We start from the raw sequence: 57,671 nt of genomic DNA on the forward strand, positions 1-57,671 counted from the left end.
ATGCACAACCACATCTGGCAACACATTGACTCTAAATCCATACTGCTGTCCCATCTTCTGCAAAAGCGCAACATTACCACGCTTCTGATGGCCAAATTGAAAATCTTGCCCCACATTCAGAACACGTACACCCAATGCCTTCACCAAATAGTCTTCCACAAAATTTTCTGCACTCAAAGTGGCCAATTTTTCATTAAAAGCTAACAATCCAAAATAGTGAATAGGCCATTTTTTTAAGAGGTGATATTTCGTTCGCAGCGGCATGATTTGATGCAAAGTTGTTGGCTTAAAATACACATAAGGCAATGGTTCAAAGCTCAGCACAACAGAAGAGATTTCTAAACTATGTGCTTGCAGGAAAGTCTTTGTAATTAAGTTTTGATGCCCTAAATGTAATCCATCGAAATTACCAATGGTTACAACAGAAGCATTTAGCGCTATCGATTGAATGTCACGAAACAACTGCATATCTATCCTTTAAGCCTTATGATTGAGAAAGCGCTCTCATATTAAAATGTGTAAATCGCAAGCCTACAACCCATAGCACAGCACCATACACAACAACCGAACCCACTACTAAAATGCCTAGCTGATACCCGCGCCATAATCCAGAATTTTCCAGCCATGCATCAGCCTCTGGGCTTAAGGCAATCAAAAAAGCAACCATACATATATTGGCAAGCACTAAGCGAAATGCATATTTCAGCCACCCTTTCAAGGGCATGTAATGTTTCAACTTGATAAGCACATATAGCAAAATGCTAAGCTGAACAACTTGAGACAAAGTCGATGCCAAAGCCAAACCAGCATGTTGAAAGGGACCAATCAAAATGAAATTAAATATAACGTTACAGCTAATCGCAACCAAAGCGACCTTTAGGGGCAGCTTAGTATTTTGGCGCGCATAAAAAGCCGATACCATGATTTTAACAACTAAAAATCCAACCAAGCCGAGAGAAAGTGCCATTAAACTATAGCTTGTCAAAATTACATCTTGCGCCGTAAAACGCCCATACTGAAATAAGGTTGATAAAATAGGCTTGGCAAGCAGAATCAAGCCGATAGTGCACGGAATGCCAATTAATAAAATAACCCTGAATGCCCAATCAATGCTCTCCGAGAAGGCATAATCATTTTTGTTTGCATATTGTTTAGAAAGATGTGGCAACACTACTGTGGCCAGCGCCACACCAAACATACCCACCGGAAATTCAAGCAACCTATCAGAATAATATAGCCAGGTTAAGCTACCTACCGGCAAAAAAGAGGCAAAAATCGTATCAACTAATAAGTTAATTTGCATCACAGAAGCACCAATGAGTGCGGGCAACATTAACTTTAATACTTTTTTCACATTCGGATCAAAAAAAGCAACTTTAGGCTTCGGCAAAAGACCTAACCTATAAATAGCGGGCAATTGAAAAAACAATTGCAAAAAGCCACCTAATAAAACGCCCCATGCAAGTGCAATGACTGGATCAGTGGTAAAACCCGTCAAATAAAGCGCTGCAAAAATCATGCTTATGTTTAACAGAACAGGTGTAAACGCTGGTAATGCAAATCGATTGTGTGCATTTTGGATCCCTGAGAAGAACGCAGTCATCGATATCAGTAGTAAATAAGGGAAGGTCCAACGAAGCATCTCAGAAGCTAAGGCAAATTGCTGAGGATTTTCATTAAATCCAGGCGCAAACAATGTAATTAAAAAGGGCGCTCCCACACAGCCCAGGATGGTAATCACCGTCAAGACCAATAATAAACAACCACAGACTCTATCAATCAAGAATTGCACTTCAGGCTGAGGCTTAACCGCAACTGTTTCACTAAGGACGGGCACAAAGGCTTGTGAAAATGCACCTTCAGCAAAGAGTCTACGCATGAAATTCGGTATCTTAAACGCCACCAAGAAAGCATCTAAACCCGCACTTGCTCCAAACATATGCGCAACCACCATATCTCGAATAAAACCCAAGATTCTGGAAAAAAATGTCATTGCACTAACTGTGCTGGTGGACTTTAATAACTGTTTGCTCATAGTGAGTGGTCGGATCCTAGTAAAGGCCTATTAAAACATTGACATCTCAAACTAAAATAGCGATGATTGCAAGCTTTCGAAACAGCTTCGGGGATAAATACTTTGGCTAATACAAAACAGGCTAAAAAAAGAGCACGTCAAAATGAAAAACGCCGCCAAGAAAATAAGTGGCAGGTTTCAAGAATGTACACGCATGTTAAAAAGGTACTGCTTACTATCGCTACAGGCGATCATGGCAAAGCGCAAACAGAATATCAAATAGCGACCTCTTATATTGATCGTTTAGTGATTAAAGGTTTAATTCACAAGAATAAAGCTGCACGTCATAAAAGCAGATTAAATAAGAAAGTTTTGGCGCTGGCTGCATAAAACTTCGCCCGGGTACCCGATTTACCCCCTTTGCTTTAATATTCCTAAGGCAGAGGGGTTGTAGTTTAGTCATGCCTACAAGTTAATTTATTGACTTATTTCCTCTATCTCTTCTTCAAAATAGTCTTATCAAAAGGCCATGGTATGCTTCAGTTAGTTATATCTCCCCTCTTGGCCGGCCTTAAAATATATGTGTATAATCAAATGACTCTCTTGCTCTGTCTACGAGAGAGATGCACACATTTTCTTTAAACAGTAGAATATTGTGTCATACCAGCGAAGGCTGGCATCCAGAATTTATCTTGATAGCAATCTTCAAGACTTGTTCTGCGTTTTCCTTTAGTAGTTTAATAAAGTATAGAAAAATTGATTCTTGATATGTACTAGATGCCAGCCTTTGCTGGCATGACAATACAAATCACTTAAAGCAGGGCGAATCTAGACCGCCATAATAAGCAAAAAACATAAGGACATGGGTTTTAAAATATGCTGATCCTCATTGGGTATTTAGCTGTATTGGCTTCTGTTTTCGGGGGCTATGCATTGGCAGGAGGCCATCTAGCAGCCTTATTTCAACCTGTAGAATTATTAATGATTGGTGGTGCGGCCACTGGCGCCTTTATCTGCAGCAATAGCGGCAAAGTGCTCAAGGCCACCCTTAAAGAGCTAGGTCGAGCTTTCCTGCCGTCTAAATACAATAAAGTCGCTTATGCTCAGCTCTTAAGCGTACTTTACTCCTTACTGGTAAAAATCCACCATCAAGGTTCTATTTCCTTAGAGGCCGACTTAGAAAATCCTCAAGAAAGCCCAATTTTCGCTGCATACCCTAAAATATTAGCCAACCACCATGTTGTAGAATTTATTTGCGACTATTTCCGTATGATCATTAACGAAGATCTCAGTGTGCATCATGTTGAAAATCTAATGGACAATGAAATTGAAACGCATCACCACGAAGCGCTCATGCCTTCACATGCTGTTGCTAAACTCGCTGATGGTATGCCTGCTTTTGGTATCGTCGCCGCTGTGATGGGGGTTGTACATACCATGGAATCCATCAGCTTGCCCCCCGCAGAACTGGGTATGTTAATTGCAGCCGCACTGGTTGGAACTTTCTTGGGTATTTTACTTGGTTATGGCTTTATCGGCCCATTGGCAGTCATCATGGAACAACGTGCCAATGAAAGTACCCAAATGTTTCAATGTATTAAATTAGTCATACTTGCTCAAATGCATAAGTGTTCAAATCAAACGGCGATTGAATTTGGCCGTAAAATTTTATTTTCTACAGAACGCCCCTCTGCAAAACAGCTAGATGAGATGCTAGAAGAAGTTAAAAAAGCGACTCGTGGTAATGCAAGTGCGAGTACATAAAACATGGCAAAAATAATAGCTGGAACAGATACTTCTGAAGAAAAGCCCCCTTTGATTGTGATAAAGAAAATTAAGAAAGTCAGTGGTGGTCATCATGGCGGTGCTTGGAAAATTGCTTATGCTGATTTTGTAACAGCCATGATGGCATTCTTTCTGTTAATGTGGCTAGTAAGCTCCGTTAATAAATCAAAATTAGAAGGCATTGCTGAATACTTTAAACAACCACTCAAAATTCTCAACAAAGGTGGCGACAACTTAGCAGAGATCTCACCTAAAACTGTGTTACAACCTAAAATTGACACAACTGAACGAGAAAAAGAGAAGGAAAAACATGCACTTCCTTCTAAGTTAGATATGAAAACAGTAGAAGACCTTAGAAAACAAAAAGAACTTGAACATTTACAGCAAATGAAAGGCGCTATTGAAAATATGATTAACAGCACGCCTGATGTCTCTAAATATAAAGATCAAATTAAAGTAGATATCACCTATGAAGGCTTGCGTATTCAAGTCATTGATAACGAAGAGCGCCCCATGTTTGCCATGAGCAGTGATGAACTAGAACCCGAAATCAAGCCTGTACTCCGATCACTTGCGCCTATTTTCATGGAAATTCCGAATAAAATAAGCATTATTGGTCACACAGACGGCTTTGAATATAATTCTGAAGATACCAAAAAGAGCAACTGGGATCTCTCTTCCAACCGAGCAAACTCAGCGCGTCGAGAATTAGAAGCCGCTGGGATGCCAAAGGATAAAGTATTAAGAGTAATGGGATATGGCGCTTCTATTTTGCTGGATGCCAGAAATCCACACAATCCAAAGAATCGTCGGATCAGTATTGTTGTGATGAAAGACGAAGTAACCACAGAGGCCATTGTTCAAAATAAGTAGCTTTACTTTAGTTCAAATAAGCAAAGCGACTACTTTGAGTCTGTTACCAATCTTGAATTTCTGTGTTTTGAAATTCTGTGCTCTCATTCTCTGCTCTGTTAGCAAAGGCTTGTCTATAAACAAGCAATGCTTGCGCAATCTCTTTGCACATTTCTTGTGTGCCCCTACGCTCAGCAGCAGAAATAACAAAAATAGGCGTATCCTCACCTTTATACGCACGAATGCGTTGCTTGAGCTCATCAATGCTGGCTGAATCAACGCAGTCTGCTTTATTGAGCACCAACCAGCGTGGCTTCTCCAATAGCTCAGGGCTGAACATTCTTAATTCTTCTTCAATCAACAAAATATTGTTGAAGCAATCTTCTTCCAACATATCAACAATGTGCAAGAGAAGGTGTGTGCGTGTGAGATGCTTTAAAAATTGTAAACCTAAACCTGCTCCCAAATGGGCACCTTCTATAAGACCCGGGATATCTGCAATCACAAAACGCGTTGAACCATCAACACTTACCGTGCCTAACTGAGGATAAGTCGTTGTAAAAGGATAATCTGCGACTTTGGTCGTGGCATTGGATACCGCTTGAATGAGGGTTGATTTACCCGCATTTGGAAAGCCCACAACCCCCACATCAGCAAGCAATTGTAGCTCTAAACGCAATTTACGCTCTTCACCAGGTTTACCCTTGGTCGTCTTGCGCGGTGCGCGGTTTGTCGAGGTTTTAAAATGTACATTTCCTAAACCACGTGCGCCGCCTTGTGCAATCAACATCGTTTGGCCATCGGTGATTAACTCAGCTAAGATTTCCTGAGTATCTTCATCTCTAATGATGGTTCCTGCAGGTACCTTTACCCAGCATGACTCACCATCATGACCACGGCATTGTTTACCATGACCACAATCACCACTTTTGGCTTGAAAAACGGTTTGATAGCGAAAATCAATTAAGGTATTGATGGAGGCATCTGCGACAAGATACACATTACCGCCTTTGCCACCATCTCCGCCATCAGGACCACCAAAGGGCACAAATTTCTCACGTCTAAAACTAGAGGAGCCATTGCCACCTTTACCGGCTTGAACACGGATGATTGCTTCGTCGACGAATTTCATATCTTGTTACTACTTTATTGAAGACCCTCTACTAAATACACTTTAGCAAAAGGTCTTGGGAATCATTCTATTAAGCTTGTGCGGGAATTTGTTGTGCGGAGTCAGCGGGGATAATGCTAACAGTGCGGCGATTTAATCGACCAGTCACTTTAAAGTTAATATATCCTGATACTTTTGCAAATAAAGTATAATCACTGCCTTGGCCTACAAATACACCTGGATGAAATTTGGTACCCTTTTGTCTGACAATAATGCTGCCAGCTGTTACCCATTCACCACCATAACGCTTAACACCTAAATACTTCGGGTTAGAATCTCGACCATTGCGAGTACTACCGCCTGCTTTCTTATGTGCCATTTCTGCCCCTTGTTATTTTTCTTTAACGCAGCGAGCAACCTTCGAAAAGGATTATGCTGCTTGTATATTAGTAATTTCGATTTCAGTAAACGATTGGCGATGCCCTTGTTTACGACGGTAGGTTTTACGTCTTCTCATTTTGATAATGGTTACTTTATCACCACGACCATGTTGAACAATCTTAGCTTCAACAGTAGCTTTATCAAGGAAAGGAGCACCTACTTGGATTTTTTCACCTTCACTAACAAGCAACACAGCTTCTTTGCTGAATACAATTTTATTTCCTGGTTCGCCAACCAACTTTTCAACTTGGAGCTTTTGACCAACCTTAACACGGTATTGCTTGCCCCCAGTGGCGATGACGGCAGTGGGATTTAATTCACTCACAGGACTCTCCAAATTTATTTAACTTTTACTTTCTATCAGGCTTTCGCCACGATTCGCTTGAGCCTTGGACATCAAGCATAAGGCCAAAAATTTTACTTTAATTCTTAGTAAAAAAGCAATAATTTAGTGTATCCTAACTAAACTATTAAATAATTAAGCAAGTTAACACATGACTATTCAGCCCCTGCGACAATGTGTAAGCAGCGAATTACAAGCTGTTGATACGCTTATTGTCAGTAGTTTGGAATCCAAGGTTGAGACAGTTAACCAGATAGGGCATTACATTGTCAACAGTGGCGGCAAACGAATTCGCCCTTTAGTTGTTTTGCTTTCTGGTAAAGCCTGCCAGGCTCAGTCCGAAGAAGCAATCGCAATGGCCACCATCATAGAGTTTATCCATACAGCAACACTATTGCACGATGATGTTGTCGATCGCTCACTCTTGCGTAGAGGCATACCCACTGCAAATGCTGTCTGGGATAATGCCTCAGCTGTTTTGGTTGGAGACTTCATCTACTCACGCGCTTTTCAAATGATTGCTAGGCTTAAGAATGCAGAAGCCACTGAGATATTAGCAGAAACCACCAATGTGATTGCTGAAGGGGAAGTTTTGCAACTAACCCACAGACAACAACCCGACATCAGTGAAGCGCAATATCTACGCGTCATTGAATATAAAACAGCAAAGCTCTTTGAAGCCGCTTGCCAACTCGGTGCTGTGCTAGGCAATCAATCTCGCACTATTAAACAAATGCTTGCCTCCTATGGTAAGCATATTGGTATTGCCTTTCAGTTAGTCGATGATTTACTAGACTATCAAAGCAATAACCCAGATTGGGGCAAAAATATTGGCGACGATCTGGCGGAAGGCAAGGCTACCCTGCCATTGATTTATGGGATGCAACACGGGGATGCAGCGCTTGCCGAGCTAATTAAAAGCGCCATTCTCAACAAAGGCTCTGATAAATTAGCTGAGATACAAAGTGGCATTGTGTCATCTGGTGCGATTGATTACACTATGCGCTTGGCCTCTGAAGCCATCAGAAATGCCAAAAAAGCTTTAACGCTGCTTCCCGATACAGACTATAAAGCAGCCTTGAATGATTTAGCAGATTTTGTTGTCGCAAGAAATTATTAGTGGTGAAGCAACCGGAATGTATGAAAATACATGGGACTACAAAACTACGAAAACAAGACGGTATAAAGCGAAAGCACAAAATTCATTGCTCGAAGTGCTTTTGTTTTAGGCAAGGCGTCGAGTAATGAGCAACCGGAGTGTACGCAAGTACATGAGGATTGCGAAACTACGAAGACAACACAGCATAAAGCGAAAGCACAAAATTCATTGCTCGAAGTGCTTTTGTTTTAGGCAAGGCGTCGAGTAATGAGCAACCGGAGTGTACGCAAGTACATGAGGATTGCGAAACTACGAAGACAACACAGCATAAAGCGAAAGCACAAAGAGCAAAAGCGGGGTGTAGCTCAGCCTGGTAGAGCACTGCGTTCGGGACGCAGGGGTCGTAGGTTCAAATCCTGTCATCCCGACCAAACACACAAGGTCCGTTCTTGAGCTGATAACTTAGCTAAAATTTTAATTTTCAAACTTGTTTATAAAGATCATAATCAATACATTCAGCATCTTCTAAATACTTTATTACCAAGCATTTGTACTGTCTCGGACTCCACGATTTGATTGACTACTTTCTTTGTAGGCTCATATAGGCCATATGCCGTCGCTGCACTAACAATCAGGCAATCCGATAGATCTTCTTGGCCATTTAATGCTCGATAAGTAGCAAACCCAAATAATAGCGTTTGAGCAAGATTTTTCGTCAAGTCGCTCTCATTTTGCGCAATATCAGCGGTAATATCGATCGCGGGATCAGCAATGATTTGGTTCGTATCATTCAAATAAGCCAAGCGCTCCAACTCTATTTTTCTTTTTGAGTGCAAACATACATTGACCAAGCTTTTCATTGAAGCAACACTTGTAGACACAACACGCCATAGAAAAGGAACATTGAAGTTAAGCATTTTATTCCTATATGCCATTTTTGATTACAATTTCAACATCTTAATACAAGCCAATTATTTTATGAACTTTTTCTCCCTGTTGTCAGACTAAACTCAAAACAATAAACAACAGAGCGTGTATATGCTAAATTCCCCTGATCTAAATGACAGCCATCATGCAAACACAAATGCAATAGGATTATTTGAAGATCTTGCAGGTCAAACTCGTTTAAAAGAAGCTTATGAACATCTATTAAAGGCTGACACTGGTATTGTGGGTAAATTTTTTAATATCCTCAACGCCTTTACAGATAGAGAAGATATAAAAAGCTGCGAAATTGCAGAAAATGCCTTGGTTGATTTTTTTGCTCAACTCAATATTGATTTCAGAGCCGGGCTCTCTGATATTACACAACTCACTGCTCACCATTTAGAAAATGATTTACAGCGCCAACAAGCATTATATTTATTGTGTTATACACACCTTAACCTGAATGTGAGTTCTGGCGGAAAAATTACAACAAAATATGTTTTTGATGATCAATCACAAAAAGAAATTGAAGCCGTGCTGATGGCGCTAGAGGACGTGCAATTTGGACCTGCGTATTATATGCATACAAAACTTTCTCATGTTGATCCCGATCATACTCCTACCTTAATGCTGCAAGGCGCACGATTAGGAAATATAGAGTCTCGTTATGCCTATGTTGCTCGATATCTAAGCCATCTGGCAGGAACAGCGATTATGGCAACGCCACCCGCATTTGAATTTCCAGAAGGAATAGATCAACAAATAATGATAGCATGGATAAAAGAAACCAAAAATACAGGATATACAGCAGGCGTATCCAACATACAAAATTTTATTAGCAATGTATTTGGGGCACTGGGTGCCATACATCAACCACCAGAAAAACAAGTGACCGATGCACAAAAAGCACGACTCATTGAAATGGCAGAACTCGTTAAAGCTATTTCTGACGATAAAAAAGTGAATAAAGCGATTGATACTATTTTAAATATGGATGTAAAAAATAAATCATACGAGGAAATAAAAGAAAAATATCTCCAGATTGTAAAAGAGGCTGATCAATATCTTTCAGAACAATACAGCACCCCTCTTAAGCGAACGCCTTTGAAAATAGAACAATGTTTGTTCGATGGAGAATTAAATGCTATGCAAATGCAAATGGAGCAAGAAAGAAGCCGTTTACAAGCACTGAATTCTGCAACCGCAAATATTTTTAATAAACCTATAGAAAAAATGGAAAAACACAGGGCAATGTTATTAAATGCACAGGATCAAAAAGAGACTAAAAAAGTTTTAGGAAAAGTGAAAGCGAACATAGGACTCTTACATGAAGAGGTCAAAGAAGCAGAAGAAGTTTCGCACTCCTTTAGAGCATTCATGAAAAGAACCGCCAATAAAATAAAAAATTGGTTATATAATAAATTCAATATTGAAACCGAAAAATCCTCTTTAAAGACACCTGTTATTGTTAAAACTTATGACATGAAAACAGAAGCCAATAAATTACTTAAAAAGGCCGCTATGCCTCCTAAACAATCTGATAAAACACCCGAACATATTGCGAAGAAACCCAAGCACACCTAAAGATTATTTCTTTTTAATCTGCTTGACTTCACAAGAATTTTCATTATTTAATCGAAGGGCATTCAAGCTAGAATTTAACTAGAAGCTGTCTCAAAAAGAGATCAAAGGAGATTGACTCATGCCCAACATTGCCACTCTTATTTTAGGCGTACCGCAATATCATGCGGACACCCAAAGCTCTAGCGCAAAACTTGCCGTAACTTTCGAAGAAAATGTCCAGGTAGACGACTTATATTTAGAAGTAAAAATAGCGGATCGCCTTTATAAAATACCTGGTATCGTAAAAGATGCAAAAGAAGCCTATCCTGAGCAACACGCAGATTCAAGCCAACCTAATTCTGCCATACAAACCTCAAGCAAGCATATACATTTTTCAATTGAAGATCTGATCCCTAATCAATCTTTTACTTATAAAGTAAAATCAAAAACCAAACAAGCTATCTACGAATCCCCGTATTGCCTCATAGCAAAACCTAACCCAAGGGGTCGTTCGTTGCCTCATAACTAAAGTAACCGAGAACATTTAATTCAAAGACTTTTATTTTGTTAAAAGCAGATAAAAAACAAACAGTAAGCTCGAGGCCGTTGCTGAATAGATATGCAATATTCATCTTTCTTCTCCTTAGAGTCGTTGCCTCACATTTGAACTAACTTTTATGTGCTTAAATATTTCAACCAATTTTGTTTCTATTATTTTCTTAAGTGTAAACGGATTAAGGGTTGCATGAATAGCCTGTAGTTTTTCTTTTGTGGTATCTGCAACAGAATCTGACTCTAATACCCGCTCATAAGGCGTTTTTGCAGGTTCATATTGTTTCTTGTATTTAGCGCCAATACGCTCTTTGCTTTTTAGCTTCATCGATGGCATGAAGTGATTTTGAAGCAGGCTCCATTCGTTTCGGTATAAATCATTCATCAAAACAACCGTTTTCTTTTTGTCTAGCCTGTCATACCCAAATAGGTTTCGCACATGCGTCCAATTTTTCTGTTCTACATGAGCATTATCATTCTTTTTATAGGGGCGTGAACGTGTAAACTGAACAGGCTTTTCTCTTTTAGTAAAATAATCATGTAATGCATGATTAATAAACTCACCGCCGTTATCACAATCAAACCCTAAAACCTCAAAGGGTAAAACCTTTTCTATATCACTGATACGTTCATAAACAAGGCCACCTTCTTTATTCCACATGGCTCGATTTTCTGTCCAACCTGTAAAAATATCTGTAACGGTTAGACTCCAAGCAAAACGACCAGCAACACTATCGCCACAGTGCGCAACAGTGTCTGCTTCCACATAACCTGGCCGTGTTATATCCCAATGACTAAATTGTATTTGTATATGAGATGCCAGGTTTGGTTGCACAGCGTCCTTTAAGTTTGTTTGTCGCTCGTATAGGCTTTAGTAAGCGATCGATAGTAGCAGGGCTAATTGATAATAGCCGGTGCCTTATTTCAGGTGCTAGAGAGCCATAGGTTGACTCATAGCTTGGCAGCCAGAGTTTAATGATGGGTTTTAGCCTTTTGCCACAGGGTTGGTCGGCGGTAAACCAAATCTGCTTTAATGGCTCTAAGAGGGCGGGTTTATCATACACTGGTTTTAATCCCGCTCTCTTTTTTTCCTTAACTGGTTTCTTCTTTAGTAGCTGAATCGCATATTTTCTATTGTATCCACATACAGCACAAAACTCATTGAGTATTGCACTCTTTTTTGACCTATCAGCATTCACGTATCGCAACAAAATCGCTTGAAGATAGCTCTTTTTTTCTTGATACCCCATATGTGTAACCTCCTGTTCCCTGGTTACTTTTAATATGAGGCAACGAAGCCTACTTTGCGTTCATAGAGTTAGATTTAATTTGAGGCAATTCGATCCCCTAATGTTTTACACGATAAAAAAACCAGACATCAGGCAGTAACTGTCAAAGCCCCACCTGCAGATAATTTTGAAGGCAAAATTAGAATAGGCTTTGGCGCAGATCAAGAAATCATGGATGTCATTCAAGCAATTAAAGCAGATGATAAAATAGCAAAATTATTTGGTTTAAGCTTAGATCAAAGTGAAACCACAACTAAGATTTATGAGTTATTAGCGCAGAAAAATCTTGACCTCTTCATTCATGGTGGCGATCTGATGTATGGAGAGAATTCGCTTCCCAAAGAGATGGTTACTACCCTGGAAGAATTTCGCCATCATCTCTATTTAGATTTTCATCAAATTGTTCGCATGGCTCTAAAACAAATATATGCTTTAAGAGGCTTAGATGATCATGATCTTGGTCGTAATAATGCATCTAAAGAAGCGGTTGATGCAGATCCCCATGCCTTTGAAAATGCACTGAATGCCTTTAATGAATTTTTCCCTGTTCCAACGGAAGAAGCAGATCAACATCGCGGATCTTTTTTTAAAACAAAATTTGGACCAATTGAAATCTGGTGCTTAAATACTCGTCTCTACAATACAGAAGGCAAGTCTTTGCTTGGCGATGCGCAGTTTAAATGGCTCGAAGAAACCTTAAGTGCTTCTACCGCAAAAGTTAAACTTGTACTCACCCCTCTACCGTTGGTGATGGGGAAAAAGCCTGCCGAAGATCATCGTGGCAATGCCCAAGCTTGGCTAAAACTCGTTAATCTGCTCTTTGATCATAATGTAAATGGTGTTCTTTCAGCGGATATTCATGCTCGCTCACGTGTTGATCTGGTAAGGGAGATAGAGGGTGAACGAAAAGAAATGTTCCAAATTATCAGTGGTGCCTTAGGCGGCCGCCCGCAATCTATTTCCAAAGCAGAAAGAAAACAACTGCCCACACCATTGCTGCCCGAAGGATTATCGGCAGATGAGAAGGCAAGCTTCAGTGCCAGCCGTGTTCGCTCCTACTATACGCCTTTACACAGCCCAACGGATGTACCTTTACTTGGTGGAATTGGTAGGTTACCACTGGGCAAAAAGAAAAGGCGCGCCTATAAAGATGAAGCGTGGGTCGGCAAATCTTATGCTAGTGGTCAGTATGGTGTCGATCTCCTAGAAATTGATACGCAAGCAAATACCATTCATTCAAGCTATGTTGCTGTTGGCAAAAAGGGCTCAAAAGATGTTTTTACGGATGAAGCAACTTATTCTTTGCAAACACATATAGCCCCAAAGAAAGATCTTCATGACACACTCGCTGACTATATGAGTTCTTCCGCAGAAGAAAAAGATGAAATTTTAGCTCTGTCAGTCAAACCTACTAAAACACCCATTCTTTTATCTAAGCATGTAGTCCAAGCTCAAGATATCCCCACTGCTGATAGTACTGTCAGTAAAGACAAAGAAAAGAAACGCAAAGATGTTAAGACTAAGGCTGTAATCTAAATCAATAAGCGAAGTGCAAATATGTGCTTCGCTTATCCCATCAAAAACGCTCTAAACAGTATGGGACAGCCACAACAGTGTTTGTTAAGTAACACAATATATGTATTCTGCTTTCAATTACCACGCCTTGCGTGTACTATTCACCTTTGCTTGAATGTAGCTTGCCTAAAGCTTTGTTAAGTCTCTTTCATATCTACTTTTGATTCAACGTGAAGACTTCTATAGGAGGGTAAAGCATGCCCTGGGTGCTTGTACTATTTGCTTTATTTGCTGGCCTATTTACCTTAAGTAAATCAGCGCTTGAATACTCAGAACCCTTCTTTTTAATCGGCTCGCGCATGCTGTTTGCGGGTATATTGCTGCTTGGTCATCAATTTCTGTTTCAACGCAAAAACATCAAGCTAAAGCTTAACCACATTCTGCCTCTCTTTTTGCTCGGACTCGTCAGCATTTACATTACCAACATTGCTGAGATCTGGGGACTACAATTTATGAGTTCCTCAAAGGCATGCCTAATTTATAGCTTATCTCCTTACGTGGCTGCCTTATTTGCTTATTTTATGCTACAGGAACGTTTGTCTTTAAAGAAATGGGTTGGGCTGTGTATAGGTTTTATCGGTATATTGCCCATTCTTTTTGCTGACTACTCCATGCAAAGCTTCTCAAAAGAAATCTTTATTTTCTCTCGTGGTGAGATAGCACTGCTTATTGCCGTATTTGCTAGCGTTTATGGCTGGATTTTACTGAAGAAAATTATTAATGATTTTAAACACTCGCCTATCTTAGCCAATGGCTTCGCAATGGTGATTGGTGGAACTTTTGCCCTCTTTCACTCGTATTTAAGTGGTGAAACTTGGTCTCCTATTCCCGTCATTAATGCACAATACGCAGCTTATATTGAATGCGCATTGTGGATGACCCTTATTTCAAACATTATTTGCTACAACCTATATGGTTACCTGTTAAAGCGCTTTACAGCCACCTTCATGGCGTTGGCAGGATTGGTTACCCCACTGTTTGCCACCTTTTTTGGATGGTACTTCCTTAATGAAACCATTACTTGGCATTATTTCGGCTCTATGATTATTTTTTCTATCGGTCTCATTATCTTTTATCAAGAAGAGCTACAAACTAATTTTGATGCTCCTATTGAAGGCAGAGAAGCAAATTCATAAATATGATGGTGCGCTAGAATTTCTTTTTTAGCGCACATTTCAAGTCCCTCTTGAACGCGTTTCCCAATAGATAAACAAAGCCCCAATACAAGCAGCTGTCGCGGAAGCTAACAATATTGCCAATCGACTTTCTGCGGCTAATTGTAGATGATTCACATCAAAAGCAAGAAAACTAATAAATAAGCTCATGGTAAATCCTATACCACAGAGAAATGCCATCCCAAGCAGTAACCGTAGATTTACACCGTTAGGGAGTTTTGCTTTAAACAGTACCATACCAAGCCATGTTCCCAGTAAAACCCCTATCGGTTTTCCTAACAATAAACCACTTGCCACTCCTTGCGAAACAGTATCCAGAGAAGCCAAGGACTGTGTATTAATAGAGACGCCCGCATTGGCAAAAGCAAATAAAGGTAAAATGAAAAATACAACATAAGGATGCAATTCATGCTCTAATTTTTTCAATGGAGATATTGACTGGGAAACACTTTGCAAAGGAATACAAAATGCCAATAGTACACCAGCAATCGTCGCATGCACGCCCGATTTCAAAACACAAAACCACAAGACACTACCTAACAAGATATAGGGTAAGATTGCATAGACATTTTTGCGATTCAAGAGATAAAGTGCAAAAACCAATACACCCGACAAACCAAGTGCTATCAATGACAGTTGTGAAGTATAAAAAATTGCAATAATTAAAATAGCGCCTACATCATCGATAATGGCTAAGGTCACTAAAAATATTTTCAATCCGATAGGAATGCGAGAGCCAAACAAGGATAAAACGCCCAATGCAAAAGCAATATCCGTAGCTGCAGGAATCGCCCACCCTCTCATACGCGTAGGATCATCTTGCGTGAAAAAAACATAAAACAGCGCAGGAACAATCATTCCAAAAAGAGCGGCAATACCAGGCAAGACTCGACTTTTAGCATTTGACAATTCCCCCTCTAACCATTCTCTTTTTAGCTCTAACCCTACAAGCAAAAAGAAAACAGCCATCAAGCCATCATTAATCCACAATAAGAGAGTCTTATCTAATCCAAACTCACCTATTTTAACAATGACGGGCAATTGAAAAAACTGAACATATGCTTCACTGAAAGGAGAGTTTGCGATGCATAATGCAATGACTGTTGCAAAGGCAAGAAGCACGCCACCGGCAGCCTCCCATTTGAAAAAATTTTGGAGATACCCTAGCATGCATCAAATCCCTAAATGACTCATTTTATAATTTACAAGATATCTGATAGTTTTAATAAATGGCTCTATTTAGATTCTGCCACTCTTGAAAAACAGGCTCTACCTCAGCATTCAGTGACATCATTTGACAAGGAACATCACGATTCTCTACAGGCTGTGCTATCTGTTCATAAAACAAAGCATCATCAAAGCCATACTTTGCAGCAATTGTTCTATCTGCGCCCACATATATTTTCTTGATCCTAGACCAATAAATAGCGGCAAGACACATAGGACAAGGCTCTACCGTTGTGTAAAGTTCACAGTCAGAAAGCACATGTGTTTTTAATTGTTTACAGGCTAAACGAATTGCATTTATTTCTGCATGGCAAGTTGGATCTGAATCTTTGAGTACCGTGTTATGAGCAACTGAGATAACTTTATCATTCAACACGATTACTGCACCAAAGGGGCCACCATCGTTATTTTGAATACCTTCTCGTGAGCTTTGAATAGCCAATTGCATTGCTTTGTCTAACATTGTGCACCATTTGATTGAAAAAACTTACTTCACTGTAATCAAATTTTCAGTTACTTTCAATTCTTAGATATCCCCACGGTGCCGCAAAATGCCAATCAAGCGCTTGAGAGACGTGAGACAGAACTTCGTGTCCTCTTATGCTTCCCCCTTTATCATTCAAGCGAGGGCTACAGATTGCAATGCCACCACGACCTGTAGAAAGAGAAATAATAAGGCCAGAAACACCACTTTTAGAAGGCATACCTGTTTTTACAAGATGCATACCAGACTCATCATAAAGCCCACAGGTTGCCATAATAGAGACCACACAATTACTAGTTCTTTCTGAGATAACACGTGTGCCATCTGGTAATAAACCACCATTGGCTAAAATCATAGGTAAATAAGCTGCTGTTTGAATATCAGCCTCATATGAGCATAAATAAAAATAAGTCTCCAGTGTATCGTCTACAGACAAAGGCAATTCTCCTTTGCTCTTCAATAGATAGGCAATAGAGCGATTTCTATCACCCGTCGCACGCTCTGAAGCAAAAACCTTCCCATTTACATTTAATTCTTTACCAAAAAGTTTTGATGCCCAACTATCTAACCATTGTGCACGCTCTTGCGTATCGCCGCCTGGTATATGGCTACATAATGCAATTGCACCTGCATTGATCATAGGGTTAACAGGTGTTGCACCATATCTATCAACTTGCGCAATAGAAGAGAAAGGTTGTCCTGATGACTCTGCATGAATCCAGGAGAAAATCTTTTCTTCACCATATTCTTCCATCAATCCAATCAGTGAAATCAATTTTGCAACACTTTGCAAAGTAAAGGTATGCTGCTCATAATCTCCGCTGGATATTTGTGTTCCATCAGATAGCAAAATAGAACCTGATAATAAATCAGGATTCACATTTGCAAGTTCGGGAATATAATTTGCAGGCATGCCATTTTGATTATGTTTTGCACGCTCAATTGCTTGATTTAAAATCATTTGAATTTGCTGTATATATTTATCTCTTTCCATCGGCAATCAACCAAGCAAATGCGAGTGTTATAACTAAATAGGATAGCGCGAAATCAAGCTATCCTCAAGCGTCACATCGCTTCTAAAGCATGTATTGCACATACACCGGAAGCTGTTTCAAAAATACACCTTTGCATTGATCCTTATATTGCAAATATTTTTGCGCTATTCATTTAGGTTTACGCATCTTAGGTTTAAATCAACATGCCAACATTCAATCTAGAAATTAGCACTTATTACAAATACAATATGTGCTCTGTTTTATAACTTAACCAACTACCAAATCATAATCTTCATAGAAAAGGATGTAATATGCGTTGTTTTAAATCCACTCTCTTCTTGATCATCTCTACACTTCTCTCAACAACACAAGTCCATGCAGAATGGGATTGGAATCTTTTGTTAGGCGCCTCTGCGGGCATAGCAAGCAGAGAAGGAAAGCTCACCACAGAAATGGATTATACAAATGATATTATTCCACCAGGATTTTTTCGCACCAATATAAAACATAATCTTAAAGATACGGGCTTTATATGGGGAATCCTTGGTGGTGCACAAGCAACGTGTGGTGCTTATATGTTCGGTATAGAAGCCAGCGTTGACTGGCCTCGTTATGATTCTGCCCATGCCTTTGCCTTTACTGACTCACAAGGTGCACAAGGCTGGAATGGTCTTGCTCGATATGAACAAGGTAACAACATTGCCTTGAGTATGCGCGCAGGTTATCGCGTATTCGATTGGCTCATGGGCTATGTCAGAGTAGGTGGCGAAACCAGCAAGGATAAATTACACACTCAGTTCTCGGGCAATGAATTTTATCCCTTTGGTATTAGCATGGAAAGCTCTCGAAGAAGCTTACGCTTTTTAGGTGGTGTTGGTATTGAAATACCATTCCCCTTTCTTTCTAGCTTAGTTGCGCGTGCAGAATACAATTTCCATTCTAAGGGTAAAAATCTAGGCGTCCACGGTGCAATAGCAGACAATTTTAATATTGATCCTTCCTTTATTGCAGAAACTAGGCAAAAAATGCATTCTGGTATTGGGGCAATTGTTTGGAATTTTGGTTAAAACTTACCTCAGCTCTTGGCATCAAGAGCTGATTCTTCTACACAAGAGCGTAGTAACTATTTCCCCTCTACCTGTTAGTGGTCAAGTAAATTTAACCCTCACCCGCCCTTTTAGGGCACCCTCTCCCAAAATTGGTAGAGGAAAAATGTTCGCATTGCGAAGGAAAGTATTTTTCTCATTTTTATTTTCTAGATGTACTCAGCTTGTTCGGGTAACTGCCAATTAATCGGCGTTTGCCCTGTTTTTACCAGAAAATCATTAATTTTTGAAAAAGGTCGACTCCCCAAAAAACCACGATTTGCAGATAATGGTGAAGGATGTACAGACTTCAATACCAAATGCTTTTGTGTATCGATGACTTGTCCTTTTTTCTGTGCATAAGCCCCCCATAAAACGAAGGCAATGGGATGTGGTTGCAAATTGAGTTGCTCAATCACTTTATCCGTGAAGATTTCCCATCCTTGTCCTTGATGAGATGCAGCCAAGCCTTTCTCTACCGTTAATACACTGTTTAATAAAAAAACCCCCTGCTCTGCCCAGGATAATAAACAACCATGCTTTACTGGCTTTATCTGTAAATCTGCTTGCAACTCTTTATAAATGTTAAGCAATGAGGGCGGAATAGCAACGCCTGGCTTGACAGAGAAACACAGTCCATGCGCTTGTCCTGGACCATGATAAGGATCTTGTCCTAAAATAACACATTTTATTTTTTCTGGTGGTGTTAATTCAAAAGCACTGAATATTTCGCTACCTTTAGGATATATATATTTTCGTTGATTTTTCTCTTGACGAAGAAAAGCCCTCAATTCTTTCATATAGGGCTTATCAAATTCTGCCCCAATGAGGGATGCCCATTCATCAGGGATACCCACTTTAGATGTTGCAAGGTGTGTCACACATATTCCTCAAGTAATTTTATCTATGCAAAGACATAAAAACGCTGAGCATACCATTATTTTGAAGATATTCATACCTCGTAACCCATCTCGTCATCATGCAGTTCTGGGTCGTAATAAATAGCCACCTTTATTGTTCGATGCGCTTACTTTTTCTGTTTCGACAATTGTTGATTTTTTATGTGAAAATCCAGGAATCCATTGCTTTGCAACGGGTGTCATTGCAATAGATTCTGCAAGCTGCTCTTGCATCTGCGGTATATGATCATTTGTATCTAAATCTACACGATAGGTCGATTTTAAAATCTGCTTTACCAGTCTTCGCGTACCTCGCATTCCGGCCTTATCTAAACCGCGCTGTTCTTCCGGTGTCGCTGAAAATTTCAATGGATTCCATCCTAAACTAATTGCTACTGTTCTCGCTTTCACACTGTCTGACAGACATAATGGATCTTGAAATATTGCCATTGTTAATAAATTACATAAATAATCTCTAAAACCGATTAAGGATCTATCCGCATCATCATTTAAAGCATAAGCTGCACTATTATTCACAAAGATAAATCCAAGCTGCTCTTCTAACGGGCGATTCGGATCACTACCCACACCCCACGGATAGTTTTTGATAATTCCTCCATCAGCAAAAGCTTCTAAATCACCTTTTTCATTAGAAAACCATTTTGGAGGATATAAAATGGGCACGCTACAAGATAAACCCACAGCCTCTGCTACCTTCATGTTCGGTGTGGTTTTATGAGAAAGAATGGTCATTTTTTTCTTAGATACATTTGCAACAATCACACGAAATTCTTTGTGTGATTTTGCATAGAGTTCTTCAAAAGTTGGATCATTCAACCCCGAATGATGTTTGATAATTTTTCTAAAATAACTGGGCATAAATTTTCCTTCACACAGCCCCCAATTTTGAAAAAAATCTGTAATAGAAGATACCGACCAATCTTGAAACTGCTCGGTCGGCATTTCATCGAGCATTTTACTCATTGCCTGTGTGGACATATTGAGCACAATCCCTAAGCCCATGATGGTTCCAACAGAGGTTGCGCATACAACTTCAACTTTACTTAAATCTAAACCAAATTTAACCGCTTCACTCATTGCGCTGGGTAAAGAGCGCCCCGCACCACCGCCACCAGCAATAAATAATTCTCTTACTTTACTGAAAATGTGGCGCAATTTTGCAGTAGGACGCGGTAAATTTAAGCTATCCCATTCAAGATCTTTTGCATTAGAAATCATGATATCGTCTGATGCTGTATCTTTGAGAATGGTGGCTTGCTGCCCATCTGTAGAACAAGATGAATGCTTATAGCGCGTCAAAGCCTTCAGCGCGGAAAAATGATGCTTATCCACGTTAATTCGTTCTGTCGATACATGCCGCCATTTTGTAAGCGCTGTTAATACAGCGCGTTTATGGTCATGTGCTTTATCTGACATTCTTAGGCTCCTGATTTTGCGAAGACAGAAAGATTGAATATTCCTTTATTCTCATGTTAGAGTTTGCCAAATTTATTTGTATTATGCCTTCTGCAATGCATCAGCTACTGCCCACGCCCCCTGAAACGACACATATTCTTTTAGAACGAGCTCATCATTTAGCGGGTATGACATTAGGTGAGTTGGCAAAAAAACTCAATGAAAAGACGCCGCCTAATCTACTACGCGCCAAAGGGTGGGTTGGTCAACTATTAGAAAAAGCGCTTGGCGCATCGGCAGGGAACCTAGATCTACCTGATTTTCCACAGTTAGGCGTTGAATTAAAAACACTTCCTATCAACGCACAAGGCGTCCCTCAAGAATCCACTTATTTGTGTCGCGTGAGCTTACCCTTACAAGAAAGTGAGTTCTATCTTTCGCGTGTATGGAGAAAATGTGCACAGATTTTATGGATCCCAATCCAAGCATCTTCACAGTTATCTTTGCTTGATAGAAAGATAGGTACTGCCATTTTATGGATGCCGAATAGCCATTTGGAAGCAACACTGAAAAAAGATTGGGAAGAATTAACTCAAATGATACGACTAGGACAATTTGATAAGCTCAGCGCTCACCATGGAACCTATTTACAATTACGCCCTAAAGCAGCAAATGCAAAACAACTGGTAACGGTTACCAATGATCAGGGCAAATCGATTGCCATTGTCCCCAAAGGCTTTTATCTACGAAGTTGTTTAACACAAATGATTCTGCGTGAGTATTACGCATAGGTCGAAAATAGGCAGTATTTTGAAAAAAGCTAAGCACTTCATTATTTTCCCACCACTTCGGCAACCCTAAAAAGGGAAATGGCTGCAAAGCTCTAGGATTATTGCAATTTGCGGCAACAAGTACAAATTGAGATAACATATGATCTGAAAAAGCAAGGCGCTCCTGCATCGGCAATTCAAAATAGCTTTGAGTCACACCAATAAAAACTGCTTTGCCTGTCATGCCAATATAGGGATTTAATCCTTTTTCCATTAAACCATGACCAAACACAAAGGCTTCCATCGATTGCAATCTGCTCTTTTGATGATAAAACAATTCTGACCATTGGTGCTGAAAAGAGAGCTGTGCAATCATGGGATCAGCAGAAATAACAATAAAACCGCACTCATCTAATTGCGCTAAAAAACTTTGTGTTTGATTGCGATTTGCTGTCTCTCGCATACCTTCTTCAGAAAAATAGCGTTGAATGATTTGCCATTTGGTTTTTGGCCAAATAATCCATGAAAGATTGTTAAAGAGATCATGCCAATTATTAGGGCGTGTCATAATTTGGCGGTATGTGAAGGCTGTTTTCTCAAAAGATTTACTAAAATCCTGTAAGACAAAAGCTACCTGATACTCTTTTTCAAGCGCCATTTGAGCATACATCTCTGTTGCTAATTGATTGTAATCTGTAATGCTCGGAAACTGTGGATAAGCAGAAAAATAATTCTCAAATAACGCCCCCAAAGGCTCATAACCTTTAAAATCTCTAAAAAAGGTGGGCTTCCAAAAAGCGTTTGTTTTTAAATTCTCTTGCGACATTCGGATCTTGTGTTGAGGCTATTTGCTGCAAATAATGCAGGTAAATTTCTGGCAACCGGTGCTCTTTTGCACCACTTAACACCAATTCTTTGTACCATGAAAAAGGAACTAAATCTTGAAATACATTCTCTTTATGAGCAACATAGGTAAAGGCAAAACAAGGGCTATTATCTGTCTCTCCACCTGGCATTAAAGGCTCTACTTTGAGTGTAATTTCTTGATTACCATAACCCAATGCGCCTGCTCTATCGAGCAAATGCTTTTCTCTTGCAACTACCTCATATAAAACACCGTAAACAGACTCTTGTGAGTCTCTCACCTGCACTAAATTGCATTTTCCAGAAGGATCCTGTGAACCTCGATTATGAAAATACAATTTATAGCCAACAACTTTGGCAATACCTAAGCATGTGGCTTCTTGAAGAATGCTATGCAACAAGGGCGAAAACATTTTATCATCGTAAGCAAAGAATTTCATGGGTCATGCCTCATTTATGTTTGTACCATTTTGAGACTACAAAAAGATCATTGCCTGCCTGTCAGTGTAATGCTAAGCCTCCTGTATTGCAAAAAAACCTGGTTAACAAACTATATTGATACCTCAACACATTTAATAAAATAAAGAAAATCAACTAAATAACAATCTAGTTGAGGGTTCCTAAAATTTTTCTATCGTGTAAGATGCTCATCCTTAATAAGAAAACATTATTGTGTAAAATTTAATAGTACATATGCTATTGGCCACCCCAGTAAACCGTGCTAGTCTGCGCCCGATAATAGACATCTTGGGTAAAGGCTTAGTTATCAGTACCATCAATATCACAAATTTAGTTAAAAAATTAACTTTAAAAGTAAGCATCTAATGGACAGCTGGTCGTTTTATCTTATTCTCGCAAGTATTTTTGGTTTCTTAATGGCATGGGGTGTCGGCGCAAACGATGTTGCTAATGCAATGGGAACCTCTGTAGGCTCCAAAGCACTTACCATCAAACAAGCCATCATTATCGCCACTTTTTTTGAATTTATTGGCGCATTCTTTGCGGGTGGCCAAGTCACGGATACGATTCGCAAAGGCCTTATTGATGTGGATCATATCGATATTGAGGCGAATATCCTGATACTCGGCATGCTTGCCTCTTTGCTTGCAGCTGCAACCTGGCTGATTGTCGCCTCTCGCTTTGGCTGGCCAGTCTCAACCTCCCATACGATTGTAGGTGCGATTGTTGGTTTTGCCGCCTTCACACTTGGAACAGAAGCCGTCGAGTGGGAACGCATGTCCCATATTGCACTTAGCTGGGTGTTATCACCGCTTCTCGGCGGAATTTTGGCATACATACTTTATAGTAGTGTCCAAAAATTGATCTTAAACCAACCTGCTCCCTTTTTGGCAGCTAAAAAAGTAGTCCCCTATTATATGTTCTTAGTTGGCTTGGTCGTAGCCTCTTTAACTTTTGTCAATGGCATTGATCATCTTGGTCTTGACTTACCTAATTATATTGCCTGGGTGATAGCCATCTTATTTGGCTTAGGGCTTGTGCTCATCGGGAAATTTTTCATACGTCGGATTAAAGACAGCCCCAACGATAATCAACATTTTCATTATGCCAATGTTGAAAAAGTTTTTGCCATCTTGATGCTCTTTACTGCTTGCGCAATGGCTTTTGCACATGGCTCAAATGATGTTGCCAATGCTATTGGTCCTCTAGCAGCCATCGAACAATTAGTCACTAGCGGAAAAATTACCGAAGCACAAGAAATACCTGTCTGGATCTTACTGCTTGGTTCTTTGGGGATCGTGCTTGGCTTGATTATGTATGGTCACAAAGTTATTGCAACCGTAGGCTCTGGTATCACTGAACTGACACCTACTAGAGGTTTTGCTGCAACCTTTGCTGCAGCCATTACCGTCGTTATGGCTTCCGGCACAGGGCTTCCCATTTCAACGACCCATACCCTCGTGGGAGCAGTATTAGGTGTGGGACTGGCAAAAGGAATCAACGCGCTGAATTTAAATGTTATTCGGACGATCTTGATGTCTTGGATAGTCACACTACCTGCAGGTGCCTTACTTTCTATTTCCTTCTTTCATCTTTTCAAATATACCCTACATATCTAATTTTCAGATCTAAGCAAAGCCGCTTGACTATTCATCCAAGGGGCTATGCTTCGGCTTGCAAAAGGTTTCTTTAATAAAGGGCACTAAAAGAAAGGCAATTAATAAACAAATTGGCAAAAACATTAATGCTGTGTTGTATGCCTCTATACTATAAATAGGACTACCATCTGCACTCAGAGAACGATCCCACAAATTATCTAATATTTTACCCACAATAGGCTGCGCTAAGGCGCCACTGGCATTATTCAAAGTATTAATAAAGCCAATCGCTGTGCCAGTTAAAAGAGGCGCATTAATCTCACGCACAATGGAAAAAGCAAGAATAAAGCCACTAGAAAATGCGCCCAATAAAAACATGAGAACATACATCCATTCTCTAGAAACGGGTAAATATAAAATAGCAAACATTACACAAACCGTTGCGATCGCAGCAACGCCCATCGGTATTTGACGTCGTCCTATTTTATCCGACAACCATCCATAAAATGGTCCCCCAACAGCCCAACCAAAAAAGATCATAGAGGTTAATAGACCTGCAGCATCCTTGCTGAGATTAAAGCGTTCACCAAAATAAGGCACACCCCACAATTGACCAAAACCAGTCGTAGGCACAAACATAAGACCTGCATAGAGAGAGGCCAGCCATACTTGAGGCGAACGCATCACTATCAACAGCCCTTTTAAAATAGGATAATTTTTTTTCATATGCCTAAAAGGCATATTGAATGGTAAATCAGAAATAACAAACCAAATAATGACACTCAATACAGCACCTAATCCTGCCCCCAGGAATACCGTATGACGCCAACCATAAAGCATCACTAATTTAGCAACAGGCCCTTCTCCTAACACGCCCCCCATCATTCCAATGGCAACCATGAGACCCGTTAACAAAGCAAAGCGATTTACCGGAAACCAAAGAGAGGCTAATTTTAAGCATCCAACAACAGCAAATGAACCTCCAATTCCCATGACAAAACGCCCTAACTCAGCCATCCATAATTCTGTGGCTGTGCCAAAGATAATGCTCCCCAAGCAACAAAACAAAGAGGCAATCGTCAGCAATATACGTGGACCATATTTATCCATTAATAATCCAACAGGGATCTGCATGGCAGCATAAGCATAGTAGTAAAACGCCGCTAAATTGCCGAGTTGCTCAGCACCCGTATTAAAGGCAAGCATTAGATCGTTATGCATAACACTCGGGGAAACAAGCAGCATTAATTCATAGAAATAAAAGATAGCGGCTAAGCCCCAAACGCTAGCAGCTTTTATAGCTGAGCGTTTGGAGAAATCATAATCATTTAGCATAGATTGTGCTTGAACGGTCATTAAAACTTGGCTCCTTACTAATCACGCAAAGCCAAGCCTCCCATGAATTAGTTCTTCATACTTTCATGTAGACTATAAGACGAGACTAGGTATTACTCTCCTCTATGAGGTTATGATTCTTATAGTGGTGGTGATACTCCTTAGATGTCGCTAAGGCGCGTTCTATTTCATTAGGTTTCATATCATATAAAATAGCTTGTAGCATCTCTTGAATATTCTCGAGTCGGCTATCTGCAGAAATGGACCACCAGCCATAGGCTTTTGGTTTATCTTCTTTAACGCCAGAACCTTCATAGTACATACTTGCAATTCTGTACTGCGCATACTCAGCACCCATTTTAGCTGCTTTACTAAACCAATTGAATGCTAATTTACGATTTAAGGCTGTACCTTGGCCATTGTAATGCATCAAACCAATATTATAGTAAGCGAGTGGGAAGCGCTGATTAGCCGCTTGTTTGAAATACTGCATGGCTAATTTATAGTTTCGATCAACATCCTTTCCTTTATAATACAATTCACCCAGTTCATTTTGTGCAAGGGCATAACCTTGTTTTGCAGAGAGCTCATACCATTGGATTGCTTCTGCAGTATCTTTATCAAAGCCAGTACCAAATTGGTATAAACGACCGATTCTGTATTTTGCTTCCGCATTACCAGCTTGTTTATCCGCCATTTTGTGCCAATAAACTGATTTTTCTAAGTCATGATAAGTACCAATACCTCTGAGATACATGATACTTGCCATATATTGTGCATAAGGATCATTTAATAATGCGGCATCATGGAAATGTTCAAAAGCCGCTTTATCGCTTCGAGGCAAACCACGCCCAATCATATAATGATCGGCCAACCGGACATGCGCAGTCATTAAATTCCAGCTTGCTGCAATCTTGTACCAGTAATTTGCCAATCCATAGTCTTGAAGGACACCCTGGCCTGTTGCATACATTTCACCCAGTCTGAATGCGGCATAAGGGTAATCATAGTCAGCACTGACGCGATACCAATGAAAAGCTTTCTTGTAGCTTTGCTCAATACCATCGCCTATTTCATACATAACCGCTAAATTAAAAGCGCCTTTTGCAGAACCATTCTCTGCCGCTAACAAGAAGCAGTGATAAGCGCGATTTTTGTTTCGAGCAACCCCTAAACCATTTAAATGCATTTCACCTAATTCAGCCCATGCATCAGCATAGCCTTGATCACCTGCCGCTTCATATAAACGAATCGCCTTAGGATAGTTTCGACCCAGCACATCATTTGTTGCATATAAATGTGCAAGTCGATACTTCGCTTCGGCCATATCTCTGTCTGCCGCTTGCTGATAGTAAGCTTCTGCTTTTGTTAAATCTTGATAATTTCTGGCCCATGCTTGATAAAGCTGACCCATTTTGATGAGTGCTTCATCAGCACCACTTTGTAGTGCGCACTGATACCAATACAGTGCGGTATCGTAATTTTTAGGCACGCCTCTGCCTTCTTTAAAGAGGTAACCTGTTGTGAGCTGCGCTTGAGCCAAACCCTGCTCAGCTGCATTGATATACCAAAAAGCCGCTTTCTCGTAATTTTGATCCACTGTCAAACCATGGTAATACATATCTGCTAACTGATTTTGTGCAAATTTATTACCCATTTTTGCAGCTTCAGTATAAAGGTCAAAAGCCCTCACTAAATCAGCTTCTTTACCTCTTTTGAAGTATTGATTTGCTTGCGCATAAATGGATTCATGAGAGGTCATGTCGAGATCTTTTTCACCTCGAAACCAACCTAAACCCCAATACCCTGGCCACCTACTTGTTTGAGCATTCGAAAATGGCGTCACCGTGACATCAGAAATATATTTAGATTTCCACCAATCTGCAAAACTCACGGGTCTTCTGCTCACATCAGGAACAGGATTAGGATGGGTAGGCGCTGCGCTAAATAAATACCACTTCGTTTTAGCTTTGGGCTTCATCAAAGCTTTTGGTGCAACTGGATCCGAAGGTGCCTCAGCCATATCATCAACAACCATGATGGAAGGTTGCTTGTTGTTTTGTGCCTGAGCCACTTTTTTATGGCTCCCTTTATCCCACCAAGCTTGTTGTCCTGATTTTTGACAACCTACTAAACAAACCACAGCAGTCAAGGAGATATAGGCTAATTTTTTATATTGACGCACGCTTCATTCCCTCTTGGCGTTACAAACATTAAAGTTTATAGGTTATTCCTAAAAAACCACCAACTGATCGCAAGGTTTTAGCCTTAAATGCTAAACCATCATAGGGTTTTACTGCATCTACAGGACCAAACTTAACGGAATCTAAGTCTGCATATCGATAACTAAAATCCAGTAGGAAATGTGGTGCTATTTGATAACGAGCACCTAAACCCAATTGCCAACATAAACTCGCCAAACTGCTCGAATGTGTTTGTCTTGCTTGGCCTGCTAAAGTTAAGGCTGTAATATCAGCCGTCTTTAAGGCTACCCCAACACCCGCCAAAGTAAAGAAGTGCAGATCTCTGGGTTGGAAATCAAACCAATGGTCAAAGGTATATTCAAAATTATTAAAGAGTGCAATTTTACTAATATCGGCTTGAACTTGAATTGGGGTGCCAGGTGTAACAGGCTTAGATTGGTATTTTAGGGTTTCTGCTAGCATGAGTTCTAATTCCCATGCCCATTTCTCCCAGTGATAGCCCCAAGCCAACAGCACTGTAAATGAATCATCTTTTTTCTCAGGTTCACTAATGGGAACACCGCTACTATAAACAACGGGTGTACCATCTGCTAATGGGTTTGAGGGGTTAATGCCATTGGTTTTGTTTTCAATGTTTTTTAAGCTAACCCTGGGTTGGCCAAACATAACACGCGTATACCAACGCTTAAAGCTGCGACTTTCTTCGACACTCGCCAGAAAAGCCCGATCAGAATCATCCAGTGATTCCACGCCTTCTACAGCACTTTTGAAGGTTTTATTTTGTGCATTGCCATAAACACCTGCACCTTGAGGCTCTTCAACAACACCAAAGCCAGCAACGGCTGGTTTACTCATTGCAAATATAGTGCAAGCGACTAACATAGCAAAAAAATGGACAACTTTGCTGTTTTGGTACACTTTCGATCCCTCTTAAATTAAAGCAATTATATTTTTATTGAGTGCAAGCTTTTTAATTTACATGTCTATGAAAATTAGAAGCTATGCAAAATTTAAATGCAGCGATACATAATGTCCACCATTATTCGCTCTGCTTCACCGCTTCATTCACACGTTCTCTAAGTTCCTTGCCTGGTTTAAAGTGAGCAACATACTTTCCTTCCGTGTTCACATACTCACCCGTTTTTGGATTGCGAGCAACGCGTGGTGAGCGATATCTCAAGGCAAAACTACCAAAACCTCTTATCTCTATTCGTTGCCCATTTTCAAGTGCTTCTGACATGTGATCAAAAACGAGCTTAACAGCCTGCTCTATCTGTTTAATAGGAGTTTGTGGTTGTTTGTTTGCAAGAATATCAATCAATTCTGCCCTAGTCATAACCTCATCATCCAACTTATTAGCTTATGTACATACCTAGGCATTGTATCACTACCTTCACGAATATTAACTGCCCATTTCTTTTACATCTATTTTTTTATTAGTTTTCACACTAACAACCAACTTATTGTATTTAAAATATAAATTTAAATTGGCCTCTTTTATGCATGTAGTCTGTCAAACAAAAAAAATATCTCAAAATCAAAAGCTGGGGGAAATTATGAAACAACCATGGAACGGACCAATCGATTATAATCCAAACAAAAGCAAAGCTGCAGCGCCTGTTGCAAGCGAAAATATCGAGCTAGAAGACTTAAGCATTAATGAGACAGAAGAAGAAAATACCTACCTCGATCTACAAGAATCAGATCCCACACAAATTTACTTAAGAGAGATAGGTGCCACGCCTCTACTCTCTCAAGAAGAAGAAGTCCATTACGCAAGACTGGCACTTAAAGGCGATCTCAAAGCGCGCAATCATATGATTCAATCTAATCTACGGTTGGTTGTCAAAATAGCACGTCGCTATTTCAACCGAGGCCTCACACTCTTAGATCTTATTGAAGAAGGTAACTTAGGGCTTATCAGAGCCGTTGAAAAATTTGATCCTGAGAGAGGGTTTAGGTTCTCAACTTATGCGACTTGGTGGATTCGTCAAAATATCGAACGTGCCTTGATGAATCAAACCCGCACGATACGATTACCCATTCATATTATTAAAGAATTGAATGTTTATTTAAGAAAAGCACGCGATATGTCACAAGCCCTAGATCATGAACCTAATTTTGAAGAGATTGCAAAAACACTCAATATCGAGGCTGATAATGTAAATAAACTCTTTCGTTTAAATGAAAGAACGCTTTCTTTAGATTCTCCGATGGGCGATGAAACAGACAAGCCATTGATGGAAGCACTTGCTGAACATAATAGCCAATCGCCTCATCATGAGTTTGAACAAGAAGATCTATTTGTACATTTAATGAGCAGTTTAGAAACCTTAAATGAAAAACAAAAATCAATACTTGCACAAAGATTTGGCTTATTTGGCAATGAAGAAACAACGCTGGAAGATGTGGGTAAGGTTGTAGGCTTGACACGCGAACGCGTACGTCAAATACAAGTGGAGGCCTTAAAAGAACTCAGAGAAAAAATGGAAAATGAAGGTATTGTGGGTGAAAATCTATTTTGCTAGTCGTGCCTAGCTATCATAATGATTTATCTCCCTCTGCCCCCTTCTTTCTGGCATTCAAAGGAAGAAGGGGGATTGTTATGTTCTGCACTCATTTTTTTCATTTAACAACACCTACTGTCAAACGGCAAAAAGTATTAATGTGGCGCATAAGACATAACAATCTTAACCGCCATAACAATCAGCAACACAAAGATCGTCACTACAATAATACCTAATGTAATAAAAACCGCTGGTTTCCCTTTCTGAAAATCACGCGCTCTGTTTTTACTATTTTGTACACCAAACATGGCTGCCAATACACTTGCCAGCATTTCACGCAAACTTGGTTCTTTTGGATCTTCTATATTTTTCATTGATTCACTTATTTTTAAAAAATGATTATCTAAGTCTAAAATGAGCACACTGTAGCGTTAATAATTAATATGAGTGAAGCGAATAAAAGATCCCACTTTTTGAAGGGGGACGCGCACTGATTAAGTGCGCAAGGGGGATTGATACTGCAGATTTAAGTTCAACCAGCTAAATCCCTCTGCTCGCACAGCTACGCTGTACGAGCGTCTCCCTTTACAAAAGTGAGAAATTATAATTCGCTACGCGAATTGAGAATACTATTAAAAATAGCGCTTTAGAAAGCATATAGACTTGCTATGCTCACCTAAGCCTTCTAAAATCTACCTTTATTTTTGTTTTTAAAGCTAAACACCAGAGGAATATTATGACAACCGATCTTTTTCTACAACTCGAACAAAAAGTTGAGTACGCCGTTGATACAATTGAGCTATTAAGATTACAAATTGAAGAGCTTGAAGAAGAAAATTTGGCACTGAAAGCAGAGCATGAAAAATGGAGAAGTGATTTAACATCCTTAATTAATCGCTTAGATCAAGTAGATGCCCAAGAACCTAAACACAATCACGATTATGAATCGGAAGATCAAAGCTTAGAAGAAGATACTTTTGTAAGCGCTTAATATTTTTGACATCTTCGCTCTCTCTTTAGCATAAAAGAAAGGGCGTGTGTCAAAAAAATGACTAGAAGCGGTCTCAAAAATGTCTCTTTGCGTTGCGCCTTTTTTACTGCTCATTTATGCCTGTGTAAACTGCGCTGCTCAAAGAATCTGCACCTTGACTGAACTTTTTGAGACAGCGCCTAATTTGTAATTAATAATTGCAATCGATGGCCAACTTTCTGCGCATGATCTGCAATTGCGCCCGTAATATCAAAAATCTTATACAAAAATATTGCATCAATCGGTGACAAGCTTCTTTCAATGGAAAAAAGCTCTGCCCTCACTTGCAATTGAATCTCTGCGGTTTCTTTTTCTAATTGATCTAATTCGCAGATTAATTGCTTCACTAAGCGTAGTTCATGACCTTTAAACCCAGTTTCCAGCAAATCATCTAACTCAAATACAGCTTTATAGGCTTTCTCTGAAGCATTTAAACAGGCATTCACAAAGCCGCTAAAACCTTCACGAATACTTTCTGGAATAACAAGCCGACGCCCCAGAATAATGCTAACAACTTTCTTAACGTCATTCGCAATAAAATCCTGTTCACGCAACAACTCTAATAGATCAGAGCGTGAAACAGGCATAAATAAACTATGATGCAATTGTAAGCGTATTTGCTGCTTAATTTCATCGGCATCACATTCAAGTTGAACAATTTGGCGTTGAAGATGTTGAGCCATTTCCCAATTTTTTGAAGAAACAGCCTCAATAAATTCTGGTAATAATGTTACACATGCAAACACCGTTTCCATATGTTTTTGTATGGGTTTGAAAGGAGAAGAAGCAAAAATGTTTAGGAAACCAGTCATGAGACTTCACATATAAGCATCATTTTCTATCATCCTACCGCGATTTTAATCGAATTGCATCTTTTTAGGCTTTTTCATACTTAATATGAATCTTTATGGGGATAATCGAAAACCTGTGAGCCATTTCCGTCCCACGCAAGTCGCAAATATTGCATTCATGTCGATAGCAGAATCTTTCTGCAACAAGTACTCGCAGATATCTGCAAAACATCGTCCTTGCTGAATCTGAGTTAGCATTTCAAATTCATTTGTACTCAGGTGCTCTATGTATACATGCCAATCATATCTAAAAACAAACAAAAGTTGCGGCTCTGACGCTAAGCTAATCTCACTTTGAAGTGTTGATTCCGGTTGGTTCATCTTCCAAATCATATAAATAGGAAAGTCAGAGTACAGCAATGTACTTGCAGGCGGTAACATAAAAATAAGCCGCATGTGCTCTGCATCTGAAACTTGAGATAAAGCACGGCAATTCAATGTATCGTATTCTGGGCTATCTAAAGCCAAATGATAAGCCCACTCTAAACGCGCAACATCTGACAAATACGGCAATACACGCTGCACAGGCTCAAAATGTGCCAAAAAATCTGCAAATTGATCGCCATAGCACACCAAAGAAGGCTGCCGATGCTCATATATTGCAATATAACGAAGTGCTAACGCCGAAAAATATTCCTCCCCCACTAAACGCAAGCACACAGGATAGGCTGCCTTTAAGCACGCTATCAAATTCCCCTTAAAACTATCTCGATAAATGGCAATGCGCTGTTGCCAAGAGAGGCAACCTCTATTTTTCACGTGCGCTTTTAATGCGTCGTCACTTTTTGCTTCACGTACTTCGCTTAAGAAAGCAGCTTGCAGTTCATTTAACTCCATTAACGACAAACCTCTACATTATCCATAATATGCTTTGCCTTCTTTGCTTCATCGAGGAGCACGTTGAAATCAGGAATATTATTATCCCATTCAATACAGACAGGCACATTATGAAAACGCAGCTGCGCATACTGAAATAGCTCCCATACAGCAGTATGCACTGCTTGGCCATGTGTATCTAATAAATATACTCTTCGCTTTCGAATTTTAGATTTTGTTGGCTGCTTTCTCTCACCCCAGTCATGCACTATTTGTGCACTCCTGGGGATTCGCTCTCTTGCCGCCTCATCTACATTGTGCCCCTTTGCGGGTAAAAATCGACTGCTATGAGTATAGGCCTCTTTTCTTTCAAAACCACCCAAATGTAATTGTTTAACGCGCTCTGGAGGAATGGCATCGATATAAAGTCGCGGATCAAAGTTATGGTTCATTGCATTCACATAGATATTATTAATATCCAATAAAAGATAACAATCCGCTTGAGCAGCAATCGTCGAAATGAACTCCCACTCTGGCAAGACAGAATGTGTAAATTGAAGATAAGAAGATATGTTTTCAAGTAAAATCCGCTCTTGCAAGTAATCTTGTACTTTCAAAATACGTTCAACGACATGGCGAATTGCTTTATCCTCAAAAGGCAAGGGCCATAAATCTGGTACATACTGATGAGAGAATGATGACCAACAGAGATGATCGGAGATCCAAGCCGCATCGATTTGAGACTTAAGTGCTTTTAAGGATTTTAAATATGATTGATTTAAGGGATCTGTAGAACCAATGGAGAGACTCACACCATGTAAGACAATGGGATAATGGGCACGAATCGCTTCCAAATGACGCATTGCTAATGCACCCTTAGCCAAATAATTTTCGCTAATCACCTCAAACCAAGGAACAAGGGGACGTGTTTCTAAGATGGTCTTATAATGTTGGGCTCGTAAACCAAGCCCTACACCTGTGATTTCTTCTTCTAGTCTGTGACTATCAGATCTTTGGGATTGAGATAAAGACACAATAACTCTTTAATAAAAATTAAGATCATGATTATTATTTTGTTTTGCCACCTGAAATTTTGTCGCAAGTCCCTTTAGGTAGATAAATCCATTCATTTGGATCTTGATCTTGAGTACTTTGTCCTGCACAAGCATGAATACTTGTACCACAATCATTTTTACCGGCTTTGGCCACACCATAACATTTTTCTACATCGCCTTTCTTAGCCTGCGCTAACTCACTGACCGAGAAAACACCAACCCCCACTACACCAACGATAGCTGCAGTGACTATTTTACTTATTTTATTGCGCATGATTACTCCTTATGTATGTTTAGCACTATAGAATTTGGGTTTACCTCATACAATACACCCTATAATATGAGTGCCTAAATTCCTGATTTATGTGTCAAAAGAATGTCAACCTACTTAAGAAACTACTCACTACTGGACAAAACTATTTCTCGCATTGATCAGTGTATACGCACTTTGCTCGTGCCAGCAAATGAATTTAGCGCGACACATCCAGGCGCCCATCTGGAAGAATCAACAGCACTAAGCAGCACAGAAAAAGCAAAGATCACCAGTTTTATGCGCATTAATCATAGCGGAGAAATTTGTGCTCAAGCGCTTTATATCGGCCAAAGCTGGACAGCTAGAGATCCCCACATTGCAAATGCCTTAGAACATGCAGCAACAGAAGAAACAATGCATCTTGCTTGGTGTGCCCAAAGACTCAAAGAGCTTGATGCAAAAACAAGCTATTTAAATCCTTTATGGTTTGTTGGGTCATTGGCTATTGGCATACTTGCTGGATTGACAGGAGACAAAATAAGTCTAGGCTTCTTACATGAAACAGAAAATCAAGTGGTGAAACATTTAGATAAGCATCTTCAGCAATTGCCCACACACGATCTTAAATCCAGAGCTATTTTAGAACAAATGAAAATTGATGAGGCAAGTCACGCAACCCTAGCCTTACAACAAGGTGCGGTGCACTTTCCGATGTGGGTGAAGACAACAATGCAGTTAACTTCAAAAATGATGACGACAGTAACCTATTATATTTAAGAGATAAAAAAAGCCCGCAAATTGCGGGCTTTTTTTATCTAGCGTAGCTAGCGAATAGGAAGCGTAAACACACAGCATATGGCTTTTAGGCGAGGCACTAAGTGCTTAAGGAACCGGAGTGCACAGATATAGAGCATGAGGATTGCAAAAGTACTTAGCAACAACGCCGAAGAGCCAAAGGCGAAGCGTTTATAGCCACAGCACATGAGTTTTCGGGTAGGCGTCAAGCCTCGAGCAACCGGAGTGTACATATTAGTACATGAGGATTGCGAGAGGGCGAAGACAACACCCCCGAAAATTCATGTGTGAAGACTATATTACATCATGCCGCCCATACCGCCCATACCACCCATACCGCCCATGCCCATATCACCAGGCGCGCCATCGCTGTCTTTATCATCTTTAGGAAGATCAGCAATTACGCAATCGGTAGTCAACATGAGACCAGCAACAGAAGCGGCATTTTGTAATGCGCTACGTGATACTTTAGTTGGATCAAGAATACCCATTTCTAACATATCGCCGTATTCACCTGTTGCTGCGTTGTAACCAAAGTTACCTGTGCTTTCAGCAACGCGATTCAGAACAACAGAAGGTTCAGCACCTGCGTTAGCAACGATCTGACGAAGTGGTGCTTCTAATGCACGAACAATAATGTTCACGCCAAGCTCTTGATCACGGTTATCAGTCTTTGTACGTTTAACTGCGTCAATTGCACGAATGAATGCAACACCACCACCAGGCACAACACCTTCTTCAACTGCAGCGCGAGTTGCATGCAATGCATCTTCAACACGTGCTTTCTTTTCTTTCATTTCAACTTCAGTAGCAGCGCCCACTTTAATAACAGCAACACCACCAGAAAGTTTAGCAACACGTTCTTGTAATTTTTCACGATCGTAGTCAGAAGTTGTATCTTCAATTTGTCTACGAATAGAATCAACACGTGCTTTGATTTCATTAGCTTTACCAGCGCCATCAATCAAAATAGCGTTTTCTTTGGTAATAACAGCACGTTTAACAGTACCAAGCTCTGTCAATTGGCATTTTTCTAATACTAAGCCAACTTCTTCAGAAACTACGCTGCTACCTGTTAAAACAGCAATATCTTGTAGCATAGCTTTGCGACGATCACCAAAACCAGGTGCTTTTACTGCACATACTTTAACAACGCCACGAATGGTATTAACCACTAAAGTAGCTAATGCTTCGCCTTCAATGTCTTCAGCAATGATCAACAATGGGCGGCCTGCTTTAGCAACACCTTCCAAAATAGGTAACATTTCACGAATGTTAGAAATTTTCTTGTCTACTAATAGAACATAAGGATTTTCTAATTCGCAGCTCATGTTTTGTTGATTATTAACAAAGTATGGAGAAATGTAGCCACGATCAAATTGCATACCTTCTACAACATCCAATTGATCATCCATGCTGGTGCCATCCTCAACAGTAATGACGCCTTCTTTACCAACTTTACTCATTGCTTCAGCAATAATATTACCAATGATTTCATCAGAGTTTGCAGAAATCGTACCAACTTGAGCAATGGCTTTGCTGTCTTGGCAAGGAACAGAGATGCTCTTTAATGATTCAACAGCGGCTCTTACTGCTTTATCAATACCACGTTTTAAATCCATTGGATTAATCCCTGCTGCAACCGCTTTGTTGCCTTCAGCAAAGATTGCGTGTGCTAACACAGTTGCTGTGGTTGTACCATCACCTGCATCATCAGATGTTTTAGAAGCAACATCTTTCACAAGTTCTGCAGCAAGATTTTCAAGTGCGTTAGGTAATTCAACATTTTTAGCAACAGTTACACCGTCTTTGGTAATCAGGGGTGCACCAAAAGATTTTTGAATCATAACATTACGACCTTTAGGTCCTAAAGTTACGCGTACAGCGCGTGCTAATTTTGCAACGCCTTCTAAGGTAGATTTACGTGCTTCTGCATCAAATTGAAATTGTTTAGCTGGCATATTTGTTTCCTAAACTTAAAATTAATGAATTAAAATCAATCGAAACGATTAACCTTCCACAACAGCGATGATGTCATCTTCACGCATGAAGAGTAATTCATCTTGGCCAATCTTCACTTTGGTTCCAGAGTATTTACCAAAAATAATCTTGTCGCCTTCTTTCACGCTTAATTCGCGAATTTGGCCATTGTCGAGCTGTTTACCAGGACCGACACGCACAATGGTGCCATACTGAGGTGCTTCTTTAGCGGTTTCAGGTAAGAAGATACCGCCTTCTGTCTTTTGAATTTCTTCGTCTTGTCTAACCAATACACGATCACCAAGTGGATTCACTTTGAGCTTAGTAGCCATTCTTCAATCTCCATTAAAATAATGAATATACTCTTCACATTCGAATTTTAGGTTTTGTTGGCAGCGCTCTCTCACCCCAGTCATGCACTATTTGTGCACTCCTGGGGATTCGCTCCCTGGCCGCCTCACCTAAAAATCGACTGCTATGAGTATGGAACCTAAAATAAAGAGTTAACTTGCTTTCTATTAGCACTCTGTCTCTCTGAGTGCTAATGATATGGACTAACATTTATGAGTTCAAGGGCAATAGATTAATTTTTTTGAATCAAAAGCCTTAAGTAGCCTGGATATGGGCAATTTTATAGAAATCTATAGTGGCAAGTACTAAATAGGCGATTAATACAAATATTCAAGGTATGATGGATAAGTGCATATGCCAATATATATAGTCTTTTCGCATGACTATATTTAAGTAGTATCAACCTAAGCTGACTGTCTGTACTACTCTTATTCTTATGCTAACCTCTCTAGGGACAAAAAAATCGCACAACAGCCAGCAATATAGCTGGACAACAAACTTATGGCTGTGAAACTTGGATGAATAAAAATACACGCCCCCCACAAAGAAACAACATGGAAGCAAAGACTCAAGCAGTATCTCCCACCATTTTGCATCAATTTCCACAAATGGTGAATCAATTATCCCATCTTGTTTTTAATCTAGATACAAAATCTATTTCACAAGAAGATCTGCAAACACTACAAAGAACTATTGTAGATATTCAAAATGCAATTCATGCTCTCAATCAACCAGCGATTCGAATTGTTGTGGATAAAATATATCAGTTGATTCACAAAAATATCGGTACTAAGCATAAATCACTTTCACGCAATGCCATCAATACACTGCAGTCTCAAGTAGACATGCTACGACAAGTCACCCAAATTCACTTAGAAACTGATATTCCTCAGACCTCACATGAAAGTACACAAAAATTACACCATTTGATTATTGGGCTACATGATAAGCAATTAGTTGAAGAAATCATAAATCAAGTGAAATATTTCAATTATACGAGTTCCTCTTGTGAAAGCTTGGAGGAAATCATAGAACTCATCAATCATCACCCCCCCAACAGTTATCATGCTATTTTATTAGACACTGAATTCTGCACAAACAAAGATCCCTCACTTATTAAACCGCTATCAGAGAAAGTACCTATTTTATTTGTTTCTTTTGATAATAGAGTCGCAACTCGATTATTTGCCGTACGCGCAGGTGGCAGTGCTTATCTCGTGCGTCCCGTGGAATTTACACATCTGATAGAAAAGATAGATCACATAGCACTGAATCAAAATGAAATAACACCTTATCGCATTCTGATTGTGGAAGATTCTCGTACCCAAGCAAAATTTATCCAGCAACAATTAGAAAATGCAGGCATGATTACAGAAGCCATTAATAATCCAATGGAAATCAATAAAATATTACAAGAATTCCAACCAGAATTAATTTTAATGGATCTGTATATGCCAGAATGCTCTGGCTTTGAATTAACGAAAATGATTCGACAACAAGAACCGTATATGAGTATTCCCATTGTCTATTTATCGGCAGAAGCCGATCTGGATAAGCAATTAAAAGCCATTAAACTAGGTGGAGATGATTTTCTGACCAAGCCAATGGAGCCTGAACATTTGGTACTAGCGATTCAAGCACGAGCAGACAGAGCCAGAACGCTCAGAGCTGAAATGATCCAAGACAGCCTCACGGGATTGTTAAATCATACACGCATATTAGAGCAACTTGATCTCGAGATAGCGCGCGCTAAAAGAAATCATTTGCCCTTAAGCTTTGCCATGATTGATATTGATTATTTTAAAGCCATCAACGATAACCATGGGCACCCTATTGGCGACAGAGTGATTAAAGGCCTCGCACGATTGCTGAAACAACGCTTGCGTAAAACAGACAGTATTGGCAGATACGGTGGCGAAGAATTCGCAATTATTCTGCCACAAACAGATAGAACTGTAATTTTGCCTTTAATAGAAGATATTCGCAAAGGGTTTTCTAAATTGTTACATCAAAGCAGTGATCCACTCGTTGAATTCACAGCAACAGTAAGCTGCGGTTTAGCTGAATTTACTGCAACCAATAACACGGTGGGAAAACTCGTGCAAGCCGCAGACAAAGCTTTGTATGCAGCTAAAGATCAAGGCCGAAATTGCGTTGTGTTGGATTCAGAATAGTCTATTCTTAATCAACCACTTCATTAACCCAGTCTAAATATTGACGATTGCCATATATGATTGGCATTGCAATGAACTCAGGAAACTCATAGGGATGCACTTCTAAAATCAGACCCTCAACCTGAGTTAGCTTGCTTGTTTTTGTTTTCATGACCAACAAAAGTTCCTCACCTTTTGTTATTTTGCCTTGCCAGATATAATGAGAGCTTAGATTGGGCACAATGTTAAGGCATGCGACTAAGCGCTTTTCTAATAATAATGCTGACAAATTCTCAGCTGTTTCTTGATTGGGACAGGTACAATAAATGACACAATAATCAGTACTCACACTGGCTCCTTAGCATTGAAAGCATTTGAAGAAAAAAGTAATAAAGTTAAAAAAATATATGAAAAATCTCATCTTGGCTTTGACATTGATCCTTACATTCATACTGAGTGCGCCTACCTTAGCATTGGCAGAAGCACAATCGAATGACTTAATACGCTTGGGTATTCCTAAAAATAATTTCTTATCTCAAGAGCAAGCTTTTCAGCTACAGACCTTTGTCAATCCACAAGGCGACATTTCTCTCTCCTGGATCTTAGCGCCTGGATACTACCTTTATCAAAAGCAAATTTCTCTCGTTCTATATTCTGAACAAGGAGAAAAAGAAGTAAATATCTCAGATTTACAATTACCACCTACAAAGATTATTCATGATCCTTATTTTGGAGAACAACCTATTTATGAAAATACCTTAGAATTTATTCTAACACTCAAAGATATAGCGCAAGGATCAACCTCACTCAAAGTTCATTATCAAGGCTGTTCAGAACAAGGTCTATGCTATCCACCCATAGATAAATCATTTAATATTCACTGGCAAAATAATAAAATTCTTGACATCACAGAAAGCAAAAATACACAGCCCAAAACATTGGGTAAAGAAAATACTACCCTTAACGTCGTGTCACCAACACCCTCTGAGACCAACACACTTTTTAGCGCATCCATTTTAAAAACATTATTAACCTTCTTAGGCTTAGGGGCGCTCTTAAGCTTTACGCCTTGCGTACTACCCATGCTGCCTATTTTATCTTCGGTGATTATAGGTCAAAAAAAACTCAACACCAAAAAAGCTTTTCTTCTTTCGCTGAGTTATACAATGAGCATGGCATTAACCTTAGCCCTGCTGGGCGTCATCGCTGTTTTTTTAGGAAAGAACTTTCAGGCCTTGTTTCAACAACCACTCTTTATCAGTGCTTTTGCAAGTATTTTCATCTACCTCGGCTTAGTGCAGGTAGGTGTTGTACATTTTGGCTTACCGTCCACATTCCAAAATAAAATAAGCCAATGGCAAATGAACTTTCCAGCTGGCAGTTATCTGAATGCGGTAGTCATGGGCACATTAGCAACACTGATCGCTTCACCTTGCGTCAGTGCACCACTGGTAGGTGCTTTAAGTTTTATTGCTCAAACAGGAAATTACTGGCTCGGTGCTGGCACACTCTTTTGTCTGGGTTTAGGTATGGGATCAGTTTTGATGATAGCAGGAACCTTAGGGGGACATTATTTACCCAAAGCCGGCCAATGGATGCATATTGTTAACAAGTTTTTTGCTGCAATCTTGTTTGCCTTAAGTATTTGGCTTATCAGTCGCCTATTAAACAGTCAAACAGCACTCATCTTGTGGTCTTTGTGGTGTTTGCTGATAGCCTATTGGTTAGGCGCCTTCTCTCGTCTCAAAGAAATCGGTGCACGAATAGGTGTTTTATTTATGTTAATGGCCTGTGTGTGCCTACTTAGCATTAAAAACAATGATAATAGCCCTCAGCAACTATTAACAAATTTATGGTATGGCACAACGCAAAACAAGGTTGCTGATCTTCATTTTAATACTATTAATTCGATTGAAGATCTTCATCAATTTTTGATGGCAGCGCAAAAACATCAATCTCCCACTTTAGTGAAAGCCTATGCGAATTGGTGCACAACCTGCAAAGACAATGAAAAAATCATTTTTGCAAGCACAATCGCCCAATCAAAACTCCAAAGTTGGCAACTACTCATGATTGATATGACAGAAATGACCGCAGAAAAACAAGCACTCATCAATCATTTAAATATCTATGGCCCGCCTGCCATACTGTTTTTTGACACAGACGGAAAAGAAGCTCGAGAAGAACGATTGGTAGGGAAAAGTAGTTTAGCCCCTTTTCTCGCAAGGCTTAGTAAAATATATACCTAATTCAGAATAATTGGCCACAGGTCATGAGGAATCAGCTAGAATTATGTTAGAGCAAACCATCGTCGAAGCTGAAGTAGCAAAAGATATGATGACCAAGCGCAAAACACCCACCCCTTACCTTGAAAATATCAAGGCACTCTCGGATGAGCTGGTGAAGGCACAAGAACCCATACGCATCTTAGATGCCATCAAGTGGAGTGAGGCTATCAAACAAGATTTCTTTAAACATAAATGCAAGCAACAGCCTAAAATTTCTCGAGATGACTATCTTCAGCAGAATAAAATAGATTTTAATGCGCAACGAGAAGTCTTTTATACTATAGAGCGACAAGTCACTCGAAAATTAGGGCAGTTCAATACGGTCGGCAAAATGCTGAAAAAGAAATGTAATGAATATGTGCTTGTATTGCGTATGTTAGAAGCCTGTGGCACTCCTGAATTTTCAAATTTATCTAAGCTACTGTATGGATCTGCAAAAGATGTCTTTCATGCAGGCGATCCAACCATTGCTGAGCTAGGTCAATTAATGACAGAAGCACTCTGCCAAATTGATAAAAGCGAGGTAGTTCAAGAAGACCCAAGGACCATTAATGCCGAAAGAGCGGTTGAAATTTTACAAAAAAAACTTTCTAGGCATTTTCAAGAAGCAGATAAACCCTTAAGGGTGATTATCAGTGATGGTATTGTTTCTGACGCCGCAGCAGGCGCAGATTATATTAAGCTGCGACAAGATGCTTTATTTAACAAACGTGATCTCAATCTCTTGGAGGTGCATGAAGGTCTAGTACATATTGGTACAACATTGAATGGAAAACTACAACCTTACTGCACTTTTTTAAGCAAAGGCCCTCCTTCTTCCACCGTAACACAAGAAGGCTTAGCCGTACTCATGGAAATCTTATGTTTGGTATCTTTCCCTGCTCGTTTAAAAAAACTGGCAAATCGTATTAGAGCCATTGAGCTAGCAGAAGAAGGCGCAACCTTTGTTGAAATATTTAATTTCTTCCAAGAAGAAGGATATGATGAAGATACAGCCTACTCTTTTACAACACGCGTTTTTAGAGGTAGCTTAGCAACCATGGGCCCCTTCACAAAAGACTTGTCTTATACAAAAGGTTTTGTAACGGTTTACAATTTTATACAGCTTGCCGTTAAAAAAGGTAAATTAGAACGTATTCCTATCCTATTTTGTGGGAAAACGAATTTAGAAGATATTCGCGATTTAGCACAACTGGTTGAAGAAGGCATTGTCATTGCGCCCAAATTTTTACCGCCACAAATTAAAGATTTAAATGCTATCGCTGCCTGGATGTGCTTTGCAAACTTCTTAAATTGCTTGAGCACACACAAAATTGAAAGTGATTATGATTATTTGTTGAGCAGCTAATAAAAACGCCTTCTCCTGGCTCAAGTGCCCGGAGAAAACTGCTTTTGTCATCCATGTTACTTGCCATAGCGATACGGGAATAAAAAATAAAATGACTTCTTTTCCAGAAACACAATAGCCTTTGTCAACAAGGTTTTGAAGACAAGTTCTTATCTAATTTTTTCGATGCTGAATTGAAAAAATTCATATATAATTGGCCAAACATTTATGTGTACCCTCACTGTAGCATGCTCAAAGGCGTTGAGACTGCTTACCCTTCGAGGTGCTCTTGAAGGGGAAAGTCACCCGTGAAGCGTATACGCAATTAAAGATTAAAGTATGATCATCAAAGCACTTTCAGCACCACTTAAAGAAAATCTTCTGGAAACGGCGCTTCTTATCGCTATTTTTCTTTTTCTCTATTTAATTGCCGTATTATTTGTAAAATTTAAAGTTAAAATGGTTCGACGCAAAGAAAAGGTGCGGACACGATTAAAATATCTTTTCTTAATTATATTCTTTATGCTGTTGGTGCAAATTTGGATAGATAAATTCTTCCAAATACTTGCCTTTATTGGCTTCTTATCTGCGGCCGTTACCATCACACAACGAGACAATATTACCAATTTCATTGCTTGGTTTATTATTAACTGGAGAGAATTATTTCTCGAAGGCGATACTGTTCAAGTTGGAAAAATTACCGGCCGTGTAAAATCAATCGGCCCTTTATATATCACCATACATGAGACTTACGAGACACAACCTGCCTATTCAACAGGCAGAACCATAAAGCTCCCCAATGGCATGGTTTCTAAAAATCCCGTTATTAATTTCTCTACACAACACAAGCTAACACATAAGGTAGAATATTTATTTGACAGCAAAGCTAATTTGTCTCAATTAAAAGCATATGCTGAACAATTAGTGCTTGAGTTAAAGGAATACTATAAATCGATTGGCGAAAAAACACAGCTAGAAGGATGTCATTTTAGCTTTAATTTACAGCAATCTAAAATGAGTGGTTTGCTCCTCATTTTACAATTTCAGTCTAGCCTAGAAGAACTAGCACTGCTTAAGCAATTCCTTGATGAAAAACTGCTAGCCGCGCACAATAGCGACTCAGAAATAAAGTTAGTCTTCGAATAGCAAAAAGTTGGTCAAAAAACTTTTCAATTGGTCATTTTTTGTACCATTGTGGGTATTATGGGCTTATCTTGTAGACATCTTGCATGGATTCAGGCAGAATCGGCGACAAGTTGCACTTCAAGGTGATTTTATCAAAGCAGATGGCAAAAATAACCATCCTCCATGGCCCCAATTTGAACTTATTGGGGCAAAGAGAAGCAAATATCTATGGTGATGTATCCTTAAAAGAAATTAATGATACCTTACACACGCTCGCTCAAGGTCACGCACTTGAGTGCTTTCAATCCAATGCTGAGCACGAGCTGGTAGAAAAGATTCATTTGGCTAGCAAAGATAAAGTCGATTTCCTAATCATCAACCCTGCAGCGTTAACTCATACCAGCATTAGTCTTCGAGATGCACTACTTGCCACAAAGATTCCTTTCATCGAAGTGCATTTAAGTAATCCGCTGGCAAGAGAAGTCTTTCGACATCATAGCTATTTTTCCGATATCGCTGTGGGCGTAGTCTCAGGACTAGGCGCGCAAGGATACTATGCCGCGCTCAATGCAGCATTATCAATTCTTAAACACTAACTATTTTTCACATTACCGAGAAGTTTATGGATATTCGTAAGATTAAAAAATTAATTGAACTTGTAGATGAATCTGGCGTAGCCGAGATCGAAATTAAAGAAGGTGAAGAATCTGTACGCATTCGTAGTCGTATTGATGTTCCTACTTATTCTCCATCTATGGTTATGCCTCCCATACATTCTGCGGCACCTACTGTCCAATCTGCCACGCATGTCATTGAGCAAAGTGCTTCGCCTAACAGTGAATCCCAAGCACCCACCCATATCCCCGATGGACACGTTGTGAACTCTCCAATGGTTGGCACATTGTATAGAGCACCTTCGCCAGAAGCACCTAGCTTTATTGAAGTCGGCAAAGAGGTAAAGGTAGGTGATACGCTCTGCATCGTTGAAGCCATGAAAATGATGAATCAAATAGAAGCAGATAAAAGTGGGGTTATTGCAGCCATTCTCGTAGAAAATGGCCAACCCGTAGAATATGGTCAACCTTTAGTAATCATTAAGTAATCGTTATGCTAGATAAAGTTGTTATTGCGAATCGTGGCGAAATTGCACTCAGAATTTTAAGAGCCTGCCATGAATTGGGTATTAAAACCGTTGCTGTCTATTCAACAGTTGATCAAGAACTCTTGCCTGTGCGCTTGGCAGATGAAGCCATTTGTATAGGGCCAGCGCCTTCGCACGAAAGCTATTTAAATATTCCGGCAATTATTTCTGCAGCCGAAATAACAGACTCTGTTGCTATTCACCCAGGATACGGATTTTTAGCTGAAAATGCAGATTTCGCGGATAGGGTCGAGAAAAGTGGCTTTGTCTTTATTGGTCCTAAGCCTGAAACTATTCGTTTAATGGGCGATAAAGTCTCTGCCATTCTAACAATGAAAAAAGCAGGTGTACCTTGTGTGCCCGGCTCTGATGGCCCGCTTGAAGATAATCCTGAAGAAAATTTAAAATTAGCGAAGCAAATAGGCTACCCTGTTATTATTAAAGCAGCAGGGGGTGGCGGTGGTCGTGGTATGCGGGTTGTCCATACAGAAGCCGCTCTGTTAAATGCCATTTCTTTAACACGCGCAGAAAGCCAAGCGGCTTTTAATAATAATATGGTCTACATGGAACGTTATCTATGCAAACCACGCCATATCGAAATTCAAGTATTGGCTGATAACTTTGGGCATGTTATACACTTAGGCGAACGTGATTGCTCTATGCAGCGTCGTCACCAAAAAGTACTAGAAGAAGCGCCAGCCCCTTTTCTCAGTGAAGAACAACGTCAAAAAATTGGCACTGTCTGCGTCGAAGCCTGTCAAGCAATTGGCTATCGTGGCGCGGGTACTTTTGAATTTTTATATGAAGATGGTGAATTCTTCTTCATCGAAATGAATACCCGCGTTCAGGTTGAACATCCAGTAACAGAAATGATCACAGGTATCGATATTGTAAAAGAGCAACTTAAGATTGCCTCTGGTATGCCTTTGACCGTTCAGCAAAGCGATATCAAAATCTCTGGTCATGCTATTGAATGTCGCATCAATGCAGAAAATCCAAAAACCTTTTTACCCTGCCCAGGTAGAATTGATTGGTTCCATGCACCAGGTGGCCCTGGTCTGCGCGTAGATTCTCATATTTACAGCTCTTACAAAGTGCCTCCTAACTACGATAGCTTAATTGCAAAACTGATCGCACATGGAAAAACGCGTGATGAAGCCATTAGCCGTATGAATAATGCCTTGAATGAAATTGTCATTGATGGCATACAATCGAATATTCCACTTCATCAAGATTTAATGAAGGACAGCGAATTTAAAAAAGGCGGCACCTCTATTCATTACCTAGAAGAGAAAATGAAATCTTGAAAATGTCGTGGCACGAAATATCTATCACGGGATCGAAGTCTGAAGTGGACACAGTTACCAGCGCACTTGAAAAGCAAGGCGCGCTAGCTGTTACTTATAAAGACGGTGAAGACAATCCCATTTTTGAACCTTCCCCACAAGAAGTTAATCTATGGGATAAAGTGGTTACCACAGGTTTGTTTCCCATTGATTGCGATCTCGAAGAAATAACTTTGTACTTAAACAAAATTTGCCCAACCTGTTTCATTTCTTATCAACCCTTGGTTGATAAAAACTGGACCACTGCCTGGTTGGAACATTTTAAACCACAAAAATTTGGCAACTCACTGTGGGTATGTCCAACACAATCATTAGAAGCGCCAGATGCATGCTTTGAAGGCACGGTGGTTGCACTTGATCCTGGTCTTGCTTTTGGCACAGGGCAACACCCAACCACAAAACTATGTTTAGAGTGGTTGGCATCAAATAAGCTAGATGATAAAGCAATTATCGATTTTGGCTGCGGTACCAGCATACTCGCAATCAGTGCCCTCAAGCTCGGCGCAATGATTGCTTATGGTATTGATCACGACGATCAAGCTATCTTAAGCTCGCAAATGAACGCTGAAAAAAACGCTCTCAATGCAGATCAATTAAAACTCTATACCAGTGTTGATCCCGCTATTCCTGCTTGCGAACTTATTGTTGCAAACATTCTGATGAATCCCCTTTTAAGCTTAGCTCCTATACTGGCAGATTTATGCTTGCCGGGTGGCACCATTCTTTTATCAGGACTCTTAGAAACTCAAGCGGATGGCATTTTAGATTGTTATAAAGCCTGGTTTGATTTCAAACCTTATTGTGTTGATAACGGTTGGATTCTATTGGTTGGAACCAAACGTCCTCTGATAGCATAATTTAAGTGGAGTTTTTGCCATGACAAGCGCATCCCCTAGAAATTATGATAAAGGCTTAAAAATTGGCCCTTACCATATTGAAAAACCTATTATATTAGCGCCTATGGCGGGTGTAACTGATCTTCCCTTTAGGCAACTTTGCAAAGAATTAGGTGCTGGCCTTGCCGTAACGGAAATGGTTGGCGCAAACTCTTTGCTTCATGGCAGCGAAAAAACCAAACGCCGTGCCAATCACAGTGGTGAAACCAGACCCTGCTCCGTGCAAATTGTTGGTTCTGATCCTCAAAAAATGGGAGAAGCCGCTCGCTTTAACCAAGATCAAGGGGCAGAAATCATCGATATCAATATGGGATGTCCTGCCAAAAAAGTATGTAATACACTTGCTGGTTCTGCCTTGCTTCAAGATGAACCCTTAGTACAGAGAATACTAAGCGCAATTGTTAAATCCGTTGAAATACCTGTCACTTTAAAAATCAGAACAGGTTGGGATAAAGATCATAGAAATGGTATAAGAATCGCTAAAATGGCAGAAGATTGTGGCATTCAAGCACTGGCTGTGCATGGTAGAACCAGAGCTTGCATGTTCAAAGGCGACGCAGAATATGAAACCATACGCGCCATAAAAGAAGCGGTAAACATACCTGTCATTGCAAATGGCGATATCACAACCCCTGAAAAAGCAAAAACGGTATTAGAACTAACCAATGCTGATGCCATCATGATTGGGAGAGCCGCTCAAGGTCATCCATGGATATTTAATGAAATTCATCATTACTTAACAACCAATCAAATCCTTGCAGCCCCCAGCGTGCAAACCATTCGAGATACCTTATTAGATCATTTAAAAAATCTGTATGCATTCTATGGCAATGAACGCGGTGTACTCGTGGCACGTAAACATGTTTCTTGGTACAGCAAAGGTCAAAGAGCCAGTAGCCATTTTAGACTTGCTTTTAATCAATTAACTGATGCAAACGAACAATTACAGTTGATTGAATCCTTTTTTGATACCTTGCTTGAAAACGAACAACGCAACCATTAATAATAAAAATAATCATCATGACAACAATAGAATTACCTCCTCCAGTAGAGAGCAAAACACTCCCTTTGCGTGATATTGTCTCTCATATGATTGAGCAATACATTATCACTATGGAAGATCATCGGATTGAAAATCTGCATACACTTGTTATCAAAGAAGTTGAACTTGGACTCTTTAAAAAAGTTTTGCATCTCTGTCATGGTAATCAGAGTTTAGCAGCGAAATGGCTAGGACTTGCCCGAGGAACGCTACGCAAAAAATTATCTGAATACCAATTAGATTAGGTGAAGTATGCATAAACTAAGAACCATTAAACGTGCTTTGATCAGTGTCAGCGACAAGCAAGGCATTGTTGAATTTGCTCAAAAACTAGCCTCATACAATATTGAAATTTTATCAACCGGCGGCACCGCACAACTCTTGCGTGAACATCAAATAACGGTAACGGAAATTGAGAACTACACCGGCTTTCCTGAAATGATGGATGGCCGCTTAAAAACACTGCATCCTAAAATTTACGGTGGCATTCTTGGCAGAAGAGATCAAGATCTCGAAACCATGACAAACCACGATCTACCTGCGATTGATCTCGTGGTTGTCAATTTGTACCCCTTCCAAGCAACCATTGCGCGCCCAGATGTTTCACTTGATAGTGCTATCGAAAATATTGATATTGGTGGCCCAACCATGATCCGAGCAGCGGCTAAAAACTTTGCTTGGTGTACCGTAGTAACAGACATCAATGATTACACTAAAATAATAGACGAACTCGAAACACAGCAAGGTGCACTGTCCTACCAAAGCAGAATGAATCTTGCGAAAAAAGCTTTTTCTCATACAGCACAGTATGATGGTATTATTTCAAATTACTTTACCAGCCTTAATCAAGAAGAAAAAACTGAAACCTTCAGTACTGTATTAAATCTACAATACGAATTAAAAGAAATATTACGTTATGGTGAAAATCCTCATCAACAAGCCGCCTTATATCTTAACCCAAGCCATAAAAGAGGTCTGGCAGCAACCACACAACTGCAAGGCAAACCACTCTCTTATAATAATATTTTAGATAGCCAAGCTGCTTTAACGCTTATCCACAACCTTAAACAGGCTGGTTGCGTCATCGTCAAACATACAAATCCATGCGGTGTTGCACTTGGAGAAAATGCATTACAAGCTTACCAACATGCTTTTCAGGCTGATCCACAATCTGCTTTTGGCGGTATCATTGCTTTCAATCAAGCTGTTGATGAGCAAACCATGCAATACATACTCAGTAATCAATTTGTAGAAATCATTCTTGCACCTGCTTTTTCTGCCATTGCTCTAGAAATTGCACAAACAAAACCCAATTGCCGATTACTGTCCTATCTACCCAACCAAACAGATGGCAAGACACAATGGGATCTCCGCAGCATTGACGGCGGTGTTCTCGTACAATCCAATGTTATGATTCCAGATCAGCATTTTGAAATAGTGACACAGCAACAACTCAGCCCTGAGCTTCTCATTGACTTAAACTTTGCATGGGATATTTGCAAATCGGTTAAATCAAATGCCATTGTCCTAGCCAAAAATGGACAAACTTTAGGAATCGGAGCAGGACAAACCTCTCGAGTTTTTAGTCTTGAAATTGCCTGTTTGCGCGCTAAACAAAACAATTTATCATTACAAGGTGCTGTCTTAGCGTCAGATGCATTCTTCCCCTTTAAAGACAACGTTGAGCTTGCCCATCAAGCAGGCATCACCGCCATTATTCAACCTGGCGGTTCACAAAGAGATGCAGAAGTCATAGAAACAGCCAACGCATTAGGAATCGCCATGGTCTTTACGAAAACCAGGTATTTCTTACACTAATAATTGAGGTCATTCATGAAAATACTGGTCATCGGCCAAGGTGGTAGAGAACATGCAATTGCATGGAAACTGGCTCAATCTGAAGTCACAACACACGTATTTGTAGCGCCCGGCAATGCAGGAACCTACCGCGAGCCTAAAGTAGAAAATGTTGCTATTAATCCGCTTGATTTTGAAGCATTGGCTAATTTTGTTAAAACCAACAACATTTCTTATACTGTTGTTGGTCCTGAAGCACCGTTGGTTGCAGGCATTGTTGATTATTTCCAAGCGCTCAATCTTAAAATATTTGGTCCCAACCAATTTGCAGCGCAATTAGAAGGCTCTAAAATTTATGCGAAACAGTTTATGCAGGAATATAACATTCCTACTGCAAAAGCCGCTTATTTTAGTGATAACCAAGAAGCACAACAATTTCTTCAAAGCTGCCAGTTCCCCGTTGTTATCAAAGCAGATGGTTTAGCGGAAGGAAAAGGTGTTGTCATCTGTCAAGACATCATTCACGCTCAAACAACGATTGATGATTTTCTTTCTCAAAAACGCTTTGGTAAAGCCAGTGAAAATATCCTGATTGAAGAATTTCTCACCGGCACAGAAGTAAGCTTCATTGTCTTATCAGATGGCAAACAATACATCCCTTTAGCAACCTCTCAAGATCACAAAGCAAGAGACAATGGCGACCTTGGGCCCAATACAGGTGGTATGGGCGCTTATTCTCCTGCCCCGATGATTGATAATGCATTATATGAAACGATTCTTGCGACCGTTGTTGAACCAACCCTCAAAGCAATGCAAAGTAAAGCGAATCCCTTTGTTGGCTTTCTATACTGCGGACTGATGATTACACCAGACAATGAACCAAAAGTATTAGAATATAATTGCCGCTTAGGCGATCCAGAAACACAACCTATCTTAATGCGTCTGCAATCTGATTTAGCATTGCTTTTTATGCATGCAATAGATGGGACGCTCAATGCAGTCACTGTCCAATTTGATACGCGTATTGCGCTTGGCGTCGTCTTAGTTGCAGATGGCTATCCTGGTCATTATGACAAAGGGGCCATCATTCCAGCTATCAAAGAAATTCAGGCGAATACGGATCACAAACTGTTTCATGCCGGCACCTTACTCGATCAAGGCAATATTGTGACCAATGGCGGACGCGTACTCTGTGCAACGGCCTTGGGTGATAGCTATCACGAAGCACAAAAAGCAGCCTATGCATTAGCACACCGCGCAGCATGGGATGGCGCTTATTATCGAACCGACATTGGCTACAAAGCCTTGGCTTTTGATGCACTACCTAGATCATAAAAAGTAAAGAACCATCTATGCCAGAGTTGCCCGAAGTTGAAGTAACACGCCAGAGTTTATTGCCGGTTGTTCATCATGCTGTGATAAAGCAGCTGATTGTCAGACAAGCGCAACTACGCTGGCTTATTCCAAGCAAGCAGCTCTCTAAAGTGCTAAAAAACGCAGAAATCTTATCTATCTCAAGACGTGGGAAATATTTATTGTTTGAAGTAGCCAATGGATTTTTCCTCATTCACTTGGGAATGTCTGGGCACTTGAAATTTTTATCCTCACCTTCGCCTCTGGATAAACACGATCACGTAGAATTCATTTTCGATACAGATGCACGACTACGCTATTATGATCCAAGGCGCTTTGGCGCTGTGTTGTGGCTTGGCCAACATCCATTTGAACATCCACTCCTAGCGCATTTAGGCTGTGAACCATTAAGCTCAGCTTTTAATGCTAAATATTTATTTGAAAAATGCAGAAAATCCAAACTTGCCATTAAAACTTTTTTAATGGATCAAAAAATAGTGGTTGGTATTGGGAATATCTATGCAAGTGAAAGTTTATTTTTAGCAGGCATCCATCCTTTAAAACCTGCGCATCAATTATCAGAACAAGAATGTAAGTTACTTGTACACGCCGCTAAAAAGATACTTAAGAAGGCAATTGCCCAAGGTGGCACCACCTTAAAAGATTTTGCGCATACCGATGGCAAACCTGGCTATTTCAGCCACTCATTACAAGTATATGGTAAAGCTGAAGTGCCTTGTGCAAAGTGTAACCAGCCCATCATACAACTGCGCATCAATCAGCGCAGCAGCTATTTTTGCGAATATTGCCAACAATAAACAAATCTTTGAAAAAAACGCTCTATTAACCTAATGTCAATCAGTTCAGGGCAAATAAGATTAAAAAAAATCCATCTGCTCACTTAAAGTGAGCGTCTTCCCTTGATTCCAAGGGAAGATAATCATTCACTTCGTTCATTTCTTAACTGATCTGCATTACTCTAGCCCCTATAGTCACAGCAGATGACTTTTCGAGTAGGCGTCAAGCCTCGAGCAACCTTCATTCCCATAAAAGTACATGAGGATTGCAAGATGGCGAAGACAACACCCTCGACATTGTGCCCCTTGTGGGTAAAACTCATGTGCGAAGACTATAATAATGCAGCTGCTTGACGCTGCGCCGCATGAATCGCATGTTTGATCTGATCATTTGATACACTTGTATCAATATTCTTTTCAATATACAGAGGCTCACCCAAGTAAATGCCCACTGTGGAGAAGGGTAAGGGGATTTGAAATTTGTCCCAAGATTTATCAAATTGATATTTTCTTGAGTATGCTGCGCCTAAAGGAATAAGCGGTACGCCTGTTTTTGCACTGATAAAAGAAGCACCTGCTTTCGCTTCATAAATCGGTCCACGTGGCCCATCCAGCGCTATTCCCACAGAGTATCCATCTTTTACCGCTTGGATCAACTTAACAACACCTGTAATTGCTTTTTTACTGGAAGAACCTCTGATAACTTCATAACCCAAATGCTTGAGCCATGTAGCTAATATTTCTCCATCTTTAGAAGTACTTACCAAGCCAGCAGATTTGTTGATGATCTTTTTACCTACAAACATCACAGGCGCAAAGTGCGTACCATGCCAAAAACAATAGACAGCTGGCTTCTCTATGGCAACACTTGGGTGCATTTCAACCTGCATGCGCAATGTCTTTGATAAACACTGTGTAGCATAATGGGCAAGATGCCCTATAAAAGTGGGAGAAAGTCGCGGCATTTAAAAGACAGATAATTAACTAATGGGTGTTACAATTATACGGATTTCCACCTATTTTACAAGATAGCCAGACATAAATAAGCTTTTTTGAAACTTACTGAAACTTGCAAGATCGATGCTTAGAAACCACATTATCGGTTTTTCGATCTGCTTGCTCGACAAATTGTGTATGCAATGCCTGATAAGTCATAGGCAATCTATCTGAATTTTTCAGATAGCTCGCAAAATACCCCTTAGAGGTTGTCAAATAGGCTGAATCTGTGGCCGCTTTATCCACAAGCGTTAACGCTGTTTCCCAATAGGTATTTGGCACTTGAAACAAAGCAGGTAACTGTGCTTCTAATTTCGCCATTAAATCTAAAACACTGCGCCGCTTTGCCTCTGTTTTCTCTGGATCAAAGGTATATTGATCGGTATTGAGATAGGTGCCTCGTTGTTTATGTGCTAAAAACATCCCTTCTGTAAACCAATTTTGGGATAAATAATGTGTCAAAGACATAAAGCTCATGATAATCGCATCTGGAGCATGCAATTGGCTCGGAAATAAATCTTGTATCCGTACACTCTCTTTTCTTGCATCATGCGTTTTCATACAATGGAAAAACTGCATAATCGTATGATCACAAGCATTGACCATATCTTCAGAATCTCCTGCAGAATGAGAAAATTCAAACCCAAAACCAACCCGCACTTTGTGAGAAGTTAATGCATGCGAGAATAAGAGTATCGCTTCCTCTTTTGCAATGCTTGTTAATTGAATCAACCATTCATCCACGGATTGATCCAAAAATCTTTGCCTCTCTCTTTCTACAGATAAAATATTTTCTTTCTGATCTGTGCTATGACTGCCTAATGCAAGTACTTTCAAATATTGATCTCTTGCATCCAAGATCTTCGTGCCCCACGCCTTAATAATTTGTAATTGTCTTGCATAACGCGCCAACACAAGCATTTTCACATCGGTTAAGGATTCTTGCTTGAGGTTATTGTCTAAAATACTCATGCAATCATCATAAGTAGAATTAACAATTTGTCGCCAGGTTACACCAAATCGTAAAGGCATATCATCAACAGAAGCAAAGACCTGCAAGTTTTTTTGATAAAAGCCTCGTTCCTTAATAATGCCTACACCCGCCAATGGAATATTCGTCCAATCATACTCAAGCTCATTGCGTGCCTGATGAGAAGAAGCAACAAGTAATGGTTTAGACTGATGTTCCTGTCGCACATCCTCTCCTGCGAGCTCTCGCACATCTTGTGCTTTTTCTTCACTTCCTTGTTCTTCATTATTTCTGACTTGTAAGGATGCTACTCCCATCACAGGTGATGTGCTGGTATTTAAATGTATTGCGGCAAATTGAGTAGCAAGCGGATCAACAATTGTTTCTGGTTCGCTACTTCGTCTGTGCACAGGGGCTTCTTTTAGTAATTCACTTGGTAGTTTTGCGGTTATCTTTGTTTCTGATTTATAACTGAATTTTTGCGCTAAGTGTGTTTCATAATCAAAACATGATAGTTGAGAGTTAAAATAAGCTTGTATTTGTTCTAGACAGTAACTGATTGAACGAATAAATAACATAACACCATCCCTAATGAGTCTATGTTCTTCGCATTTGAATTTTAGATTTTAAGCTGAATTTTCAATACTTAGCCAGAATACATATTGTGGGTATATCGATAGCAAACTCTGAAATTCAAATACGCCGAATCAAAGTGACAAAACTATAATCGAACAAATGCTTTTCATCTTTTAATTTTTTCTCACGTGCGACCTCTTGCCATTCCTCTTCAACCAAGGCTGGAAAGAAGGCATCTCCTTGAATATGGGCATGCACAATAGTGACATGAAGCTTAGTTACTTCTGGCAAAAATAATTGATATATTTTGGCGCCCCCAACAATCATTACTTCATCTTCATGTTGGCAATAGTCAAACACCGCTTGTTTATTATGTAAAACTACACAACCAGGTGCATCATAGTCAATATTTTGCGTCAAAATGATATTCGTTCTACCAGGCAATGGCTTACCAATAGATTCAAAGGTTGTGCGCCCCATGACAATAGGCTTACCTAAAGTTGTTTGCTTAAAATGCTTTAAATCATCAGGTAAGTGCCATGGAAGCCCACCCGCTTGGCCGATGGCGTTATTCTCGGACAGAGCCACAACCAAACTAATATTCATAGCCACTCCTATACTGCAACTGGCGCTTTAATATGTGGATGTGATTGATAATCTTTTAACACAAAATCTTCAAATTTAAAATCATTAATATTGCTAATGTCAGGATTCAATACCATGTTAGGCAGCGGATAAGGTGTTCTAGAAAGCTGTAATTTTGCTTGTTCAAGGTGATTACTGTATAAGTGTGCATCACCTAAAGTATGAACAAAATCCCCCACTTGCAAGCCTGTTACCTGTGCAATCATATGCGTTAACAAGGCATAAGAAGCAATATTAAACGGGACACCTAAAAAGATATCTGCGCTTCTTTGATAGAGCTGACAAGATAATTTGTTATCTGCAACATAAAATTGAAACAATAAATGGCAAGGTGGAAGCGCCATTTCATGCAGCATTGCAACATTCCAAGCGCTGACTATCAAACGTCTTGAATCTGGATTGGTTTTAATTTGATCAATTACGGCCTGGATTTGATCAAGCTGTGCGCCATTTTGTGTTGGCCAAGAACGCCATTGTTTCCCATAGACTGGACCAAGATTACCTTGTTCATCGGCCCATTCATCCCAAATAGTAACCTGGTTATCTTTTAAATACCGAATATTGGTATCACCTTTTAGAAACCATAACAGCTCATGAATGATAGAGCGCAAATGACATTTTTTTGTCGTTACTAAGGGAAAGCCTTTTGCTAAATCAAAACGCATTTGATGCCCAAATACGCTTAAAGTGCCTGTATTGGTTCTATCTGTTTTAGGATGACCTTGTGTTAATACTCTTTGCATCAACTCTAAATATGCCTGCATAAAAAAATGCCTCTATACAATTTGTTCAATCAATTTTGCTTTTCTGGCTGTTATTAATAAGATGCACCCAATCACTATCATCGGTATGCATAAAATCTGCCCCATTGTTAACCATCCCCAAGCCAAGTAACCATATTGAGGATCGGGTTGCCTGAAAAGCTCTTCAAATATTCTAATCAGCCCATAAAGAATCAAAAATAATCCAGTGACAGAGCCAATTTTACGCGGCGTTCTTGTATACCACATCAAAATTAAAAACAATAAAACACCTTCTAACAACACCGCGTATAATTGTGAAGGATGTCTTGGCAAGGGTCCTGCATAAGGAAAGACCATTGCCCAAGGTACATCCGTTACTCTGCCCCATAATTCACCATTAATAAAATTACCCAGCCTTCCTAAGCCTAAAGCAAGGGGCACACAAGCGGCCATTAAATCTCCAAGCATGAGCAAGGGATAACCATATCTTCGTGCAAATAATGCTGTCGCAATCAAAACACCCAATAAACCGCCATGAAAAGACATACCGCCTTCCCAAATGCGAAAGACGATACTTGGATCTTTGATCCAGCCAGGTAAAGAATAAAAGAGGATATAGCCTAAGCGCCCACCCAAAATCACGCCTAAGGCGTTATAAAAAATTAAATCACTGACGCGATCGGGTGTTTCCCACCCTGGAAAGCGTTTTGTTTTTTGACGCAATAATAGCCAACACAACAGGAAGCCTATTAAATACATGACGCCATACCAACGGA

Annotated in this window: 59 protein-coding genes and 1 tRNA gene (2 of these 60 cut by a window edge); 28 read left to right on the top strand and 32 right to left on the bottom strand. The window is 39.9% G+C overall.

Features of this window, described 5'->3' with window-relative positions; translation table 11 throughout:
• Together CC99x_RS11340 and murJ are read right to left on the bottom strand one after the other, a co-directional pair.
• Positions 1 to 468: the 5' portion of a bifunctional riboflavin kinase/FAD synthetase gene (locus CC99x_RS11340; protein WP_057624248.1), read on the bottom strand. The gene continues 465 nt to the left of window position 1, outside the view; 468 of the gene's 933 nt are visible here — the first part of the coding sequence; the start codon lies at positions 466 to 468; its stop codon lies off the left edge, out of view.
• 16 nt (positions 469 to 484) lie between these two features.
• Positions 485 to 2,035, bottom strand: a complete 1,551-nt coding sequence (murJ, locus tag CC99x_RS11345; protein ID WP_057624249.1) for a murein biosynthesis integral membrane protein MurJ — start codon at positions 2,033 to 2,035, stop codon at positions 485 to 487.
• 102 nt (positions 2,036 to 2,137) lie between these two features.
• Between murJ and rpsT the strand changes: the two genes are divergently transcribed.
• The 3 genes from rpsT (at position 2,138) to motB (ending at position 4,672) form a co-directional block, all read left to right on the top strand.
• Positions 2,138 to 2,404, top strand: coding sequence for a 30S ribosomal protein S20 (rpsT, locus tag CC99x_RS11350; protein WP_057624270.1), 267 nt, complete (start codon positions 2,138 to 2,140; stop codon positions 2,402 to 2,404).
• A 486-nt stretch (positions 2,405 to 2,890) separates the two neighbouring features.
• The gene (gene motA / locus CC99x_RS11355; RefSeq protein WP_057624250.1) at positions 2,891 to 3,778 is read left to right on the top strand and encodes a flagellar motor stator protein MotA; all 888 of its coding nucleotides are present in this window, start codon (positions 2,891 to 2,893) and stop codon (positions 3,776 to 3,778) included.
• 3 nt (positions 3,779 to 3,781) lie between these two features.
• Positions 3,782 to 4,672, top strand: coding sequence for a flagellar motor protein MotB (gene motB, locus CC99x_RS11360; protein ID WP_057624251.1), 891 nt, complete (start codon positions 3,782 to 3,784; stop codon positions 4,670 to 4,672).
• 43 nt (positions 4,673 to 4,715) lie between these two features.
• Here the strand turns inward: motB and cgtA are convergent, their stop codons facing one another.
• From cgtA to rplU, 3 genes are all read right to left on the bottom strand, one after another.
• Positions 4,716 to 5,783 carry an Obg family GTPase CgtA gene (gene cgtA, locus CC99x_RS11365; protein ID WP_057624252.1) on the bottom strand — a complete coding sequence of 356 codons (1,068 nt, stop codon included), beginning with the start codon at positions 5,781 to 5,783 and terminating at the stop codon, positions 4,716 to 4,718.
• Between the two features lie 70 nt (positions 5,784 to 5,853).
• On the bottom strand, positions 5,854 to 6,141 hold the full coding sequence (rpmA, locus tag CC99x_RS11370) for a 50S ribosomal protein L27 (protein WP_057624253.1): 288 nt from the start codon (positions 6,139 to 6,141) through the stop codon (positions 5,854 to 5,856).
• Between the two features lie 51 nt (positions 6,142 to 6,192).
• Positions 6,193 to 6,528, bottom strand: a complete 336-nt coding sequence (gene rplU / locus CC99x_RS11375) for a 50S ribosomal protein L21 (protein WP_057624254.1) — start codon at positions 6,526 to 6,528, stop codon at positions 6,193 to 6,195.
• Positions 6,529 to 6,697: 169 nt separating this feature from the next.
• Between rplU and CC99x_RS11380 the strand changes: the two genes are divergently transcribed.
• Both CC99x_RS11380 and CC99x_RS11385 read left to right on the top strand, forming a co-directional pair.
• Entirely contained in the window at positions 6,698 to 7,666 is a 969-nt protein-coding gene (locus CC99x_RS11380) for a polyprenyl synthetase family protein (RefSeq protein WP_057624255.1), read from the top strand.
• 333 nt (positions 7,667 to 7,999) lie between these two features.
• A tRNA-Pro gene (locus CC99x_RS11385) sits at positions 8,000 to 8,076 on the top strand.
• Positions 8,077 to 8,160: 84 nt separating this feature from the next.
• On the opposite strand, the gene CC99x_RS11390 is transcribed toward CC99x_RS11385, so the two are convergent.
• Positions 8,161 to 8,562, bottom strand: coding sequence for a hypothetical protein (locus CC99x_RS11390; protein ID WP_057624256.1), 402 nt, complete (start codon positions 8,560 to 8,562; stop codon positions 8,161 to 8,163).
• A 121-nt stretch (positions 8,563 to 8,683) separates the two neighbouring features.
• Between CC99x_RS11390 and CC99x_RS11395 the strand changes: the two genes are divergently transcribed.
• On the top strand, positions 8,684 to 10,156 hold the full coding sequence (locus CC99x_RS11395) for a hypothetical protein (protein WP_057624257.1): 1,473 nt from the start codon (positions 8,684 to 8,686) through the stop codon (positions 10,154 to 10,156).
• Positions 10,157 to 10,274: 118 nt separating this feature from the next.
• Positions 10,275 to 10,664, top strand: a complete 390-nt coding sequence (locus tag CC99x_RS11400; RefSeq protein WP_057624258.1) for a hypothetical protein — start codon at positions 10,275 to 10,277, stop codon at positions 10,662 to 10,664.
• Between the two features lie 114 nt (positions 10,665 to 10,778).
• Here CC99x_RS11400 and CC99x_RS11405 read toward each other — a convergent pair whose 3' ends face one another.
• Positions 10,779 to 11,522 (bottom strand): transposase family protein, encoded by a 744-nt coding sequence (locus tag CC99x_RS11405; RefSeq protein WP_259596588.1) that lies wholly within the window; start codon positions 11,520 to 11,522, stop codon positions 10,779 to 10,781.
• The gene (locus tag CC99x_RS11410) at positions 11,482 to 11,937 is read right to left on the bottom strand and encodes a hypothetical protein (protein WP_057625658.1); all 456 of its coding nucleotides are present in this window, start codon (positions 11,935 to 11,937) and stop codon (positions 11,482 to 11,484) included. Before CC99x_RS11410 ends, CC99x_RS11405 begins: the two co-directional genes overlap by 41 nt.
• A gap of 210 nt (positions 11,938 to 12,147) precedes the next feature.
• Here CC99x_RS11410 and CC99x_RS11415 point away from each other — a divergent pair, with 210 nt between their 5' ends.
• Both CC99x_RS11415 and CC99x_RS11420 read left to right on the top strand, forming a co-directional pair.
• Positions 12,148 to 13,512: an alkaline phosphatase D family protein gene (locus CC99x_RS11415; RefSeq protein WP_057625123.1), complete on the top strand. Its 1,365-nt coding sequence runs from the start codon at positions 12,148 to 12,150 to the stop codon at positions 13,510 to 13,512.
• Between the two features lie 236 nt (positions 13,513 to 13,748).
• Positions 13,749 to 14,687: a DMT family transporter gene (locus tag CC99x_RS11420; RefSeq protein WP_057625124.1), complete on the top strand. Its 939-nt coding sequence runs from the start codon at positions 13,749 to 13,751 to the stop codon at positions 14,685 to 14,687.
• A gap of 39 nt (positions 14,688 to 14,726) precedes the next feature.
• On the opposite strand, the gene nhaA is transcribed toward CC99x_RS11420, so the two are convergent.
• The 3 genes from nhaA to glsA are packed head-to-tail and all read right to left on the bottom strand — an operon-like array spanning position 14,727 to position 17,431.
• The gene (gene nhaA, locus CC99x_RS11425; protein ID WP_057625125.1) at positions 14,727 to 15,896 is read right to left on the bottom strand and encodes a Na+/H+ antiporter NhaA; all 1,170 of its coding nucleotides are present in this window, start codon (positions 15,894 to 15,896) and stop codon (positions 14,727 to 14,729) included.
• 52 nt (positions 15,897 to 15,948) lie between these two features.
• Entirely contained in the window at positions 15,949 to 16,416 is a 468-nt protein-coding gene (locus CC99x_RS11430) for a nucleoside deaminase (protein ID WP_057625126.1), read from the bottom strand.
• Positions 16,417 to 16,462: 46 nt separating this feature from the next.
• Positions 16,463 to 17,431: a glutaminase A gene (gene glsA, locus CC99x_RS11435; protein WP_057625127.1), complete on the bottom strand. Its 969-nt coding sequence runs from the start codon at positions 17,429 to 17,431 to the stop codon at positions 16,463 to 16,465.
• Between the two features lie 312 nt (positions 17,432 to 17,743).
• Between glsA and CC99x_RS11440 the strand changes: the two genes are divergently transcribed.
• Positions 17,744 to 18,499 carry an outer membrane protein gene (locus tag CC99x_RS11440; RefSeq protein WP_057625128.1) on the top strand — a complete coding sequence of 252 codons (756 nt, stop codon included), beginning with the start codon at positions 17,744 to 17,746 and terminating at the stop codon, positions 18,497 to 18,499.
• Positions 18,500 to 18,687: 188 nt separating this feature from the next.
• Here CC99x_RS11440 and ung read toward each other — a convergent pair whose 3' ends face one another.
• Together ung and CC99x_RS11450 are read right to left on the bottom strand one after the other, a co-directional pair.
• Positions 18,688 to 19,398, bottom strand: a complete 711-nt coding sequence (gene ung, locus CC99x_RS11445) for a uracil-DNA glycosylase (protein WP_057625129.1) — start codon at positions 19,396 to 19,398, stop codon at positions 18,688 to 18,690.
• 96 nt (positions 19,399 to 19,494) lie between these two features.
• Positions 19,495 to 20,853: a patatin-like phospholipase family protein gene (locus tag CC99x_RS11450; protein WP_057625130.1), complete on the bottom strand. Its 1,359-nt coding sequence runs from the start codon at positions 20,851 to 20,853 to the stop codon at positions 19,495 to 19,497.
• A gap of 53 nt (positions 20,854 to 20,906) precedes the next feature.
• Between CC99x_RS11450 and mutH the strand changes: the two genes are divergently transcribed.
• Complete coding sequence (gene mutH, locus CC99x_RS11455) at positions 20,907 to 21,623, top strand: DNA mismatch repair endonuclease MutH (protein WP_200953487.1); 717 nt, start codon at positions 20,907 to 20,909, stop codon at positions 21,621 to 21,623.
• Here mutH and CC99x_RS11460 read toward each other — a convergent pair.
• Together CC99x_RS11460 and CC99x_RS11465 are read right to left on the bottom strand one after the other, a co-directional pair.
• Positions 21,526 to 22,428, bottom strand: a complete 903-nt coding sequence (locus CC99x_RS11460) for a DUF3025 domain-containing protein (RefSeq protein WP_057625131.1) — start codon at positions 22,426 to 22,428, stop codon at positions 21,526 to 21,528. The genes mutH and CC99x_RS11460 overlap by 98 nt on opposite strands.
• The gene (locus CC99x_RS11465) at positions 22,376 to 22,906 is read right to left on the bottom strand and encodes a gamma-glutamylcyclotransferase family protein (RefSeq protein ID WP_057625132.1); all 531 of its coding nucleotides are present in this window, start codon (positions 22,904 to 22,906) and stop codon (positions 22,376 to 22,378) included. The genes CC99x_RS11460 and CC99x_RS11465 overlap by 53 nt, the downstream gene beginning before the upstream one ends.
• Positions 22,907 to 23,290: 384 nt before the next feature.
• Between CC99x_RS11465 and CC99x_RS11470 the strand changes: the two genes are divergently transcribed.
• Positions 23,291 to 24,544, top strand: coding sequence for an inorganic phosphate transporter (locus CC99x_RS11470; RefSeq protein ID WP_057625133.1), 1,254 nt, complete (start codon positions 23,291 to 23,293; stop codon positions 24,542 to 24,544).
• A gap of 27 nt (positions 24,545 to 24,571) precedes the next feature.
• Here the strand turns inward: CC99x_RS11470 and CC99x_RS11475 are convergent, their stop codons facing one another.
• The 4 genes from CC99x_RS11475 to CC99x_RS11490 all read right to left on the bottom strand — a co-directional run bounded on the left by CC99x_RS11475 (position 24,572) and on the right by CC99x_RS11490 (position 29,398).
• A complete protein-coding gene (locus CC99x_RS11475) occupies positions 24,572 to 25,879 on the bottom strand; it encodes an MFS transporter (protein ID WP_057625134.1) in 1,308 nt (435 codons plus the stop codon).
• Positions 25,880 to 25,964: 85 nt separating this feature from the next.
• On the bottom strand, positions 25,965 to 28,043 hold the full coding sequence (locus tag CC99x_RS11480) for an SEL1-like repeat protein (RefSeq protein ID WP_057625135.1): 2,079 nt from the start codon (positions 28,041 to 28,043) through the stop codon (positions 25,965 to 25,967).
• Between the two features lie 28 nt (positions 28,044 to 28,071).
• Positions 28,072 to 28,980 (bottom strand): outer membrane protein, encoded by a 909-nt coding sequence (locus tag CC99x_RS11485; RefSeq protein ID WP_057625136.1) that lies wholly within the window; start codon positions 28,978 to 28,980, stop codon positions 28,072 to 28,074.
• A gap of 121 nt (positions 28,981 to 29,101) precedes the next feature.
• Positions 29,102 to 29,398 (bottom strand): integration host factor subunit beta, encoded by a 297-nt coding sequence (locus CC99x_RS11490; RefSeq protein ID WP_057625137.1) that lies wholly within the window; start codon positions 29,396 to 29,398, stop codon positions 29,102 to 29,104.
• A gap of 220 nt (positions 29,399 to 29,618) precedes the next feature.
• On the opposite strand from CC99x_RS11490, the gene rpoS reads away from it, so the two are divergent.
• Entirely contained in the window at positions 29,619 to 30,590 is a 972-nt protein-coding gene (gene rpoS, locus CC99x_RS11495) for an RNA polymerase sigma factor RpoS (protein WP_057625201.1), read from the top strand.
• Positions 30,591 to 30,724: 134 nt separating this feature from the next.
• Here rpoS and CC99x_RS11500 read toward each other — a convergent pair whose 3' ends face one another.
• Positions 30,725 to 30,943 carry a DUF2970 domain-containing protein gene (locus tag CC99x_RS11500; protein WP_057625202.1) on the bottom strand — a complete coding sequence of 73 codons (219 nt, stop codon included), beginning with the start codon at positions 30,941 to 30,943 and terminating at the stop codon, positions 30,725 to 30,727.
• A gap of 362 nt (positions 30,944 to 31,305) precedes the next feature.
• Between CC99x_RS11500 and zapB the strand changes: the two genes are divergently transcribed.
• Positions 31,306 to 31,560 (top strand): cell division protein ZapB, encoded by a 255-nt coding sequence (gene zapB, locus CC99x_RS11505; RefSeq protein ID WP_057625138.1) that lies wholly within the window; start codon positions 31,306 to 31,308, stop codon positions 31,558 to 31,560.
• Between the two features lie 179 nt (positions 31,561 to 31,739).
• On the opposite strand, the gene CC99x_RS11510 is transcribed toward zapB, so the two are convergent.
• The 4 genes from CC99x_RS11510 to CC99x_RS11525 form a co-directional block, all read right to left on the bottom strand.
• Complete coding sequence (locus CC99x_RS11510; protein WP_057625139.1) at positions 31,740 to 32,411, bottom strand: TIGR00153 family protein; 672 nt, start codon at positions 32,409 to 32,411, stop codon at positions 31,740 to 31,742.
• Positions 32,412 to 32,504: 93 nt separating this feature from the next.
• Entirely contained in the window at positions 32,505 to 33,287 is a 783-nt protein-coding gene (locus CC99x_RS11515; RefSeq protein ID WP_057625140.1) for an HvfC/BufC N-terminal domain-containing protein, read from the bottom strand.
• Positions 33,287 to 34,300: a multinuclear nonheme iron-dependent oxidase gene (locus CC99x_RS11520; RefSeq protein ID WP_057625141.1), complete on the bottom strand. Its 1,014-nt coding sequence runs from the start codon at positions 34,298 to 34,300 to the stop codon at positions 33,287 to 33,289. Before CC99x_RS11520 ends, CC99x_RS11515 begins: the two co-directional genes overlap by 1 nt.
• A 34-nt stretch (positions 34,301 to 34,334) precedes the next feature.
• Positions 34,335 to 34,595 (bottom strand): BufA1 family periplasmic bufferin-type metallophore, encoded by a 261-nt coding sequence (locus CC99x_RS11525; protein ID WP_057625142.1) that lies wholly within the window; start codon positions 34,593 to 34,595, stop codon positions 34,335 to 34,337.
• A 102-nt stretch (positions 34,596 to 34,697) separates the two neighbouring features.
• Here CC99x_RS11525 and coq7 point away from each other — a divergent pair, with 102 nt between their 5' ends.
• Positions 34,698 to 35,351, top strand: a complete 654-nt coding sequence (coq7, locus tag CC99x_RS11530) for a 2-polyprenyl-3-methyl-6-methoxy-1,4-benzoquinone monooxygenase (RefSeq protein ID WP_057625143.1) — start codon at positions 34,698 to 34,700, stop codon at positions 35,349 to 35,351.
• Positions 35,352 to 35,668: 317 nt separating this feature from the next.
• Here coq7 and groL read toward each other — a convergent pair whose 3' ends face one another.
• Positions 35,669 to 37,330 (bottom strand): chaperonin GroEL, encoded by a 1,662-nt coding sequence (gene groL / locus CC99x_RS11535; protein WP_057625144.1) that lies wholly within the window; start codon positions 37,328 to 37,330, stop codon positions 35,669 to 35,671.
• Positions 37,331 to 37,378: 48 nt separating this feature from the next.
• Complete coding sequence (locus CC99x_RS11540; RefSeq protein ID WP_057625145.1) at positions 37,379 to 37,681, bottom strand: co-chaperone GroES; 303 nt, start codon at positions 37,679 to 37,681, stop codon at positions 37,379 to 37,381.
• Positions 37,682 to 38,254: 573 nt separating this feature from the next.
• Between CC99x_RS11540 and CC99x_RS11545 the strand changes: the two genes are divergently transcribed.
• Positions 38,255 to 39,874 carry a diguanylate cyclase gene (locus CC99x_RS11545; protein ID WP_158003228.1) on the top strand — a complete coding sequence of 540 codons (1,620 nt, stop codon included), beginning with the start codon at positions 38,255 to 38,257 and terminating at the stop codon, positions 39,872 to 39,874.
• A gap of 7 nt (positions 39,875 to 39,881) precedes the next feature.
• Here the strand turns inward: CC99x_RS11545 and cutA are convergent, their stop codons facing one another.
• Positions 39,882 to 40,202 (bottom strand): divalent cation tolerance protein CutA, encoded by a 321-nt coding sequence (gene cutA, locus CC99x_RS11550; protein WP_057625147.1) that lies wholly within the window; start codon positions 40,200 to 40,202, stop codon positions 39,882 to 39,884.
• Between the two features lie 58 nt (positions 40,203 to 40,260).
• Between cutA and dsbD the strand changes: the two genes are divergently transcribed.
• The 12 genes from dsbD to mutM all read left to right on the top strand — a co-directional run bounded on the left by dsbD (position 40,261) and on the right by mutM (position 52,986).
• Positions 40,261 to 42,102: a protein-disulfide reductase DsbD gene (gene dsbD / locus CC99x_RS11555; RefSeq protein ID WP_057625148.1), complete on the top strand. Its 1,842-nt coding sequence runs from the start codon at positions 40,261 to 40,263 to the stop codon at positions 42,100 to 42,102.
• Positions 42,103 to 42,190: 88 nt separating this feature from the next.
• Positions 42,191 to 43,489, top strand: coding sequence for a flavohemoglobin expression-modulating QEGLA motif protein (locus CC99x_RS11560; protein WP_057625203.1), 1,299 nt, complete (start codon positions 42,191 to 42,193; stop codon positions 43,487 to 43,489).
• Between the two features lie 318 nt (positions 43,490 to 43,807).
• Positions 43,808 to 44,614 (top strand): mechanosensitive ion channel family protein, encoded by an 807-nt coding sequence (locus tag CC99x_RS11565; protein ID WP_057625149.1) that lies wholly within the window; start codon positions 43,808 to 43,810, stop codon positions 44,612 to 44,614.
• 140 nt (positions 44,615 to 44,754) lie between these two features.
• Positions 44,755 to 45,189, top strand: a complete 435-nt coding sequence (gene aroQ, locus CC99x_RS11570; RefSeq protein WP_057625204.1) for a type II 3-dehydroquinate dehydratase — start codon at positions 44,755 to 44,757, stop codon at positions 45,187 to 45,189.
• A gap of 26 nt (positions 45,190 to 45,215) precedes the next feature.
• A complete protein-coding gene (accB, locus tag CC99x_RS11575; RefSeq protein ID WP_057625150.1) occupies positions 45,216 to 45,695 on the top strand; it encodes an acetyl-CoA carboxylase biotin carboxyl carrier protein in 480 nt (159 codons plus the stop codon).
• 5 nt (positions 45,696 to 45,700) lie between these two features.
• Entirely contained in the window at positions 45,701 to 47,041 is a 1,341-nt protein-coding gene (gene accC / locus CC99x_RS11580; protein ID WP_057625151.1) for an acetyl-CoA carboxylase biotin carboxylase subunit, read from the top strand.
• A 2-nt stretch (positions 47,042 to 47,043) separates the two neighbouring features.
• Positions 47,044 to 47,937, top strand: a complete 894-nt coding sequence (gene prmA, locus CC99x_RS11585; RefSeq protein WP_077065467.1) for a 50S ribosomal protein L11 methyltransferase — start codon at positions 47,044 to 47,046, stop codon at positions 47,935 to 47,937.
• Positions 47,938 to 47,956: 19 nt separating this feature from the next.
• Entirely contained in the window at positions 47,957 to 48,979 is a 1,023-nt protein-coding gene (dusB, locus tag CC99x_RS11590; RefSeq protein WP_057625153.1) for a tRNA dihydrouridine synthase DusB, read from the top strand.
• A 17-nt stretch (positions 48,980 to 48,996) separates the two neighbouring features.
• On the top strand, positions 48,997 to 49,263 hold the full coding sequence (locus CC99x_RS11595; protein ID WP_057625154.1) for a helix-turn-helix domain-containing protein: 267 nt from the start codon (positions 48,997 to 48,999) through the stop codon (positions 49,261 to 49,263).
• 7 nt (positions 49,264 to 49,270) lie between these two features.
• Positions 49,271 to 50,836, top strand: a complete 1,566-nt coding sequence (purH, locus tag CC99x_RS11600; protein WP_057625155.1) for a bifunctional phosphoribosylaminoimidazolecarboxamide formyltransferase/IMP cyclohydrolase — start codon at positions 49,271 to 49,273, stop codon at positions 50,834 to 50,836.
• Positions 50,837 to 50,851: 15 nt separating this feature from the next.
• Complete coding sequence (gene purD, locus CC99x_RS11605) at positions 50,852 to 52,150, top strand: phosphoribosylamine--glycine ligase (RefSeq protein ID WP_057625156.1); 1,299 nt, start codon at positions 50,852 to 50,854, stop codon at positions 52,148 to 52,150.
• Positions 52,151 to 52,167: 17 nt separating this feature from the next.
• Positions 52,168 to 52,986: a bifunctional DNA-formamidopyrimidine glycosylase/DNA-(apurinic or apyrimidinic site) lyase gene (mutM, locus tag CC99x_RS11610; RefSeq protein ID WP_057625157.1), complete on the top strand. Its 819-nt coding sequence runs from the start codon at positions 52,168 to 52,170 to the stop codon at positions 52,984 to 52,986.
• 311 nt (positions 52,987 to 53,297) lie between these two features.
• Here mutM and CC99x_RS11615 read toward each other — a convergent pair whose 3' ends face one another.
• The 5 genes from CC99x_RS11615 to lgt form a co-directional block, all read right to left on the bottom strand.
• Positions 53,298 to 53,855 carry a lysophospholipid acyltransferase family protein gene (locus CC99x_RS11615; protein ID WP_158003229.1) on the bottom strand — a complete coding sequence of 186 codons (558 nt, stop codon included), beginning with the start codon at positions 53,853 to 53,855 and terminating at the stop codon, positions 53,298 to 53,300.
• A 169-nt stretch (positions 53,856 to 54,024) separates the two neighbouring features.
• Entirely contained in the window at positions 54,025 to 55,509 is a 1,485-nt protein-coding gene (locus CC99x_RS11620; protein WP_057625159.1) for a hypothetical protein, read from the bottom strand.
• Positions 55,510 to 55,624: 115 nt separating this feature from the next.
• Positions 55,625 to 56,113 (bottom strand): dihydrofolate reductase, encoded by a 489-nt coding sequence (locus CC99x_RS11625; protein ID WP_057625160.1) that lies wholly within the window; start codon positions 56,111 to 56,113, stop codon positions 55,625 to 55,627.
• Between the two features lie 8 nt (positions 56,114 to 56,121).
• A complete protein-coding gene (locus CC99x_RS11630) occupies positions 56,122 to 56,916 on the bottom strand; it encodes a thymidylate synthase (RefSeq protein WP_057625161.1) in 795 nt (264 codons plus the stop codon).
• Positions 56,917 to 56,928: 12 nt separating this feature from the next.
• A protein-coding gene (gene lgt / locus CC99x_RS11635; RefSeq protein ID WP_057625162.1) for a prolipoprotein diacylglyceryl transferase crosses the window boundary here: on the bottom strand, positions 56,929 to 57,671 show its 3' portion. Its footprint extends 58 nt past the window's final position; only the last 743 of its 801 coding nucleotides appear in the window; its start codon lies off the right edge, out of view; the stop codon is at positions 56,929 to 56,931.

It is taken from the genome of Candidatus Berkiella cookevillensis (genome assembly GCF_001431315.2).
Taxonomy (GTDB): domain Bacteria; phylum Pseudomonadota; class Gammaproteobacteria; order Berkiellales; family Berkiellaceae; genus Berkiella_A; species Berkiella_A cookevillensis.

Bases quoted from the DNA above. Each gene is read 5' to 3' on its own strand.
- CC99x_RS11540 (WP_057625145.1), bottom strand. From the start codon at position 37,681: ATGGCTACTAAGCTCAAAGTGAATCCACTTGGTGATCGTGTATTGGTT.
- dsbD (WP_057625148.1), top strand. From the start codon at position 40,261: ATGAAAAATCTCATCTTGGCTTTGACATTGATCCTTACATTCATACTG.
- CC99x_RS11620 (WP_057625159.1), bottom strand. From the start codon at position 55,509: ATGTTATTTATTCGTTCAATCAGTTACTGTCTAGAACAAATACAAGCT.
- zapB (WP_057625138.1), top strand. From the start codon at position 31,306: ATGACAACCGATCTTTTTCTACAACTCGAACAAAAAGTTGAGTACGCC.
- murJ (WP_057624249.1), bottom strand. From the start codon at position 2,035: ATGAGCAAACAGTTATTAAAGTCCACCAGCACAGTTAGTGCAATGACA.
- CC99x_RS11440 (WP_057625128.1), top strand. From the start codon at position 17,744: ATGCGTTGTTTTAAATCCACTCTCTTCTTGATCATCTCTACACTTCTC.
- motB (WP_057624251.1), top strand. From the start codon at position 3,782: ATGGCAAAAATAATAGCTGGAACAGATACTTCTGAAGAAAAGCCCCCT.
- CC99x_RS11545 (WP_158003228.1), top strand. From the start codon at position 38,255: ATGGAAGCAAAGACTCAAGCAGTATCTCCCACCATTTTGCATCAATTT.
- CC99x_RS11510 (WP_057625139.1), bottom strand. From the start codon at position 32,411: ATGACTGGTTTCCTAAACATTTTTGCTTCTTCTCCTTTCAAACCCATA.
- CC99x_RS11525 (WP_057625142.1), bottom strand. From the start codon at position 34,595: ATGCGCAATAAAATAAGTAAAATAGTCACTGCAGCTATCGTTGGTGTA.
- CC99x_RS11400 (WP_057624258.1), top strand. From the start codon at position 10,275: ATGCCCAACATTGCCACTCTTATTTTAGGCGTACCGCAATATCATGCG.
- CC99x_RS11420 (WP_057625124.1), top strand. From the start codon at position 13,749: ATGCCCTGGGTGCTTGTACTATTTGCTTTATTTGCTGGCCTATTTACC.
- CC99x_RS11515 (WP_057625140.1), bottom strand. From the start codon at position 33,287: ATGGAGTTAAATGAACTGCAAGCTGCTTTCTTAAGCGAAGTACGTGAA.
- coq7 (WP_057625143.1), top strand. From the start codon at position 34,698: ATGTCAACCTACTTAAGAAACTACTCACTACTGGACAAAACTATTTCT.
- CC99x_RS11625 (WP_057625160.1), bottom strand. From the start codon at position 56,113: ATGAATATTAGTTTGGTTGTGGCTCTGTCCGAGAATAACGCCATCGGC.
- CC99x_RS11460 (WP_057625131.1), bottom strand. From the start codon at position 22,428: ATGTCGCAAGAGAATTTAAAAACAAACGCTTTTTGGAAGCCCACCTTT.
- groL (WP_057625144.1), bottom strand. From the start codon at position 37,330: ATGCCAGCTAAACAATTTCAATTTGATGCAGAAGCACGTAAATCTACC.
- glsA (WP_057625127.1), bottom strand. From the start codon at position 17,431: ATGGAAAGAGATAAATATATACAGCAAATTCAAATGATTTTAAATCAA.
- CC99x_RS11490 (WP_057625137.1), bottom strand. From the start codon at position 29,398: ATGACTAGGGCAGAATTGATTGATATTCTTGCAAACAAACAACCACAA.
- rpmA (WP_057624253.1), bottom strand. From the start codon at position 6,141: ATGGCACATAAGAAAGCAGGCGGTAGTACTCGCAATGGTCGAGATTCT.
- cgtA (WP_057624252.1), bottom strand. From the start codon at position 5,783: ATGAAATTCGTCGACGAAGCAATCATCCGTGTTCAAGCCGGTAAAGGT.
- dusB (WP_057625153.1), top strand. From the start codon at position 47,957: ATGACAAGCGCATCCCCTAGAAATTATGATAAAGGCTTAAAAATTGGC.
- CC99x_RS11430 (WP_057625126.1), bottom strand. From the start codon at position 16,416: ATGTTAGACAAAGCAATGCAATTGGCTATTCAAAGCTCACGAGAAGGT.
- CC99x_RS11560 (WP_057625203.1), top strand. From the start codon at position 42,191: ATGACCAAGCGCAAAACACCCACCCCTTACCTTGAAAATATCAAGGCA.
- aroQ (WP_057625204.1), top strand. From the start codon at position 44,755: ATGGCAAAAATAACCATCCTCCATGGCCCCAATTTGAACTTATTGGGG.
- purD (WP_057625156.1), top strand. From the start codon at position 50,852: ATGAAAATACTGGTCATCGGCCAAGGTGGTAGAGAACATGCAATTGCA.
- CC99x_RS11630 (WP_057625161.1), bottom strand. From the start codon at position 56,916: ATGCAGGCATATTTAGAGTTGATGCAAAGAGTATTAACACAAGGTCAT.
- prmA (WP_077065467.1), top strand. From the start codon at position 47,044: ATGTCGTGGCACGAAATATCTATCACGGGATCGAAGTCTGAAGTGGAC.
- accB (WP_057625150.1), top strand. From the start codon at position 45,216: ATGGATATTCGTAAGATTAAAAAATTAATTGAACTTGTAGATGAATCT.
- CC99x_RS11615 (WP_158003229.1), bottom strand. From the start codon at position 53,855: ATGCAGGTTGAAATGCACCCAAGTGTTGCCATAGAGAAGCCAGCTGTC.
- mutH (WP_200953487.1), top strand. From the start codon at position 20,907: ATGTTAGAGTTTGCCAAATTTATTTGTATTATGCCTTCTGCAATGCAT.
- CC99x_RS11415 (WP_057625123.1), top strand. From the start codon at position 12,148: ATGGATGTCATTCAAGCAATTAAAGCAGATGATAAAATAGCAAAATTA.
- accC (WP_057625151.1), top strand. From the start codon at position 45,701: ATGCTAGATAAAGTTGTTATTGCGAATCGTGGCGAAATTGCACTCAGA.
- motA (WP_057624250.1), top strand. From the start codon at position 2,891: ATGCTGATCCTCATTGGGTATTTAGCTGTATTGGCTTCTGTTTTCGGG.
- CC99x_RS11500 (WP_057625202.1), bottom strand. From the start codon at position 30,943: ATGAAAAATATAGAAGATCCAAAAGAACCAAGTTTGCGTGAAATGCTG.
- CC99x_RS11450 (WP_057625130.1), bottom strand. From the start codon at position 20,853: ATGTCAGATAAAGCACATGACCATAAACGCGCTGTATTAACAGCGCTT.
- CC99x_RS11475 (WP_057625134.1), bottom strand. From the start codon at position 25,879: ATGACCGTTCAAGCACAATCTATGCTAAATGATTATGATTTCTCCAAA.
- CC99x_RS11380 (WP_057624255.1), top strand. From the start codon at position 6,698: ATGACTATTCAGCCCCTGCGACAATGTGTAAGCAGCGAATTACAAGCT.
- CC99x_RS11390 (WP_057624256.1), bottom strand. From the start codon at position 8,562: ATGCTTAACTTCAATGTTCCTTTTCTATGGCGTGTTGTGTCTACAAGT.
- CC99x_RS11595 (WP_057625154.1), top strand. From the start codon at position 48,997: ATGACAACAATAGAATTACCTCCTCCAGTAGAGAGCAAAACACTCCCT.
- CC99x_RS11465 (WP_057625132.1), bottom strand. From the start codon at position 22,906: ATGAAATTCTTTGCTTACGATGATAAAATGTTTTCGCCCTTGTTGCAT.
- CC99x_RS11565 (WP_057625149.1), top strand. From the start codon at position 43,808: ATGATCATCAAAGCACTTTCAGCACCACTTAAAGAAAATCTTCTGGAA.
- CC99x_RS11410 (WP_057625658.1), bottom strand. From the start codon at position 11,937: ATGGGGTATCAAGAAAAAAAGAGCTATCTTCAAGCGATTTTGTTGCGA.
- purH (WP_057625155.1), top strand. From the start codon at position 49,271: ATGCATAAACTAAGAACCATTAAACGTGCTTTGATCAGTGTCAGCGAC.
- CC99x_RS11470 (WP_057625133.1), top strand. From the start codon at position 23,291: ATGGACAGCTGGTCGTTTTATCTTATTCTCGCAAGTATTTTTGGTTTC.
- nhaA (WP_057625125.1), bottom strand. From the start codon at position 15,896: ATGCTAGGGTATCTCCAAAATTTTTTCAAATGGGAGGCTGCCGGTGGC.
- mutM (WP_057625157.1), top strand. From the start codon at position 52,168: ATGCCAGAGTTGCCCGAAGTTGAAGTAACACGCCAGAGTTTATTGCCG.
- CC99x_RS11395 (WP_057624257.1), top strand. From the start codon at position 8,684: ATGCTAAATTCCCCTGATCTAAATGACAGCCATCATGCAAACACAAAT.
- rpoS (WP_057625201.1), top strand. From the start codon at position 29,619: ATGAAACAACCATGGAACGGACCAATCGATTATAATCCAAACAAAAGC.